Here is a 52891-nt window from a genome sequence, read left to right on the forward strand (position 1 = left end):
CGGCCCAATCAACGCAGGGGGATGCAGTGTTGTCAGCGGCGAACGGGGCTCCCACCAGCGCACTGCTAGTCGTTGGCGCCGGGATCCTGGGAGGCAGCCTCTCCCCCATCGCCGAACTCCTGATTGCGAAGCTTCTTCCGAGGTTCGGCGAGACGCCGGGACTGCAGGCAAGAATTACGACGGCGGCACTCACCGGCATCGCATGTGCGGCCTTTGCCGCGCATTTCGGCAACGCATTGAGCCTCCCAGCGTTCCTTTTACTTGCCGTACTGGGCGTTCAGCTGGCAAGGACCGATGTAGCGCTCCATTTGCTGCCGAATCCCCTCGTTTTGATACTGCTGGTCGGCGGTCTTTTATTACTTTTATTGCCAGGGCTATTTGGTAAGCAATCTGATGATCTGCTCCGCGCATCCCTGGGAGCGGTTATTTTGTTCGCCGCCTACCTGATTTTGGGACTCATTTCCCCCGGCGGCATCGGGATGGGCGACGTGAAGCTCGCCGCGCCTGTTGGCCTTTACCTGGGGTACCTAGGTTGGAGCCAGCTGCTCTACGGCGGGCTCATTGGCTTCGTCTTGAATGGCATCGTCACAGTGTTTGTGCTCGCTCGAAAAGGCCGGAATAAAGCCACCGAAGTACCCCACGGCCCCTCAATGCTCGGCGCTCTCGCGGCGGTCACGATCTTCATCGGCCAGTAAGGCGACAAGCCTCTACCGCATATCCTCCACGGCCCTAGCAAGTAGTCCGACGCCTACTTGAAAACACCGACTGAGTACTGCCCGCTTCATTCGAGTACGTGCTTTTAGCACGTCTCCAAAAAGTCGAGTACCACTACGCATTGTTGCCATCTACCCCGCAGTGACAATCTTTTCTTAGCGAAGTCCAGCCGCTAAGGATTTATGGGGGCAGCTGGAAATTCGTTGAAATCACTAAATCCAATTTCACCGAATTAAGGAAATACAATGACTTCTCTCATGGTCTCGATGATGGCTTTCGTCGCCGGCGTCAAGGATCGCTTCTCATCTGAAAAGGGCGCCACCGCGACCGAGTACTCGCTCCTCGTGGGCCTCATTGCATTGGTTATCGTCGTTGGAGTTGGTGCCTTCGGCACTGCGCTCAACGACTGGTTCACCACTCTGGGCGACTCCGTCAAGAACAACTTCAAGGCACCGACGGCCTAATTTCATCCATAAGGTGTGCCGCGCAACACAGCGCGGCACACCGTTTTCCTCTTAATGCTGCAACTGTCCAGGGGGACCACTTGAAACGCAGCCCGAAACAACGGAAAGACAGCGAAAGGGGTGCTGTCGTGGTCGAGTTCGCTTTGGTGGCACCGATCCTCATCGCACTAATTATCGCCATAGTGGAGTTTTCGAACGCCTTCAACATTCAAGTCTCGGTGACTCAGGCGTCACGTGAGGCAGCACGGACGATGGCAATTACCAATGACACCACAAAAGCAACAGCCGCAGGAAAGGCCGGTGCCCCGTCGATAAATACTGCTTTGTTGACCTTTGACTACTCCGCGGCATCGTGTGCCCCGGCCACCCCAACTCCCAATGCTTCAGTGACCGTCACCTACACCGGAACCTGGCTCACCGGTTTTTTTGGTCCTTCACTGGTGCTTAAAGGCAGAGGATCAATGCAATGCGGCGGCTGAGGTGGAAACGGGCCGACATCGGGCGAACTGAAGAACGGGGCGCCGCGGGCGTAGTTGTCGCGCTGATGATGCTCGTGTTGATTGGTGCCGGCGCCATGGCGGTAGATGTTGGCCAAATTTACGCCGAGCGAGCGCAATTGCAGAATGGCGCGGACGCAGGTGCACTCGCCGTAGCAAAGAGCTGCGAGATCCAACCTTGCACGCCGTCGCTTGCCGGCCCCTTGGCAAACGCCAACTCGAACGACGGTGCCAGTGACGCAACGGTCGATGTAAGTGTAAAGGGAAGAGTAACGGTGACCACTTCCACAAGGGATGGATCCGCAAGTTTTCTGGCCAAAATGTTCGCCAGCGCACTTAGTGCCGCACCAGTCACGGTCACCGCTGTATCTACGGCTGCATACGGGGGTCCCTCGGTCGGACCAGCCTCGCTACCACTAACCTTCGCGCCCTGCCAATTCGATTTCTCAGGCACAACGATCGCGATGTTCAGCAAGGGGAAAGACAAAAATTGCGTAGGTGACTCCTCTGCGTCCGGGCAGGTGATACCCGGCGGCTTTGAATGGATTGACACAATTGCGGGCAAGTGCGCTGCAACCGTATACCCTCCAAACCCCAAGAATTCGAACCCGGACCTGCCATACGTTACGACTGATACCGGCGCCAATTTGGATAGTGATTGCAACGGAAAAAAGGGTGACAATATGGCCGACTTCGTTGGGCACGAAGTTTTGATTCCGGTCTTCAGCGGTCTAGTTGGGAACGGTAGTGGGGGCATCTACTACATCGAGGGCTTCGCAGCCTTCCATCTGGACGGTTTCGTCTTTCCTGGCCATTGCGCCGGCACATTTTCACTTGTCGCTGATAAGTGCGGCGGCTCGCTAAACGGTATTCAAGGTCACTTCGTGAAATTTGTTGCTGACCCTTCGCTCTACACCGGCGGTGGATACACCGATGGTGGGACGACACTCCCGCCACAACTGATCAAGTAAGAACCTAAGGGGAAAGTAATGAAAGCACGCCTACTGGGAGGCATAGCCGCACTGGTTGTAGCAGTCATTGGCACTGTCCTTCTCTTTAATTACGTCCAGGGTGCGGACCGACGCGCATTGGCGAACACCGAAACAGAGGACGTACTGGTTGTAAAGCAGAGCGTCCCGGCCGGGACGCCGGCCAGCCAACTCGCGCAGTACGTCGCCACCAAAGCAGTGCCACGTAGCGCCGTCGCAGCCGACGGAGTTCACGATCTAAGTTCCCTGGGATCAACTGTTACTTCAGTGGCGCTGGTGCCCGGCGAACAACTCCTCAGTAGCCGCCTGGTTGATGCAAATGCCTACCTCGGGCCCTCCCGGGTTGCTGTTCCTGCCGGGCTTCAGGAGATCACGCTTCGCCTAGGTATAGAGAGGGTCGTGGGCGGCAAGATCCAGGCCGGCGACACAGTGGGTGTCTTCATCTCCATGGCCGACTCCGCGGGGGGCGGCAACGGAACCCAGCTCACCTTCCACAAGGTTCTCGTCACGGCAGTCCAGTTCAGCTCGGGAGCCGCGGCGCAAACGCAGGCCCAATCGACTCAAGGGAGCTCCTCGGGTGCCCTCAACGCCGCCAGCGAGAACAAGCCAGCAACAAGTGACTCCTACCTGATCACATTTGCCCGGGACGCCATTGACACCGAAAAGCTCGTCTATGCGGCTGAATTCGGGAAGGTCTACCTCTCGAAGGAGCCTGCTGACGCCACCGAGGGCACTGCTGGTGTCGTCAATCAGACAAAGGTATTCAAATGAGCCGCTTCATTTTGATCTCGCCCTCCAGCGATTACGAACGGAAAGTTCGGGCGTCTGTAGCGCCCCTCAGCGGCTCATTGCAGTATTTTCAAGCCGCCTATCTCCCCGATTCCCCCGACGATATCCTTCAGCAGCAAGCGGGCGAACCTCCTGAGGTGCTGATTCTTGGCCCTGGCCTTCCGCAGGACGAAGCTCTCAAATTCGCCGCGGTGATGGACCTGCAGTACCCGGAAGTCAGTATCGTCCTGGCAGCCGATGACGACGGCGAACTGGCCCTTAACGCGATGCGTTCCGGCATTCGTGACCTGATTCCCCCGTCAGCCGATATGGACCAGATCCGGGCACTGGTGGAACGGGCAAGCCTTGCCGCAGCTGGCCGCCGGCGCGGTCTGGCCCCCAACACTGCCGAGCGTCCCGCCGCTGAAGGAGGTCGGGTTATCGCGGTCATGTCTCCCAAGGGCGGGGTAGGCAAGACAACGGTTGCAAGCAACCTGGCGATCGGATTGGGACAGATTTCGCCGATGAGCGTGGTAATTGTCGACCTGGATCTCCAGTTCGGTGACATCGCGAGCGGCCTGATGCTCGAGCCTGAATTCACGATCACGGAAGCAGTGGTGGGTGCCGCGAGCCAGGACGCCATGGTGCTTAAGACATATCTGTCTCTGCACCCCAGCAACATTTACGTCCTGTGTGCGCCCCGCAATCCCATCGACATGGATCGGATATCCGGCGAAAATATCAGCCACCTGCTGCGCCAATTGCGGGCCGAATTCCAGTATGTGGTGGTCGATACTGCACCCGGCCTGGGCGAGCACGTGCTGGCAACACTGGAGCAGGCCACGGATGCTGTTTGGGTTTGCGGCATGGATGTTCCCAGCATTCGTGGATTGCGGACTGGATTCCAAATCCTTTCGGAACTGGATCTCCTTCCAGATAACAGGCACGTTGTCCTCAACATGGCCGATCGGCGGACAGGCCTTACGGTCCAGGACGTGGAGGCCACCATTGGCGCTCCGGTTGACGTCGTCTTACCTAAGTCCCGCGCCGTACCGTTCTCCACGAACAAAGGAGTCCCCCTTCTCCAGGACGGAAGCCGGGATGGAGCGGCGAAAGGGCTGCGTCGGCTGGTGGAGCGTTTCAAACCTAACTGGGAAGCACCACGCAAGAAGGTTCATAGAAGGGCGGTAGTGCAGTGAGTCTCTCAAACCGTTTTGCCAAGATGCGTGGCGAATCCGATCCCGGTGCTGTCGCAATGCCCCCATCTGCCGCCTCCACTCTGGGCGCTATCCAGCAGGCGCAGGCAGCAGAGCAAGCCCAAGCCCCGGTGACAGTGGAAGTTACCGGGGGGATTGCGAGCGAAGCGCTTACAGGCCTTAAGGAGCGTGCGAGCCAGGCACTGTACGAAAGGCTTGGCTCCCGGATCACTGACTCGTCCCTTGAGGAGGCGGAACTCCATCAGTTTGTGAAGGATGAGTTGAAGGCAGTCGTCGATGAAGAACAGGTCCCGTTGTCACAGGGTGAGCGACAGCGACTCACGCGGGAGATCATCGACGACGTTCTAGGGCACGGGCCGCTGCAGCGGTACCTTGATGACCCGTCAGTCACAGAAATTATGGTGAACAGGGCGGACCAGATTTATGTGGAGCGGAACGGCCACCTGTTCCTCACTGACACTAAGTTCAGCAATGAAGAGGCGCTGCGGAGGGTCATCGAACGGATCGTCACCCGGATTGGTCGGCGGATCGACGAATCCTCCCCGCTTGTGGATGCCCGCTTGGCTGATGGATCGCGCGTAAACGCCATCATTCCCCCGTTGGCTGTCAACGGCGCGTCTCTGACTATTCGAAAGTTCGGGCGGGAGGCGTTGACGGTACAAAAACTGATCAGCTTCGGAAGCCTGTCCCCGGAGATGGCCGAACTGCTCCAGGCCTGTGTCCTGGCCCGGATGAACATCATCGTCTCCGGCGGTACCGGCACGGGTAAAACGACAATGCTGAATGTCCTTTCGTCTTTTATCCCTGCCACGGACCGCATTGTGACCATTGAGGATGCGGTGGAACTGCAACTCCAGCAGGACCACGTGGTCAGGCTTGAAAGCCGGCCGGCAAACATTGAGGGCAAAGGTGAAGTGTCCATCCGTGACCTGGTCCGCAACTCCCTCCGCATGAGGCCGGACCGGATCGTGGTTGGTGAGGTCCGAGGGGGCGAATCTTTGGACATGCTGCAAGCGATGAACACCGGTCACGACGGTTCAATCTCGACCGTGCACGCTAACTCACCACGGGACGCGGTGGCCCGGCTGGAAACCCTCGTCCTGATGGCGGGTATGGACTTGCCCCTCCGGGCGATCCGGGAGCAAATCGCATCAGCGGTCAACCTGATCGTGCATATCTCCCGGCTTCGCGACGGTACTCGCCGAGTTACTCACATAACTGAAGTGCAGGGCATGGAAGGCGACATCGTCACGCTTCAAGATGCTTTCGTCTTCGACTACTCTGCGGGCATTGACGCGAACGGCCGATTCCTTGGGAAACCTGTACCCACTGGAGTCCGGCCCCGCTTCACTGACAGATTCGAGGAACTGGGAATCAAGATTTCACCTGCCGTTTTTGGCGCACAAGTGCCAAGGAGTCGATAGATGGAAATTCCAGAAGCCCCGGTCACAGTCTTGATCGCGGGAGTGCTGCTTATCTTCACCTCGATCATTGTCACCTTCGTCGTCGTACTGAAACCCCGGAACGCGATCCCGCTATCACGCCGGCGTCCGGATGTGCCCAGAAGTACTTCCAGGCTGACACTCCTCACCGAAACGGCAGTCGGTGCCATCAACAAGCGTATGAAGGGGAGAAACGACTTCCTGGTCAACCGCGACAAACTGGAACGGGCTGGACTGAAGACCCAGCCGGCCGACTTCCTGCTCATGATGGGCGCTGGCGCCCTGGCCGGCAGCGTATTCGGTTTTCTGCTTGGGGGGCTCTTCTTCGCAATCATTTTGTTCGCAGTTGTTCCCGCCGGAATGCTCGCCTATCTTTCGGTACTCACCTCAAGGCGCAAGAGCAAGTTCGACGAGCAACTGCCGGACACCTTGCAAATGCTGACAGGAAGCATGCGGGCCGGCCACTCCCTTCTACGGGCTATTGATGCGTCAGCACGGGAAAGCGATGCCCCTATGTCGGAAGAACTGAGCAGGATCGTCAACGAGACTCGGATCGGTCGTGATCTTGGGGAATCCATGGCGGAAGTGTCCACCCGTACCGGCAGTGAAGACTTTGGGTGGATCTCACAAGCCATCGAAATCCACCGCGAGGTAGGCGGAGACCTGGCGGAAGTGCTTGACCATGTCGGGGAAACTATCCGCGATCGCAACCAGATACGCCGACAGGTCAAGGCCCTAAGCGCCGAAGGAAAGATGTCGGCTGCCGTTCTCATGGGATTGCCAGTGGTCTTGTTCTTCGCGTTGATCCTGATCAACGGTCAATACGCAAAGACGTTTACGAGCACAGTCCCAGGGTTCCTGATGCTGGGCGCTGCAGCCGTAATGCTCACTGCCGGTGGCTTCTGGCTCAGCCGGCTGATCAAGCCAAAGTATTAGGAGAGCGACATGTCACCTATTGCACTCGGAGCCATACTTGCCATCATTCTGCCCGTGTCCTATCTGGTTTGGTCTGTAGCCGCTACGGACAGGGTTGCGATCCGGAACATACAGGCCAATCTGGGGCAGCGTGCCAGGAACGCTGCCCCACAAACCCTGTCACTGGAATTCAGCGCCTTCACCCGCAAAGTCACGCCGGTCCGCTATGTAACCTGGCTGGACAAACAGCTCGCTGCCCTGGGACGCCCCAAAGAGTGGCCCCTCGAACGCCTACTGGCCGTAAAACCGCTGCTGGCCCTCGGAGCCGGACTCCTCGGCCTGTTCTACTTCTTTGCCTCGCCGGAGCCGTCACGCTTCGCGATCCTCCTTGCCGCTATTGCGTTTGGCTACTTCACTCCGGACCTGCTGATACGCACTAATGCTGAGAAGCGGAGAGACAAAATCCGGCAGGAGCTGCCGAACACACTTGACCAGATGCTGATCTCCGTTCAAGCGGGCCTCGGATTTGAGGCTGCGATGGCCCGTACGGCTCAAAATGGGGACGGCCCCCTCGCGGACGAAATGACGCGCACCCTGCAGGACATGCAGGTGGGGCGTTCCAGGAAGGAAGCCTACCTGGCTATGTCGGATCGTGTTGATGTTCCCGACCTGCGCTCATTCCTACGTGCCATTGTGCAGGCGGATGCGTACGGAATCGCCATCGCAAAAGTGCTGAAGGTTCAAGCCCACGAAATGCGGATGAAGCGCCGCCAGCGGGCCGAAGAACACGCAATGAAGATCCCCGTGAAGATCCTCTTCCCGCTCATCTTCTTCATCTTCCCGACCCTCTTCATCATCCTTTTGGGGCCGGCAGTCATGAACATCATCGCTGCATTCTCCTAGGAGGAGATATGAAGAACCTGGTCACAACCTTGTCCTTGGCCCGAAGCATCACACAGCGGCTTAGGAGTGAAGAAGACGGGGCAACCGCAACTGAATATGCGATCACAGTAGGTTTCATTGCCATCGTGATTGTGGCTGGTGTGGGCCTATTTGGAATCTCGCTCAACGGCTACTTTGGCAACCTCACCGCCGGGATCAAGACGGCGCTGGGTATTCCCTAACAGAAGCGCCCAGCGCAGCGACCCAAGGCGCCCAAAGACCGGACCCCCTCGGCACCCAGAACCGAGGGGGTCCTTTTGTGTGTCCAGCCCTGACAGAAATCCATCAGCAGCACAGGACAAACCCAGCAAAAGCGCAGGAAAAGTACACGGCGTAAAGGCTTTGCCAAGGATGCTGCAAGTTCCGGTCAAGACCGCCCAAGCCGTTGCTACCTTCGATCCAGCGCTGGTGCAGGGCCAGCCAATCCGTCTCGCTCAGGAGTCAAAATGCTTTCTCTCTACACCAACCTCATGATCCGCCTGCGCAGCGAAAAGGGCGCAACTGCCGTTGAATACGGCATCATGGTCGCCCTCATCGCGGTCGTCATCATCGTCGCGGTCAGCACGCTCGGAGGCCAGCTCGGCACCCTCTTCAGCGGCGTCACCAAGGACATTGCACACCCCACCTCCACCGCCATCCCCTCCCCGTAACACCCCCGCCAGCCGTTCCGGACCCCATATCGAAACGGCGGCACTCTGCCCGGCGGAAACAAGCAAAACAAGAGGAGGTGCAGCAGGTGAAACGTGATTCGGAGCGCGGCGCGGCCGCCGTCGAATTCGCGATCCTGCTGCCCCTCCTCTTGATGCTTGTGCTGGGAACCATCGAATTTGGCCGGGCGTACAACGCCCAGATCACCCTGACCAACGCAGCCCGCGACGGGGTGCGCGTCATGGCGATCAACAACGATCCAGCCGCCGCCAAGACAGCAGCCCAGAACGCGGCGGCATCGGTCAGCACCATCCCCGTCTCAAACATCACGCTCAGCACCACCACGTGCAGCACAGGGAACCAGGTAACGCTGACCATCAACTACACGCTGTCCACCATCACCGGCATCGCCGGCCCGTTCCCGATGACAGGCAAAGGGGTAATGCTGTGCGGCGGCTAGGCAGGAACAAACGGACCGCACAGCACAGCGAGCGCGGCGCTATCAGCGTCATCGTCGCCATTCTGCTGGTGACCCTCCTTGGCTTCGTGGCCATCGCCGTCGACGTCGGCGTGATCTACTCGGAACGCGCCCAACTCCAAAACGGCGCGGACGCTTCCGCAATCGCAGTCGCCCAGAAGTGCGCGCGCAACCCAGCAGACGCCCTGTGTTCGACGACGTCCTCGCTCGCCGGCAGCCTGGCGAACCAAAACGCGCTGGACGGTATGAGCAACATCAACAACATCCAGTTGGACACAACGGCCAGGACAGTTTCGGTCACCACCGCATCCAAGCAAAAGGGAGCTCCGGACAATTCGGTCTCCCTCTTCTTTGCCGGAGTGCTGGGCATTCCCTCCAAAGAGGTTGGTGCAAAGGCGTCGGCTGTTTGGGGCAGCCCCAAAGCTGGCCGCACTGCATTTCCGCTTGCTTTTTCCATCTGCCAGGTCAAAGGATATGTCGACGGCGGGTTGCAGCTTCTCCAGGACCATGGCCAGAATGCCAATGCCTCCTGCAATTACGGCCCCTCAGGAGCGGCGGTATCCGGCGGCTACGGATGGCTGGTCCAGGACACCGGAAAGTGCGGCGGCACCATTGACCTGGCGGTGAGCGAGGGCGGCAGCGACCCGGGCAACAACGCGCCCGGCAACTGCGATGCCACGCTCAACGGCTGGGGGGCGGACATCGCAGCGGGCAAAAAGGTCATCGTGCTGCTCCCCGTCTTCAACAAGATCACCGGCACTGGATCGGGAGCGATCTACAGCCTGGTCTCCTTTGCAGCCTTCGACGTCACCGGCTGGAAGTTCAGCGGCGGCACAGGCCTGCCATATGAATTCCAAAGCACCAAGTCCACAACTACAGGGGTTACCACGGCTACCCAGTGCACCGGAAACTGCCGCGGCATAATCGGCAAGTTCGTCACCTACGTTTCCCTCGCCGACGGCTACACGCTGGGTCCCGTTGACCCCTATGGCGCCACCATCGTCCGTCCTACCCTCTAGCGCTACCCCCATCAGGAGAAAAAGTGAAGTCTCGCATGCTCGCAGGCACGGCCGCCGTAGCCCTGGCACTTGTGGGAGCCCTCCTCATAATCGTCTATGCAAACGGCGCCGATGCACGGGCGATGGCCAGCACAAACCCAAAAAAGGTGCTGGTCGTCCAAAAGGCCATACCCGCCGGAACTCCTGTGAATGATATGACGGCCTCGCTCGTCATTGAGGACGTTCCCGCCGCCGGTGTAGCTGCCACCGCGCTCACGTCACTCGATGGCAAGGGCGGAATGGTGGCCGCCGTGGACCTGGTCCCGGGCGAACAGCTCCTGGCGGAACGCCTCGTAGCCCCCAAGGACGCCAAGAGCAGCAGTGCCGCCAAGGTACCGGCAGGGCTGCAAGAAGTTACTTTCGAGCTGGAACCGAAGATGGTTGTCGGTGGCCGTCTTGAGGCAGGGGATCATGTTGCGATGGGATTCAGCTTCCCGGCCGGTGCGGACAAGAGCAAGCCAGCCGAGCCCACCACCCAGCTCGCCCTCCGCAAAGTCCTGGTTACGGCCGTCCAGCGGGCCGCGCAACCAACTGTCAAGCCCACCGACGGCACCAACCCGCAGGACACCACTCTTCCCCAGGGCTCCTTCATCGTGACCGTGGCAGTGAGTGACGTTGACGCTAGCAAAATCATCTTTACCACCATCAACGGAAGTCTCTGGCTCACCAAGGAACCCCTCGACGCACAGGACAACGGCGGCTTCATCGCCAGGAAGGACACGGTGTACAAATGAGCCGTTTCGTCCTCCTCTCCCCCAGCGCCGAGTTCGACCAGAAGCTGCGCGCCGCCGTCGCCCACGGTCTTCGCGGCACCGTGCAGACCATCGCGAGTGACATCCTCCCGGCGGGCCCTGCGGAGCTGTTCGCCCTCCTCAACCAGGAGCAGCCGGAAGTGCTGATCATCGGCCCGGACGTCCCCTACGAGGAGGCGCTGCGGTTCGCCAAGGTCTTCGACGTCCAGCTGCCCGGACTCAGCCTGGTCCTGGTCAGCGACGTGGACCCGGACTACCTCCTCTACGCCATGCGCGCCGGCATCCGCGACATCCTCAGCCCGCAGGCCGACGCCGCGGAAATCCGGGTACTGCTGGAACGCGCCTGCCAGTCCTTCGCCACCCGCCACCGCGGCCCGGAGACCCAGCAGGCAGAAGCAAACAGCAAGGGCCTGGTCATCGGCGTCTTCTCCCCCAAAGGCGGCGTCGGCAAGACCACCCTGGCCACCAACATCGCCATCGGCCTGGGCCAGATCGCGCCCATGAGTGTGGTCATCGTGGACCTGGACTTGCAGTTCGGCGACGTCGCCTCCGGCCTCTACCTCAACCCGCAGCACACGGTCACTGACGCCGTCACCCCCGCCGCGGCCCAGGACTCCCTGGTCCTCAAGGCCTTCCTGACGGTCCACCCGGCCGGCATCTACGCGCTGTGCGCCCCGCCCAACCCGGTGGACGCGGACCACATCACCCCGGAACAGGTCAGCCACCTGCTGGAGCAGTTGGCCCAGGAGTTCCAGTACGTGGTCATCGACTCCGCCCCGGGCATGCCGGAAATCGGCCTTGCCGCCATGGAACAGTGCACCGACGTGGTCTGGGTCAGCGCCATGGACATCCCCAGCCTGCGCGGCCTCCGCTCCGGCCTGGAAGTCCTCCGCCAGCTGGACATCATGCCTGAATCCCGCCACGTGGTCCTGAACATGGCCGACGCCAAATCCGGCCTGAACGTCCGGGACGTCGAGTCCACCATCGGCGCGCCCGTGGACGTCAGCGTCCCCCGCTCCCGCGCCGTGGCCCTGTCCACCAACCGCGGCATCCCCGTCCTGCAGGAATCCAAGAAGGACCCCGCCGTCAAGAGCCTCCGCCAGCTCGTGGAGCGCTTCAACCCGGCATGGCGCACGCAGGCCCAGCGGAAACTTCACCGAAGGGTGGTCATCTGATGAAACTCTCCGAACGCATCAACGCGGTCCAGTCGCGCAACCAGGCGGCCGGGACCGCGCTGCTGGAGCCGCCCCGCCCGGCCCCCGTGCCCTCGCCGTCCCCCGCGGAAAGCACTGAGCGGCACCAGCCGGCGCACGCCGCCGTCGTGCATTCAACGCACGACGCCGGCACACCCTTGGTGCCCACGGCACCCAGGGTGGACGTCTTCGCAGCCATGAAGGACAGGGCGGCCACTGCGCTTTTCGAGCAGATGGGAACGCGGTTCAACGATGGCGCCGTCACCGAGCAGGAACTGCGGAGCACGGCCAAGAAGGAACTCACCCGCATCGTGGACGCCGAGCAGGTGCCGCTGACGCCGGAAGAACGCACCCGCTTGGTCCAGGACGTTGCCGATGACGTCCTCGGTTACGGGCCCCTCCAGCGCCTCCTCGACGATCCCGCCGTCACCGAAATCATGGTCAACCGCATGGACCAGATCTATGTGGAGCGCAAGGGAAAGCTCACGCTTAGCGAATCCCGGTTCAGCTCCGAGGAGCACCTGCGCAAGGTCATCGAACGCATCGTGTCCAAAGTGGGCCGCCGCATCGACGAATCCTCCCCCTTGGTGGATGCCCGCCTGGAGGACGGCTCGCGCGTGAACGCAGTCATCCCGCCACTGGCCGTCGGGGGTTCCTCGCTGACCATCCGAAAGTTCAGCAAGACCCCGCTGACGGTCCGCAACCTCATCGACTTCGGCACGCTGACGCCGGAAATGGCCGAGCTGCTGAACGCGTGCGTCAAAGCCAAACTGAACATCATCGTCTCCGGCGGCACGGGCACGGGCAAGACCACGCTCCTTAACGTCCTGTCCTCCTTCCTGCCACATGACGAACGGATCGTCACCATCGAGGACGCCGTGGAACTGCAGATCCAGCAGGACCACGTGGTGCGGCTGGAAAGCCGGCCGCCCAACACCGAGGGCAAGGGCGAAGTCACCATCCGCGAGCTCCTCCGCAACTCCCTCCGCATGCGCCCTGACCGGATCGTGGTGGGTGAGGTCCGTGGCGGTGAATCGCTGGACATGCTCCAGGCCATGAACACCGGCCACGACGGCTCCCTCTCCACCGTGCACTCCAACTCGCCCCGTGACGCCGTGGCCCGCCTGGAAACCCTGGTGCTCATGGCCGGGATGGACCTGCCGCTGCGCGCCATCCGGGAACAGATTGCCTCCGCCGTGAACCTCATCGTCCAGATCTCCCGCCTCCGCGACGGCTCACGCCGCATCACCCACGTCACGGAGGTCCAGGGCATGGAAGGCGACATCGTCACCCTCCAGGACGCCTTCGTGTTCGACTACTCGGCAGGCGTGGACGCACAGGGCCGCTTCCTCGGCAGGCCGGTGGCCACCGGCATCCGGCCCCGCTTTATCGACCGGTTCGAAGACCTCGGCATCCATGTGTCCCCCGCGGTGTTCGCCACCCCGCTGGGTCCGGGCGTGAAGTAGGGACGCACCCATGATCATCGCCATCGGAAGCGTCATCCTCCTCGCAGCCATCTGCCTGCTGGGCGTGGCCGTGCTCCTGCCCAGCGCCCCCTCGGTGCCGCTGGACCGCCGTCGCCCGTTTGAACCCGAGCCGCCCTCCTCGCTGACCCGCCTGGCACTTTCCGGCGTCAGGTCATTCGAACGCCTCCTCGCCGGCCGGAACGTCAAGCTGTTCTGCCGCGCGGAACTGGAAAACGCGGGCCTGAGGCTCAGCCAGGCCGAGTTCTTCCTGCTGGTGGGGATCGGCGCCTCCGTCGGCATGCTGGTGGGCCTGGTGACCGTGGGCCCCTTCATGGGACTGCTGCTCGCTCTGCTGGCACCGTTCGTGGGCAAACTGGCCCTCGGCTTCCTGGCCGGCAAGCGGCGCACCGCCTTCGACGGCCAGCTGGGCGACACGCTGCAGCTGCTCTCCGGCGGCCTGCGCGCGGGCCACAGCATCCTGCGCGCCATCGACGCCGCCGCGAACGAGTCGCAGAAGCCAACGTCCGAGGAGATGCGGCGGGTGATCACCGAGACCAGCCTCGGCCGCGACCTGCTCGCCGCCCTCAACGACACCGCCGACAGGATGAAGAACGAGGACTTCGTCTGGATCTCACAGGCCATCCAGATCAACCGCGAGGTGGGCGGCAACCTGGCCGAGGTGCTGGACCAGGTCAACGAGACCATCCGCGAGCGCGCGGAGATCAAGGGCCACATCAAGGCCCTGGCAGCGGAGGGCAAGTTCTCCGCCTACATCCTGATCGCCATGCCGTTTGGCATCGTGGCCATGTTGCTGGCAGTGAGCCCCAGCTATATGAATTCGATGTTCACCCATCCGCTGGGCTGGGTGATGATCGGTGCTTCCTTTGTCCTGATGACCATCGGTGCGCTGTGGATGCGCAAGATCATCGACCTGAAGTTCTGAGGACCCCATGAACCTCATCGTCCTGCTCTCCGTCCTGCTGGTCTGCCTCCCCCTGGGGGCCGTGGCCTGGTCCGTCCTCACCGTGGACAAGCAGGGCCGCGTCGCGGTCACCGATCTGCTCTCCCGTGGCGCCCCGCCTGTCGCAGCTGCACCCACCGGAGCGCCCGCACGGCTTGAAGCCCTGGGCCGGCGCCTCACTCCCCCGGCCTACGTCGCGTTCCTGGACCGCCTCTTGTCCCTCGCCGGCCGGCCCGCCTCCATGCCGCTGGGAAAGGTGCTGGGATCCAAACTCGCCCTCGGCCTGGCCGGCGTGGCCATGGGCGGCTACCTCGCGGGGATCGGAAGCAGCCCGCTGATGAAGCTCGCCGGGATCTTCGTCCTGTTCCTGGGCTACTTCATCCCGGACCTGCTCCTCTACAGCAAGGGGCAGGAGCGGCAGAAGGCGATGCAGCTTGAACTGGCCAACACGCTGGACCAGATGTTGATCTCCGTGGAGGCCGGGCTTGGCTTCGAAGGCGCCATGGCCCGGGCCGGTGAGAACGGCAAGGGCCCGCTGGCCGAGGAACTGGTCCGCACCCTGCAGGACATGCAGGTGGGACGCAGCCGACGCGAGTCCTACATCGCGCTGGCGGAACGGACCAGCATCCCTGAACTGCGCAGCTTCGTGCAGGCAGTGGTCCAGGCCGACACGTACGGCATCGCCATCAGCCGGGTCCTTCGCGTCCAGGCCAAGGTTATGCGGGTAAAGCGCCGCCAGCGGGCCGAGGAAAAGGCCATGAAGCTGCCGGTCATGATCCTTTTCCCACTGTTGTTCTTCATCTTCCCGGTCCTCTTCATTGCCATCCTGGGACCGGCCGTGATCAACACCGTGATGACGTTCAGCGCACAATAAACGATACGCAGGGCGACGGCAAGGTTGCCTCAAGGTTTACACAGAATGATAAGAAATTGGACGCCGAAGGATTTCCAGGAAGTAGCCTTGAACAATGCAGAGTCAGGATCCCGGTTCCAGCGGAAAGAGCCCCGCTGCGGACTCCCCGCCGGCCGGGGTCTCGTTGCCTGCAGCTCCCGGCCCGGCCGCAGGTGCGTTCCCTTCACTGGAAGCGGCTGCGCTCTTGCCGCTCGTTGATGCAGCGGTGCTGGAGGAGCTTGAGGACGAACTGGCCGGATCAGGGCTGGCCCAACGCTTTGCCCGTGACTACGCCGCCATGTGGGACCTGCGCCTGGCCCGGCTGGGAACAGCCGTCGAGAGCCAGGACGAGGCCTCTGCACTGGATGCCGTCATCAGCCTGAAGATCAGCTCCGCCATGGTGGGCGGACTCCGGTTGGCCAGGCTCGCGGAACTCCTCGAAGGCCTGATCCGGAAGGGTGACTTTGTCCAAGGCCAGGCCATGATGGCCGGCGTGGCCCAGGACGGGGCACGGACGGTGTCCGAGCTGCAGTCGACCTATATCCTGGGAAAGGGCTGACCCTTAGGCGTCATCGGGGCGGCGGGGAGCCAACCGGTACCCCACCCCGCGGACCGTCTGCAGCCAGCGCGGTGACAGCTGGTCCTCCTTGAGCTTGCGCCGCAGGTTTCCCACGTGGACCTCCACCGCCCGTTCGTCAGCCTCGCTGATGTACGTGTCCCGGTCATAGAAATCGCCCCGCACCGCCCTCACCAGGTCAGCCCTGGTGCACACGGCCCCGCCGCCCTTCAGCAGCACATGCAGCAGGTCGAATTCACTGCGGGTCAGTCCCAGGGGCTCACCCTTGACTTCCACGGTGCGTGTCCGGTGGTTCAGCAGGAGGCCGTTGTGCCGCAATACGCTGGAGTCACCGTGCATGGCAGGAACGGGTGCCTGTCCCAAGCTGGCCGGCGCCTCCCCGGTTATCTCATGCCGGGGCCTGCGCATCATTGCCGCCACCCGCGCCCGGAGTTCCCTTGGCCTGAAGGGCTTGGCGATGTAGTCGTCCGCGCCTGTGTTCAGTGCCGAGAGCAGGTCCGGTTCCTCCGTCCGTCCCGTCAGCATCACCACATAGGCATTACTGAAATTCCGGATTCGCCGTAAAACCTCGAAACCGTCAATATCCGGCAGGCCGATATCCAGCGTTACAACGTTAGCCTGCTTGCTGCGGACCACCTCAACCCCGGCCCGCCCATCTACAGCTGTATGAACTTCGAAGCCCGCCTGGGTCAGTACGCCTTCAAGGAGGTTGCGTACATCCGCATCATCTTCGATTACTACAGCTACACCAAGATCGTCCATTGCTATCCCTGCGCCAGGCGGAGATGGCCCCCCATTGGCCCAGCGCCAATGCCATTCCCGCTCCAACCATTTATACGCTACTAGTAAGCCCTGCTGATCACACCCGTATTCGTCGCAAAAATTGAAAAGTCAATTATTATGACAAGACATGTGCACTATGGATGGGAAAGGGTAAGTACCGGGGTAAGGAAAGCAATTCAAAGACCCGGGCGGGGCCTGAAATCCAGTTGCGAAAGGGTACGAGTCAGAAACATGGCTGAGCCATTGTTCCACCGGGGGCCCGGCCGGATCTTCCGCCGGCTGGGGCCCCGCGCCCAGGTGGCGTTGTGCCAGCTCCCCCTGACCCTCGTAGTGCTGGTCCTTGCGGGGATCACCCCGTTCGCGTGGCCCTCCCTCCTGCACAGTCCGTTATACGGCGCAGGCCTGGCCCTCCACGGCATCCTGTTCCTTGCCTGCTTCCTGTTGCCCTGGGAGCGGTTGCCGCACAGGCCGTACCTGCTGATCCCGGTGCTGGACTTTGTGGCGATCGCCTTCCTGCGCAATGGCGCGGCACCCCTCCTGCCGGGCCTGGCCGTCCTGGTGGTCTTTCCGGTCATCTGGCTCTCCGCGTCCGGAATGCTGGCACGGAGCAGCCTGGTGCTCAGCTTCCTGGGACCGTTCTTCATCATGGCCCCCTCAGCCGTAGGCCACCTGCCCTCCGTCAACGCATCGGATCTCACCACGGTGGTCCTCTTCCCCGTGATGATGCTTGCTGTTTCGCTGGCCATCCGCTTCGCGAGCGTCAACCTGCGGCTGCAGCAGCGTGAACTGGCGGAGAAGGACCGCGAACTCCGGGACCTGCTGGCGGCAAGCCGGGAACGGGAAAAGCTGCTCGAAACCGTCCTGGACGCCACCGACGTCGGTATTGCCGCCGTCGACCGTTCCGGCCACTTCCTGGTGTCCAACAGCCGCCAGCGCAACTTCCGCCGCGCCACAGGCGCTGACGAGGCCGTCCCCGGCCAGGGGCACCAGCTCATCTTCGGCCAGGACCGTCGCACCCTGCTTCCACAGGACCGCAGGCCCATCAACCGGGCCATGGCCGGGGAATCCTTCGCCGACTACCTGGTCTGGGCCGGTGAAGGGCCGGAGCAGCACGCCGTCTCCACGGCAGCACGTCCCCTTGTCAGCGAGGATGGCCGGCTCACCGGGGCGGTGGTGGTCTACACCGACGTGACCGGCTGGGTGGAGTCCGTGGCCGCGAACCAGGAACTGATCTCCAACGTCTCGCACGAGTTCAAGAACCCGCTGAACTCGATCATTGGCAACGTGGACCTGGTCCTGGATGAGGCGGACCTGCTGCCGCCGCCCCTGGCACAGCGGCTCCTGGTGGTCCAGCGGAACGCGGAGCGGCTGATGGATCTGGTGGCCGACCTGACGGCCTCCGCCACCACCACTTTGAATGTCCACCCCAAACGGACCGACCTGGCCAGCCTGGTGGAGACCAGCCTGAGTTCGGCTCTCGCCTCGGCACAGCGGTCCCACGTGGAGATCGCCGCCGATGTCCCCTCGCCCCTCTGGGCCTACGCCGACCCGCTCAGGATCGGGCAGGTCCTGGACAACCTGGTGTCCAACGCCATCAAGTACTCCCCCGGCGGCGGCAGGATCAGCATCAGCGCCACCGCGGACAGGCAGTGGGTGCGGCTGAGCGTCACGGACACCGGGATGGGCATGTCGCACGAAGATGCGGCAAAGGTTTTCAACCGCTTCTTCCGGACGGAAGCCGCCCAACAGGCGGCCATCCCCGGGGCGGGGCTGGGCCTCTCCATCACGCGGATGATCGTGGAGCGGCACGGCGGCAGCATCATGTGCGAGAGCGGCAAGGGCCAGGGCAGCACTTTTACGGTGACGCTCCCCGCGGAGGGCCCGCCTCCGGCGTTCTAGGAGATCAGGGTGCGGCCGGAGTCAGTGCTCGCGGACGGCCCTGGTTTGTTCGGCGCGGGTCAGCAGCTCGCTGTCGGAAGGGTATGCCACTTCCTCCAGCACCAGGGGATGCGGGGCTGCAAGGACAGACTTGGCATCCCGCTTCTGCAGCAGCAGCCGTTCGTACAGCCAGCCGGGTTCCTCCACGCCCTCCCCCACATACAGGGCGGATCCGATCAGCGCGCGCACCATGTTGTGGCAGAACGCGTCGGCCTGGACGGTTGCCACGATGACGCCGTCCTCGCCGCGCCGGAACTCAAAGCGCTGCAGCTCCCGGATGGTGGTGGCCCCTTCGCGCGGCTTGCAGAAGGACAGGAAGTTCTGCAGGCCCAGCAGCCGGGAGGCGCCGTCGTTGAGCAGGTCCACGTCCAGCGGGTTCTTGTGCCACAGGGTGAAGTACCGCTCCAGCGGATCCCAGAGGGCGGGCCCGTCCGCGATCCGGTAGCTGTACCGCCGCCACAGCGCCGAGAAGCGGGCGTCAAAGCCGGCGGGTGCCGGCGAGATGTCGTGGACTTCCACCGCCCCGTGCAGGTCGCCGAGGGCGCGGTTCAGGGCGCCGCGGAGGCGGCGCAACATGGCGACGGCGGGATCGAGTTCGTGCCCGCGCGGCAGCCCCAGCCACTCGGCTTCGGTGAGGTCCAGGTGGACCACCTGGCCGCGGGCGTGCACGCCGGCGTCGGTGCGCCCCGCGACGGTGACCCGTACCTGGCGCCGGACCAGGAGCTCGATCGCTTCCTCCAGGACGCCCTGGACGGTCCGCAGCCCCGGCTGCAGCGCCCACCCGCTGAACGGGCCGCCGTCGTACGAAAGATCAAGCCGGATACGCAAAAACCCGCCGCCCCCTGGAACGGGGGCCGCGGGTTTTTGGTGGTTCACAGACCTAAGTCTATGCGAAGAGAATCAGCGAATTACTTCGCGTCCTTCTCCTCGGCAGCCGGAGCTTCAGCAGCCTCGGCGGCCGGAGCCTCTTCGGTTGCAGCTTCTTCAGCGGCGGGTGCCTCTTCGGTTGCAGCAGCTTCCTCAGCGGCCGGAGCCTCTTCAGCGGGAGCTTCCTCGGCAGCCGGAGCAGCCTTGGCCGCAGCCTGGGTAGCCTCGGCTACGACGGCCTGCTTGGCGGAAACCGGCTCGAGGACCAGTTCGATGACAGCCATGGGAGCGTTGTCGCCCTTGCGGTTGCCGATCTTGGTGATGCGGGTGTAGCCGCCGTCGCGGTTCTCCACAGCCTGCGCAATGTCGGTGAACAGCTCGTGGACGACGCCCTTGTTGCTGATCAGGCCGAGGACGCGGCGGCGGGAAGCCAGGTCGCCACGCTTGGCGAAGGTCACCAGGCGCTCTGCGTACGGCTTCAGGCGCTTGGCCTTGGTGACCGTGGTGGTGATCCGCTTGTGCTCGAACAGGGATGAGGCCAGGTTCGCGAGCATCAGACGCTCGTGAGCCGGGCCGCCGCCGAGGCGCGGACCCTTAGTGGGGGTAGGCATAATTGTTTCTCCTCATGTGGAAGCCGTGGGCGGCACACCATGGTGCTGCCCGCCGGCCAAGGTCTGGTTTAGAGTTCGTCGTCGCCGAAGGCGGCGTCGTCCTCTTCGATTGCTGCGGCGCGTGCTGCGAGGTCAAAACCGGGAGGCGAGTCTTTGAGGGACAGGCCCAGTTCAACCAGCTTTGCCTTGACCTCGTCAATGGACTTGGCACCGAAGTTGCGGATGTCCATCAGGTCAGCCTCGGAGCGGGCAACGAGTTCACCCACGGTGTGGATGCCCTCACGCTTGAGGCAGTTGTAGGAACGGACGGTGAGGTCCAGATCCTCGATCGGAAGTGCCATGTCGGCTGCCAGGGCAGCGTCGGTGGGCGACGGGCCGATCTCGATACCTTCAGCTGCGGTGTTCAGCTCACGGGCCAGACCGAACAGTTCCACCAGGGTGGTGCCTGCGGAAGCAACGGCGTCGCGCGGGGCGATGGCCTGCTTGGTCTCGACGTCGACAATCAGCTTGTCGAAGTCGGTGCGCTGCTCAACACGGGTTGCTTCCACGCGGAAAGTAACCTTCAGCACCGGCGAGTAGATGGAGTCAACCGGGATACGGCCGATCTCTGCATCGCCGGACTTGTTCTGAGCTGCCGAAACGTAGCCGCGGCCGCGCTCGATGGTCAGTTCGAGTTCGAACTTGCCCTTCGAGTTCAGCGTGGCAATGTGCAGATCCGGGTTGTGGAATTCGACGCCGGCCGGCGGAGCGATGTCCGCGGCGGTGACGACTCCGGGGCCCTGCTTGCGCAGGTAAGCCACGACGGGCTCGTCGTGCTCGGAGGAAACCGACAGGCTCTTGATGTTAAGGATGATCTCGGTGACATCTTCCTTGACACCCGGAACCGTGGTGAACTCGTGCAGCACACCATCGATCCGGATGCTGGTTACGGCAGCACCGGGGATGGAGGAGAGCAGGGTACGGCGGAGGGAGTTTCCGAGGGTGTAGCCGAAGCCCGGTTCCAGCGGTTCAATGATGAAACGCGAACGGTTTTCGGAGACTACCTCTTCGGAGAGGGTGGGGCGCTGTGCAATGAGCACTTAGGTTTCCTTTCGGCGAGCATCCGCTATATGACGCAACACAGGTGGTGGAAATTCGGTCTGAAGACTTAACGCGCTGGGCTTGCCCGGACCATCGCTGGTCCGGGCAAGCTCCTGCTGCGGAAAAGAATTAGACGCGGCGGCGCTTCGGCGGGCGGCAGCCGTTGTGCGCTGCGGGGGTGACGTCCTGGATGGAGCCAACCTCGAGGCCTGCAGCCTGCAGCGAACGGATGGCGGTTTCGCGTCCGGAACCCGGTCCCTTGACGAAAACGTCTACCTTGCGCATGCCGTGCTCCTGCGCACGCTTGGCAGCGGCTTCGGCAGCCATCTGCGCAGCGAACGGGGTGGACTTGCGCGAGCCCTTGAAGCCAACCTCACCGGAGGAAGCCCAGGAAATAACAGCGCCGGTCGGATCCGTGATGGAAACGATGGTGTTGTTAAAGGTGCTCTTGATGTGCGCCTGGCCAAGCGCGATATTCTTCTTGTCCTTCTTACGCGGCTTGCGAACCGCGCCACGAGTCTTCGGGGGCATTTTTTCTCCTACAGAAAGTTATTGGGGAAAGTCCGTAAATCCCGAGCGGGGATATTAACGGGCCTTCTTCTTGCCGGCGACGGTACGCTTCGGGCCCTTGCGGGTACGTGCGTTGGTCTTCGTACGCTGACCGCGTACGGGCAGGCCCTTGCGGTGGCGCAGGCCTTCGTAGCTGCCGATTTCAACCTTGCGGCGGATATCTGCTGCTACTTCGCGGCGAAGGTCACCCTCAACCTTGTAGTTGCCTTCAATGTAGTCACGCAGCTCAACCAGCTGGGCGTCAGTCAGGTCCTTGACGCGGACGTCAGCGCTGATGCCAGTGGCGGCCAGGGTTTCGTGTGCACGGGTCTTGCCCACGCCGTAGATGTAAGTAAGCGCAATTTCCAGCCGCTTTTCGCGGGGAATGTCTACGCCAGCGAGACGAGCCATAGTGGCAGTACTCCTTGATAAACCGGAGGTCGTAGGCAGTACACCCGCACGTTCCGTGCGGCCCCAGCCTCCGACCGGGGGTTAGCTGTCCGGACTCTTTCGAGCTCAATGTTCCAGATCAGCTTGTGCTGCCTTTATTTACTTGCGTGGGTTAGCAACCCAGGATTTCCTTCAGGGAAGGAAATTAGCCCTGGCGCTGCTTGTGGCGCGGGTTCTCGCAGATCACCATGACCCGGCCATTACGGCGGATCACTTTGCACTTTTCGCAGATCTGCTTGACGCTCGGCTTGACCTTCATGGCGTTCCTTTGCGTGTAGCAGTTTGGTCAACTGGAGCAGCAGTCAGCTTGCACTGCCGCCGCCCAGCAATTTACTTGTAGCGGTAGACGATACGACCACGGGTGAGGTCGTACGGGCTCAGCTCCACCACTACACGGTCCTCAGGGAGGATTCGGATGTAGTGCTGACGCATCTTTCCAGAGATGTGTGCCAGAACGATGTGCTTGTTGGTGAGCTCAACGCGAAACATCGCGTTAGGCAGCGCCTCGGTCACAACGCCTTCGATCTCAATGACCCCGTCCTTCTTGGCCATACCCTCCGCTAACTGTTGTTGCCGCAGCCCCGCCGGATAGCACCGGGCATGACCACGAACGTTTTTGTTGGATCGATTGCCGTCTCCAGGCCCAAAAGGGCGTGGCAGTCCAGACAACCAACAAGCAACACTACCCTGTTGGCCGGTAAAAGTTAAATCGGCCATAGTAGCCTACGCAGTGCGGTACGCACCATATTCGCCGGCCGGAGTGCTCACCGCACCAGCTGCGGCCACACCGTCCAGGATGGCCAAACGGACGACGTCGGCTGCCGCGCTTTGGAGCGTGATGAGACTGACCTGCCGGGCAGCGTCGTCGGAGCGGTCAAGTGCCACCGCACCGGTTGCGAGGCAGAAGACTGTGTCCCCGTCGGCCAGGGTATGGCTAGGGTTCAGCGCCCGCGCAATACCGGCATGGGAAGCAGAGGCAGTCCTTTTACATTCGGCCACATCAAGAACGGCATTCGTAGCCACCACGACAAGAGTGGTGTTAAGTGGCGGCGGATCAGTGGTCTTCACGGAGAAGTGCACTGCTGGTTCGAACGGAAGACCAAGGGCATTCACGACTGCGATGGCCCCGACCACAACACCGCTGTCCAGCGTGATGGATGCTGTGCCTATTCCGCCCTTATATTGCCCCCGGCCGATCAATGCCCCGGTGCCGGCACCTACGTTGCCCCGACCGACGTCGTGCCCTTCCTTTTGTGCTGCCGCGGCGGCCGTTGCCGCGTAGCCCATGTCCGGCGTCGGCCGTGCGGAGAAGTTCCCGCCCCTGCCGAGGTCGAAGATGGCGGCGGCGGGGACGATGGGCACCACTCCCCCGGGAACGGCAAAGCCGCGGCCGTCTTCCTCGCACCAGCGCTGGGCGCCCGCAGCTGACGCCAGCCCGTAGGCGCTGCCGCCCGTGAGGACAAGGGCGTCCACAGTTCCGACCAGGGTCGTGGGATCAAGGGCGTCTGTTTCGTGCGTGGCCGGTCCACCGCCCTGGACATCCACCGAACCCACAGTGCCCGGCGGCGGCAGGACAACCGTCACGCCCGTCAGCCAGCCGTCGGTGTCCTTCTGGACCTGGCCCACGCGTATGCCCGGGACATCGGTAATGGTTCCCATGCCCCTATTGTCCCCTCCGCTGGCGCGCCCCTGCCGCAGCGGCGAACTTTGTGCGAGACTGCAATCAACACAGCGTTAACGGGCGACGAAGCCTTGGATAACAGTCCCCTGACAAGGGCATATGCGGGTTTCAGCCCCCTGACGGTCTGGTGTAGTAGTCCCTAGATCAAGCCAGGGCCGGCCACGAGCAGGCTCCCAACACGGGAGAGACACGCATGACCCGTCAACTCGCCCAGCACCCCGCCACCAAACCCAAGAGGCCTCCGGGGCGTACGGCAAAAGTTCCACGACGGCGGTGGACCGCAAGGACCCGCCGCGACTTCTTTGTTTTCCTTGCCATGGCGCTGCCCAACCTGGTGCTGATCGCCGTCTTCACCTACCGCCCGCTGTTCAGCAACATGTACTACTCCACGCTGGACTGGACCCTCGGTTCGCCCACCGCCACTGTGGTGGGCTTCACCAACTACGTCACCTTCTTCACCAGCAACGATGCCCCGAAAGTCCTGGGCACCACCGCAGTGTTCACGCTGGTGACGGTGGGCGGTTCGATGATCCTGGGCCTGCTGGTGGCGCTGGCCTTGAATGCAAAGGTCCGGGGCACCACGTTCGCCCGCTCCGCCGTCTTTGCCCCCTATGTCCTCTCCGGCGTCGGCGTGGGCCTGGTGTGGTTGTTCATTTTCGATCCGGGCTACGGCGTCCTGGCCTGGCTGCTCCGGGGCATCGGGCAGCAGAGCCCGCAGTGGATCAACGATCCCCAGCTGTCGCTGGTCATGGTGATCCTGGTTTACGTGTGGAAGAACCTGGGCTACTGCGCGGTGGTGTACCTTGCGGGGCTCCAGTCGCTTCCGCAGGAGGTCATGGAGGCGGCGTCCCTCGACGGTGCCAACGGGTTCCGGCGCTTCGTCAGCATCTCGCTGCCGCTGCTGTCCCCCACTACATTCTTCCTTCTGATCACCACCATGCTCAGCTCGCTGCAGGCCTTCGACCTCATCCGGATCATGACACCCCTGGGCACCGGCACCAGCACCCTGATCTACGAGGCCTACCTCCAGGCCTTCGGGGCCTACAACAGGGCCGGCTACTCAGCGGCCATTTCGGTGGTCCTGTTTGCCATCCTCCTGGTGATCACCGTGCTCCAGCTGCGGTTCGTGGAACGAAAGGTTCATTACTCGTGACATCCCTATCACCGGTGAGCCCGGACCCCGCCGCCCCGGCCATCGCCGCGCCGGATCCAGGCCTCCGCCGCGACCGGCCGTTCTCCCGCCGGAACCTTGTCCAGACCGTGGTGGGCGGCTACCTGCCGCTGCTGATCGCCACGCTGGTGGTGTTCCTTCCCCTGCTGTGGATGGTACTCAGCTCCTTCAAGCAGTCGGGCGAAATCGTCACCACCGACCTCAAGATCCTTCCGGAAAGCCTGAACCTGGAAAACTACCGGACCGCCATGACCACGGTCCCCTTCGGGCAGTTCTTCCTGAACAGCACCATCGTCACCCTGTCAGGGGCCACCATCAAGGTGCTCCTGGCCATCCTGACGGCCTACGCCCTGGTCTTTGTCCGCTTCCCGTTCCGGAACTTCATTTTCCTGCTGATCCTGGTGGCCCTCATGGTGCCGCCGCAGGTATCCATCCTGCCCAACTTCATCCTGATTGCGGGGATCGGCGGGAAGAACACCCTGTGGGGCATCATCCTGCCCGGTCTTGGCACCGCCTTCGGCACGTTCCTGCTGCGGCAGCACTTCCGTACCCTGCCCGCCTCCATTCTCGAATCTGCCGAGATGGACGGTGCCGGCCACTGGCGCCGGCTGTGGCAGATCGTGGTCCCCGTCTCCGTGCCTTCCATCGCCACGGTGGCCCTCGTGACCATCGTGACCGAGTGGAACGACTACATCTGGCCCCTGATCATTACGGACCGGCCGGAAACCATGACCTTGCCGGTGGGTCTCACCCTCCTGCAGAACAACGAAAGCAACGCCGCCGGCTGGGGTGTCCTCATGGCCGGGGCAGTCCTGGTCATCGTTCCCATCCTGATCATCTTCGCGGCCCTGCAGCGCTACATCGTGGCGGGCCTCACCCAAGGCAGTGTGACCGGCTAAGCCGCCGGCCGCCGTCGTACTACCCAACCTCCCAGTACTCCCACCCTTCCGCAGGCAACAACCGAAAGGAAATGTCATGACACTTCATCTGGACCGGAGGCACTTCCTGGGCCTGGCAGGGCTCACCGCTTCTGCCGCTGCCCTGGCCGCATGCGGCGGACCTTCCACCAGCGGCGGCGGACAGGCCACGTCCCAGGCGGCCGATATCGACTTCAGCGGCGTGAAGCCGGCGGCCAAGATCGATTTCTGGTCCAGCCACCCCGGACAGTCGCAGGATGTGGAAAAGAGCCTGATCGAGAAATTCCAGGCCAAGAACCCGGGCATCGCCGTCAACCTGGTGACCGCCGGGGCCAACTACGAGGAGATCGCCCAGAAGTTCCAGACCGCGCAGGCGGCCAAGTCCGGCCTCCCGGGTGTTGTCGTCCTGTCGGACGTGTGGTGGTTCCGGTACTACACCAACGGCAGCATCATTCCGGTGGACAGCCTGACCAAGCAGCTGAACATGAAGATGGACGACTTCCAGCAGTCACTGGTCAATGACTACAAGTACGACGGCAAGCAGTGGGCGCTGCCCTACGGCCGGTCAACGCCGCTGTTCTACTACAACAAAGACCACTTCGCGGCAGCCGGGATCCCCGACCGTGCTCCCAAGACCTGGCAGGAATTCGGCGAGTGGGCACCCAAGCTGAAGGCAAGCTCCGGTGCCCAGTACGCCTACATCTACCCCGCACTGGCCGGCTATGCGGGCTGGACACTGCAGAACATGCTGTGGGGCTGGGGCGGTGGCTGGTCCAAGGAATGGGACATCACCTGCGACTCCGCCGAATCCGTCGCGGCGCTGCAGTGGGCCCAGGACTCGATCTACAAGGACAAGTGGGCGGGTGTCTCGTCCAAGGAAGCGGCCGACGATTTCTCCGCAGGCCTGACCTCGGCCACCATCGCCTCCACGGGATCGCTGCTGGGCATCCTGAAGTCGGCCAAGTTCAACGTTGGTGTTGGTTTCCTGCCCGGCGGCCCCAAAGCGACGTCCAACGTCTGCCCCACGGGCGGCGCAGGCCTGGGCATCCCCAGCGGCATTTCCAAGGAGGAACAGCTGGCCGCCGGAATGTTCCTGGACTTCGTCACCCAGCCGGAGAGCACCGCGGAGTTCTCTGCCGCCACCGGCTACATGCCCACCCGCAAGTCGGCCGATATGAAGGCGGTCCTGGCCAAGACGCCGCAGATCCAGACCGCAGTGGACCAGCTCGCGGTGACCAAGGTCCAGGACAACGCCCGCGTGTTCCTGCCGGGTGCTGACCAGGAGATGGCGAAGGCCGCCGCGAAGATCCTCACCCAGCAGGGCGACGTCAAGTCCACCATGACGGACCTGAAGGCCACGCTGCAGGGTATCTACGAGCGGGACGTGAAGCCGAAGCTGAAGTCCTAACCACTGTCGACGCGCAAAAGCCCTGGCGGGACCCGGATCCGGGTCGCGCCAGGGCTTTTGTGCGTCACGCAGGAAAATGCGCGTCGAAGAGGGGGAAGTGCGTCCCTTAGGGGATCGGCACCGGGGTGACGCCAAGGGGAACCAGGTGCTCCGCACCGCCGTCGGGCGCCGAAAGCACCCAAATGCCCTTCTCGTGCACTGCCACGGAGTGCTCCCACTGGCAGGAGCGCTTGCCGTCGGTGGTCACCACGGTCCAGTCATCCTCCAGGACTGCGGTCTCGATGCCGCCCCGGACCAGCATGGGTTCGATGGCGAGGCACAGGCCCGGCTTGATCTTGGGGCCGCGGTGGTTGGTGCGGTAGTTCAGGACGTCCGGGGCCATGTGCATCTCGGAGCCAATGCCGTGGCCCACGTAGTCCTCCAGGATGCCCAGCGGCTTGCCGGGGACGGAGGAGACGTAGTCGTCAATGGCGGCGCCAATGTCCCCCACATGCGAGCCGCCGGCCAGGGCAGCGATCCCCCGCCACATGGCAGCCTGCGTAACGACCGAGAGGCGCTGGTCCTCGGGGTCCGCTGTTCCCACGATCACCGTGCGCGCGGAATCCGAGTGCCAGCCGTTGACGATCGCGCCGCCATCGATGGAGATGATGTCGCCGTCCTGCAGGACGCGGCTTCCCGGAATGCCGTGCACCACCTCTTCATTGACGGACGTGCAGATGGTCGCCGGGAAGCCGTGGTAGCCCAGGAAGTTGGACTTGGCGCCTGCCTCGTTGAGCACGGCGGCGAAGACATCGTCCAGGTGCTTGGTGGTGACCCCCGGCACCGCGGCGGCAACGGCGGCATCCAGTGCACGGCTAAGGACCAGGCCGGCCTCGTGCATGGTGCGCATCTGGGCGTTGTTCTTGTATTCGATGCGGGGCTGGCCGAAGGCCATGATGATTCCTTTCAAATGGCTGAGGCTCCTCCCGGATGCCGGGAGGAGCCTCGATAAAACCGGGCGCCTTGGGTCAGGCGGCCTGTGCGGCCTTGATGGCCTGCATCACGCGGTTGGTAACTTCGTCGATCGGACCGATCCCGTCAACCTTGGTGAGGATGCCGCGGTCGGCGTACTTCGCCACCACAGCTTCGGTCTGCTCGTGGTAGAGGTCCAGACGGTGGCGGATGACGGCTTCGTTGTCGTCGCTCCGGCCTGTTTCCTTGGCCCGGCCCAGTAGGCGGTGTACCAGCTCCTCGTCGTCGGCAGTCAGCTGCAGGACCACGTCGAGCTTCTCGTCGCCGTCGGCGAGGATCTCGTCCAGGTAGTCCACCTGCGCGGTGGTGCGCGGGTAGCCGTCCAGCAGGAAGCCGTTCTCGACATCGGACTCGTTCAGGCGGTCACGGACCATCTTGTTGGTCACGCTGTCCGGGACGAAGTCACCGTTGTCCATGTACTTCTTGGCCTCGACGCCGAGCGGAGTTTCGCCCTTCACGTTGGCACGGAAGATGTCACCGGTGGAGATGGCCACAACGCCGAGGCGTTCTGAAATCCGCTCCGCCTGCGTTCCTTTTCCGGAACCGGGAGGTCCAATAATCAGCATTCTCGTCATCGCAAAAGCCCTTCGTAGTGACGTTGTTGTAGCTGCGCATCAATCTGCTTTACGGTCTCCAACCCAACGCCCACCATGATCAGGATCGAGGTGCCACCGAACGGGAAGTTCTGGTTTGCGTTGATCAGCACGAGTGCCACCAGCGGGATCAGTGCCACGAAGCCCAGGTAGAGGGCGCCAGGCAGGGTGATCCGTGAGAGCACGTACTGCAGGTAATCAGCGGTCGGCCGGCCGGCGCGGATACCTGGGATGAAGCCGCCGTACTTCTTCATGTTGTCTGAGACTTCTTCAGGGTTGAAGGTAATCGCGACGTAGAAGTAGGTGAAGAACACGATCAGGACGAAATAAACCGCCATGTAGATCGGGTGGTCACCGCGGGTCAGGTTGTTGTTGATCCACTCAACCCACGGTTGCATTGGCTCGCCGTTCCGGGGCTGGTTGAACTGCGCGATCAGCCCGGGAATGTAGAGCATGGAGGAAGCGAAGATCACCGGAATGACACCGGCCATGTTCACCTTGATGGGAATGTAGGTACTGGTGCCGCCCACGGTGCGGCGGCCGATCATCCGCTTGGCGTACTGCACCGGGATGCGGCGCTGTGACTGCTCGACGAAGACCACCAGGGCCACGGTGAGGAGACCCACCACCAGGACGAGGAAGAAGGTTCCCGGCCCCTGCGAGGTCCAGATGGCACCGAGGGAGGTGGGGAACTGGGCGGCGATGGACGTGAAAATGAGCAGCGACATGCCGTTGCCCACGCCCTTTTCCGTGACGAGCTCGCCCATCCACATGATCAGGCCGGTGCCGGCCGTGAGCGTGATGATGATCAGGATGGTGGTGATGATGCTGCTGTCAGGAATCACCGGCAACTGGCACCCGGGAAGCAGCTGCCCTGAGCGGGCCAGGGACACCAGGGTGGTGGCGTTGAGCAGGCCCAGCGCGATGGTGAGGTAACGGGTGTACTGGGTCAGCTTCGACTGCCCCGACGCGCCCTCTTCGTAAAGCTGCTGGAACCGGGGAATGACCACCCGAAGCAGCTGGACGATGATGCTGGCCGTGATGTAGGGCATGATGCCCAGGGCGAAGATGGACACCTGGAGCAACGCGCCGCCGCTGAAGAGGTTGACGAGCTGGTACAGCCCGCCGGCGGTCTGACCGTTATGCAAGCATTGCTGGACATTCTGGTAGTTCACACCGGGCGAGGGAATGAAAGCACCCAAGCGGAAGATGGTGATGATTCCCAGCGTGAACAACAACTTGCGTCGCAGATCAGGCGTGCGAAAGGCCCGGCCAAATGCGCTAAGCAAGCGTCCTCCTGTGGTGTCAATAAGGGGTGGGTGACGGAATTTGATAAATCCCGACATCCGAGTCTAACGGGTCTATGCGCCGAGCGAACAATCCGGGCCAGCCGTCATGCGCCGGATGGCGGGAATCGTTCGCCCGGCGGATACGAAAAACTCCCGGTATCCGGGGCCGAAGCCCGCGGATACCGGGAGTTTTACAGCTGGCGCCGTCCCTTACAGGGCGGTGGTGCTTCCGCCTGCTGCAGCAATCTTTTCAGCGGCGCTGGCCGAGAATGCGTGGGCGGTGACGTCAACCTTGACGGTGATGTCGCCGGTGCCCAGCACCTTGACGGGCTGGTTCTTGCGAACGGCACCCTTTTCGACCAGGTTCTCCACGGTGACTGCGCCACCTTCCGGGAACAGCTCGTTGAGCTTGTCCAGGTTTACAACCTGGAACTCAACCCGGAACGGGTTCTTGAAGCCACGCAGCTTCGGAAGGCGCATGTGCAGCGGCAGCTGGCCGCCGGCAAAGCCAGCCTTCACCTGGTAGCGGGCAGCCGTACCCTTGGTACCACGGCCGGCGGTCTTACCCTTGGATGCCTCACCACGACCAACACGGGTCTTGGCGGTCTTGGCACCCGGTGCGGGACGCAGGTGGTGAACCTTCAGGGCGTTCTGCTTCTCAGCAGCCTGCGCCTTATCAGCAGTGTTCTCTGCCATTTACTTCGCCTCCTCTACCTTTACCAGGTGCGGAACCGTGTTGAGCATTCCAACGGTCACGGCGTCGGCGGTGCGGACAACGGTGTGTCCAATCCGCTTCAGGCCGAGGGACCGCAGGGTGTCGCGCTGGTTCTGCTTGCCGCCAATGGCGGACTTGATCTGAGTGATTTCCAACTGAGCGTCGGAGGGGACCAGGTTCTTAGCCAAGACTAAACACCTGCCTTCGGAGCCAGGAGGGCCTTCACCAGCGCTGCCGGAGCGATCTCGTCCAGCGGCAGGCCGCGGCGTGCTGCCACTGCTGCCGGCTCTTCGAGGCGCTTCAGGGCATCAACGGTCGCGTGAACGATGTTGATGGCGTTGGAGGAACCGAGCGACTTGGAGAGGATGTCGTGGATGCCCACGCACTCCAGTACTGCACGGACCGGACCACCGGCGATAACACCGGTACCGGCGGAAGCCGGACGCAGCATTACGACGCCGGCAGCGGCTTCACCCTGAACGCGGTGCGGGATGGTGTTGCCAACGCGGGGAACGCGGAAGAAGGACTTCTTAGCCTCTTCAACGCCCTTGGCGATAGCAGCGGGAACTTCCTTGGCCTTGCCATAGCCCACGCCGACCATGCCGTTACCGTCACCAACGACGACCAGAGCGGTGAAGCTGAAGCGACGACCACCCTTGACCACCTTGGAAACGCGGTTGATGGTGACAACGCGCTCTACGAACTGGTTCTTTTCGGCTTCACGGCCACCGTCGCGGCCGCCACGGCCACCGCGGTCGCCGCGGCCCTGGCCACGGTCGCCACGCTCGCCGCGACGGGCGCCACCACGGCGGTCGTCGGCAGCGGGGGCAGTGGTCTCAGCAGCTGCCGCTTCGGGCGCCTTCTGATCTGCAGACACAGTGTCCTTTTCCTTGTTTGCTTCGGTCACAGTGACAGCCCACCTTCGCGTGCACCGTCAGCGACGGCGGCAATCCGGCCGTGGTACTTGTTACCACCACGGTCGAAGACAACAGCCTCGACGCCGGCAGCCTTGGCACGTTCGGCAACGAGCTCGCCGACGCGCTTGGCCTTGGCAGTCTTGTCACCGTCGAATGCACGAAGGTCGGCTTCCAGAGTGGACGCGCTTGCTACGGTCTGGCCAATGGTGTCATCGACAACCTGGACAAATACGTGGCGTGCGGAGCGGTTGACCACCAGGCGGGGGCGGACAGCCGTACCGGAAATGCGCTTGCGGATACGAAGCTGGCGGCGGCTGCGACCAGCAGCCTTGCTCTTGTTCGTACGCTTCTTGTTAATGGAGATGGCCATGGTTACTTACCAGCCTTTCCGACCTTGCGGCGGATGACTTCGCCGGCGTAACGGATGCCCTTGCCCTTGTACGGGTCAGGCTTCCGCAGCTTGCGAATGTTGGCAGCAACCTCGCCGACCTGCTGCTTGTTGATACCTGAGACAGAGAGCTTGGTCGGTCCCTCTACTGCAAAGGTGATGCCGGCCGGAGCCGAAACGTTGACCGGGTGGCTGTAGCCAAGAGCGAACTCAAGGTCAGATCCCTTGGCCTGAACGCGGTAACCGGTACCGACGATTTCAAGCTTCTTCTCGTAGCCTGCGGTGACGCCCTGGATCATGTTGGCGATCAGGGTGCGGGTCAGGCCGTGGAGCGAACGGGAGGCGCGCTCGTCGTTCGGGCGGCTGACGGTCAGGGTGTTTTCGTCCAGGGCAACCTCGATGGGGCTGGCCACAGTGTGGGTCAGCTCCCCCTTGGAACCCTTGACGCTGACGACAGAGCCGTCAACCTTGACCTCAACGCCGGCAGGAACGGTGATGGGGAGACGTCCAATACGTGACATTATTCTCTTCCTTTCCCGTTACCAGACGTACGCGAGGACTTCGCCGCCCACGCCCTTCTTGCCGGCCTGCTTGTCAGTCAGGAGGCCGGAAGAGGTGGACAGGATAGCGATACCCAGGCCACCGAGCACGTGCGGGAGGTTGGTGGACTTCGCGTAAACGCGGAGGCCCGGCTTGGAGATGCGGCGTACACCGGCGATGGAACGCTCGCGGTTCGGACCGAACTTGAGGTCCAGGGTCAGCTTCTTGCCGACCTCGGCGTCCTCTTCCTTCCAGCCGGCGATGAAACCTTCGGCCTTGAGGATGTCGGCAACGCGTGCCTTGAGCTTGCTGTAAGGCATAGACACGGAGTCGTGGTATGCCGAGTTTGCATTACGCAGGCGCGTAAGCATATCTGCGACAGGATCTGTCATTGTCATGTGGGCTCATGCCCTTCCTCGTAACGGTTTCCGCCGTTCCGTCCTTGACGGAGCGGAGCGGCCGGACCTTTTACGTAGTTAATTAAGCTTCGGTTTTGAACGGGAAACCAAGCGCCTTGAGCAGCGCGCGGCCTTCGTCATCGGTCTTGGCAGTGGTGACAACCGTGATGTCCATACCGCGGACGCGGTCGATCTTGTCCTGGTCGATTTCGTGGAACATAACCTGCTCGGTCAGACCGAAGGTGTAGTTGCCGTTGCCATCGAACTGCTTGCCGCTGAGGCCGCGGAAGTCGCGGATACGGGGCAGTGCCAGGGTGACCAGGCGGTCCACGAATTCCCACATGCGGTCGCCACGCAGGGTTGCGTGTGCACCGATGGGCATGCCTTCGCGCAGCTTGAACTGTGCGATCGACTTGCGGGCCTTGGTAACCTGCGGCTTCTGGCCGGTGATCTGGGTGAGGTCGCGGACAGCGCCGTCGATCAGCTTGGAGTCCTTGGCGGCATCTCCAACACCCATGTTCACAACAACCTTCACCAGACGGGGTACCTGGTTCACGTTCTCGTACTTGAATTCATCCTGGAGCGTTGCCTTGATGGATTCGGCGTACTTGGTCTTCAGACGAGGAACGATCTTCGTTGCCGGAGTCTCGAGAGTCTCAGTCATTAGATGTCCTTCCCGGAGCTCTTGGACACGCGGATACGGACAGTCTTCTGGACGCCGTTCTTCTCCACGGTGTCGAGGCGGAAGCCCACGCGGGTCGGCTTCTTGGTCGACGGGTCAACCAGGGCCACGTTGGAGATGTGGATCGGGGCTTCTACAACCTCGATGCCGCCGGTCTTGGTGCCGCGCTGCGACTGTCCAACCCGGGTGTGCTTGGTGACGCGGTTGATACCCTCGACCAGCACGCGGTTGGTGTCGGTGAATACGCGCAGAACCTTGCCCTGCTTGCCGCGGTCGCCGCCGCGCTCAGCCTTGGCGCCAGTGATGACCTGAACCAGGTCACCCTTCTTGATCTTTGCAGCCATGGGCTAGAGCACCTCCGGAGCCAGAGAAACGATCTTCATGAACTTCTTGTCACGCAGTTCACGACCAACCGGTCCGAAGATACGGGTACCGCGGGGGTCACCGTCGTTCTTCAGGATCACAGCTGCGTTCTCGTCAAACTTGATGTAGGAACCATCCGCACGGCGGCGTTCCTTCTTGGTACGGACGATGACGGCCTTGACCACATCGCCCTTCTTTACGTTGCCGCCCGGGATTGCATCCTTGACGGTGGCGACAATGACGTCACCGATGCCTGCGTAGCGACGGCCGGATCCACCGAGAACGCGAATGGTAAGGATTTCCTTAGCACCCGTGTTGTCGGCGACCTTGAGTCGCGACTCCTGCTGAATCACTATTTACTCCTTGCGTCGCGCCGGTTCTCAGGCCGTGATGTTGCTACGGAATGAGCCTTGCGGAACGGTTGATCGGGGTGTCTCTTGACCTGCCTGGATTTTGCCAGACCAGGCCTAAACGCCCGTGCCAGAAGCAGTTGCTCCCACCCGGTCCGGGACGGATCCCGGGCGCACAGGGGCACTATGCTGTGGCACGCTTGTTTACGAGGTTGATGATGGCACGCGAAAGGCGCCATACAAACTCAATATCCTAGCATGTTTTCCGCCGGTCCCCATATCACCACCGTCCCCTGCCCGGCAAGACGGACGACGGCGGCAGGCAGGACAGCCTTTCCGCCCGCCCAGGGCGCCGCTCCCCCGCCAGGCCACGCGCCGCCGTCGTCCGCTGCCGCCAATAGCTGTCCGGCGTGACGCCCCGGTTAAACGAGGAAGCCCCCGCTCCCGGAAGGGAGCAGGGGCTTCCAGCGAAGCAGCAGGTGCTACTTGGCCTTTTCGAGGATTTCCACGAGCCGCCAGTTCTTGGTGGCGGACAGCGGACGGGTCTCGGCGATGACAACGAGGTCGCCGATGCCGGCGGTGTTCTCTTCGTCGTGTGCCTTGACCTTGGAGGTACGGCGGATGACCTTGCCGTACAGTGCGTGCTTCACGCGGTCCTCAACCTCGACAACGATGGTCTTTTCCATCTTGTCGGAGACCACGTAACCGCGACGGGTCTTGCGGTAACCGCGCTGCCCAGCCTTGGCTTCGGTAGCAGTTTCGGTCACGTTCTGGTCCTTTTCACTCACTTGGCGTCCTCCTCGGTCTCAGCCTTTTCAGCCTTTTCGGCCTTCTTGGTTGAAGCCTTCTTGGACTTCTTCTCTTCCTTGGCTTCCACAACCGGTGCGGCAACCTCGGCACGAATGCCCAGCTCGCGTTCGCGGAGAACGGTGTAGATGCGTGCGATGTCCTTCTTTACCGCGCGCAGGCGACCGTGGTTCTCCAGCTGTCCGGTGGCGGACTGGAAACGCAGGTTGAACAGCTCTTCCTTGGCCTTGCGGAGTTCTTCAACGAGACGCTCGTTGTCGAAACCGTCCAGCTGTGCGGGAGCCAGATCCTTGGATCCTACTGCCATTTCTATTCACCACCCTCGCGACGCACAATGCGTGCCTTCAACGGCAGCTTGTGGATTGCCAGGCGCAGGGCCTCGCGAGCTACCTCTTCATTGACACCGGAGAGTTCGAACAGAACCCGGCCCGGCTTGACGTTGGCGACCCACCATTCCGGTGAACCCTTACCGGAACCCATGCGGGTTTCGGCAGGCTTCTTGGTCAGCGGACGGTCCGGGTAGATGTTGATCCAGACCTTACCGCCACGCTTGATGTGGCGGGTCATTGCGATACGAGCGGACTCGATCTGACGGTTGGTGACGTATGCCGGGCTCAGGGCCTGGATGCCGTACTCACCGAAGGAGACCTGGGTGCCGCCCGTAGCAGCGCCGGAACGACCCGGGTGGTGCTGCTTACGGTGCTTTACTCGACGTGGGATAAGCATTTAAGCCTGTCCTCCTTCTGCAGCAGCAGGTGCTGCTTCAACTGCCGGTGCTTCGGCAGCAGGAGCTGCTTCAGCGGCCGGACGGTCGTTGCGACGGCGGCGGTCACCGCGGTCAGCGCCACCCGGGCGGCCGGGACGCTCGCCACGGCCACCGCGGGACGGTGCGGCAGCAGCCTGTGCGGCCAGTTCCTTGGCGGTGACGTCACCCTTGTAGATCCAGACCTTCACACCGATGCGGCCGAAGGTGGTCTTGGCTTCGTAGAAGCCGTAGTCGATGTTCGCGCGGAGGGTGTGCAGGGGCACACGGCCTTCGCGGTAGAACTCCGAGCGGGACATTTCAGCGCCACCCAGGCGGCCCGAGCAGGCGATACGGATGCCCTTGGCACCTGCACGCTGCGCGGACTGCATGGCCTTCTTCATCGCACGGCGGAATGCCACGCGGGAAGTCAGCTGCTCTGCAACGCCCTGGGCCACAAGCTGTGCTTCCATCTCGGGGTTTTTGACCTCGAGGATGTTCAGCTGGACCTGCTTGCCGGTGAGCTTTTCGAGCTCGCCGCGGATGCGGTCTGCTTCTGCTCCACGGCGGCCGATGACGATGCCCGGACGGGCCGTGTGGATGTCCACGCGGACGCGGTCACGGGTGCGCTCGATCTCGACCTTGGCGATGCCGGCGCGCTCCATGCCCGTGGACATGAGCTGGCGGATGCGGATGTCTTCGCGAACGAAGTCCTTGTACCGCTGGCCGGCCTTGGTGCTGTCAGCGAACCAGTGCGATACGTGATCGGTGGTGATGCCGAGTCGGAACCCGTGCGGGTTTACTTTCTGTCCCACTTAGCGAGCCTCCTCTTTCTCCGGGGTAGCGACTACCACGGTGATGTGGCTGGTGCGCTTCTTGATCTGAAATGCACGACCCTGGGCACGCGGCTGGAACCGCTTCATGGTCGGGCCTTCATCAACAAACGCTTCGCTGATGATGAGGTCGCCTTCGTCAAACGCCACGCCGTCGCGGTCCGCGAGGACCCGGGCGTTGGAGATTGCTGACTGAACTACCTTGAATACCGGCTCCGAAGCTGCCTGCGGGGCAAACTTCAGAATTGCCAGAGCCTCATTCGCTTGCAATCCACGAACAAGGTTGACGACGCGCCGGGCCTTCATAGGCGTTACGCGGATGTGGCGCGCAATTGCCTTGGCTTCCATTGCTTTCCTTCTCTCGTCTTTGACGTAAACGCAGGCGCCTAGCGGCGCTTGCCCTTACGGTCGTCCTTGACATGGCCGCGGAATGTCCGCGTGGGAGCGAATTCGCCGAGCTTGTGCCCGACCATCGACTCAGTGACAAACACCGGGATGTGCTTGCGTCCGTCGTGTACGGCGATCGTGTGTCCGAGCATGTCGGGGATGATCATCGAACGGCGGGACCAGGTCTTGATGACGTTCTTGGTGCCCTTTTCGTTTTCCCTGGCTACCTTCACAAAGAGGTGCTGGTCAACGAAAGGACCTTTTTTCAGGCTGCGTGGCATGTGTCCAGGCTCCTATCGCTTGTTCTTGCCAGTACGACGGCGACGCACAATAAGCTTGTCGCTCTCTTTGTTGGGGCGGCGGGTGCGGCCTTCCCGCTTACCGTTCGGGTTGACGGGGTTACGTCCACCGGACGTCTTACCCTCACCACCACCGTGCGGGTGGTCAACCGGGTTCATGGCAACACCACGGACGGTCGGGCGGACGCCCTTCCACCGCATACGGCCGGCCTTGCCCCAGTTGATGTTCGACTGCTCGGCGTTGCCGACCTCGCCGACGGTTGCGCGGCAGCGCACGTCAACGTTGCGGATTTCGCCGGAAGGCAGGCGCAGCTGGGCGAAGCGGCCTTCCTTGGCAACAAGCTGGATCGATGCGCCGGCGGAGCGGCCCATCTTGGCGCCGCCACCGGGACGCAGTTCAACTGCGTGGATGACAGTACCCACCGGGATGTTGAGCAGCGGCAGGTTGTTACCGGGCTTGATGTCAGCACCGGCACCTGCTTCGACAACGTCACCCTGGGAGAGCTTGTTGGGAGCGATGATGTAACGCTTGGTGCCATCAACGTAGTGCAGGAGGGCGATGCGAGCCGTGCGGTTCGGATCGTACTCGATTTCGGCAACGCGGGCGTTGACGCCGTCCTTGTCGTGGCGACGGAAGTCGATCAGACGGTACTGGCGCTTGTGTCCGCCACCCTTGTGACGGGTGGTGATCTTACCGGAGTTGTTACGGCCGCCCTTTTTGGGCAGCGGACGTACCAACGACTTTTCCGGCGTCGACCGCGTAATTTCGGTGAAGTCCGCTACGCTCGAGCCACGACGGCCCGGGGTAGTCGGCTTGTACTTACGGATTCCCATAATTTATTTCCTCGTTAAAGTGGTCTCCGCTACGCGAGCGGACCGCCGAAGATGTCGATGGTGCCTTCTTTGAGGGTGACAATCGCACGCTTGGTGTTCTTGCGGGTACCCCATCCGAATTTGGTGCGCTTGCGCTTACCGGCACGGTTGATGGTGTTGATCGATTCGACCTTGACGGAGAAAATCTTCTCCACGGCCAGCTTGATCTCGGTCTTGTTCGAACGAGGGTCCACCAGGAAGGTGTACTTGCCCTCGTCGATCAGGCCGTAGCTCTTTTCCGACACGACGGGTGCAAGCACGACGTCGCGGGGATCCTTGATGGTGGCTGCACTCACTTGGCATCCTCCTCGTTCTTAGCTGCCTTAGCGGCAACGAATGCGTCGTAGGCAGCCTTGGTGAAGACAACGTCATCAGAGACGAGAACGTCGTAGGTGTTCAGCTGGTCTGCGTACAGAACGTGAACGCCGGCGAGGTTGCGCACGGACAGTGCAGCAACGTCGTTATCGCGCTCGATGACGACCAGCAGGTTCTTGCGGTCGGAAACACCGCGGAGCGTTGCCAGTGCGTTCTTGGCGGAGGGCTTGGTGCCTTCAACCAGGTCAGCGACAACGTGGATACGACCGTTGCGGGCCCGGTCAGACAGTGCGCCGCGCAGTGCAGCAGCAATCATCTTCTTGGGGGTGCGCTGGCTGTAGTCACGCGGGGTGGGACCGTGGACAACGCCACCGCCGGTCATGTGAGGAGCACGGATGGAACCCTGACGGGCGCGGCCGGTGCCCTTCTGCTTGAACGGCTTGCGTCCTGCACCGGAAACTTCAGCGCGGGTCTTGGTCTTGTGGGTTCCCTGGCGGGCAGCAGCGAGCTGGGCAACGACAACCTGGTGCAGCAGCGGCACGTTGGTCTGAACGTCGAAGATCTCTGCAGGCAGGTCAACCTGGACAGTGTTAGCCATTGAACTAGGCTCCCTTCACGGCGGTGCGTACGAAGACGACCTGGCCACGGGCACCGGGAACGGCACCCTTGATAAGGAGCAGCGACTTCTCGACGTCGACCGCGTGAACCGTGAGGTTCAGCGTGGTGTGACGAACGGCGCCCATGCGGCCGGCCATTTTCATGCCCTTGAAGACGCGGCTCGGGGTGGATGCGCCACCGATTGAACCGGGCTTACGGTGGTTCTTGTGTGCACCGTGGGAAGCGCCAACGCCGTGGAAGCCGTGACGCTTCATAACACCGGCGAAGCCCTTACCCTTGGTGGTCCCGACGACGTCGATCTTCTGGCCGGCTTCGAAGAGCTCTACAGAGAGCTCCTGGCCCAGCTCGTACTCGGCAGCATCTGCGGTACGAAGTTCGACGACGTGGCGGCGAGGCGTGACGCCTGCCTTTTCAAAGTGACCAGCCAGCGGCTTGGTGACCTTGCGGGGATCGATCTGGCCGTAGCCGATCTGAACGGCGACGTAGCCATCAACGTCTGCGTTGCGCAGCTGGGTGATGACGTTCGAGTCTGCCTGGACCACAGTGACGGGGATGAGCTTGTTGTTCTCGTCCCAGACCTGGGTCATGCCGAGCTTCGTGCCCAGCAGGCCCTTTACGTTGCGGGTTGCGGTCATAGTCTCTCAGCACCTCCCTACAGCTTGATTTCGATGTTCACGTCAGCCGGCAGGTCGAGACGCATGAGCGAGTCAACAGCCTTCGGCGTGGGATCGATGATGTCGATAAGACGCTTGTGCGTGCGCATTTCAAAGTGCTCGCGGCTGTCCTTGTACTTGTGCGGAGAGCGGATAACGCAGTACACGTTCTTCTCCGTCGGCAGCGGCACGGGGCCAACTACCGTTGCGCCTGCGCGCGTGACCGTCTCAACGATCTTCCGTGCTGAAACGTCAATGACCTCGTGGTCGTATGACTTCAGCCGGATGCGGATTTTTTGTCCCGCCATGTCGCCTGACTCTCTTTCAGTCTGTGCTTCCCCGGTTTAGGGCTGCCCTGTTCACTTACTCGTTGTATGGCTGCCGAAGCATTTGAGGTCGTAACCACCATCCGCCGCACAAACTGAATCCGGATAAATCCGGGTTCCTCACCTTGCCGGCGCAACCGACCCCCGCGGTCGGGCGTGTCGCGCTGAACACGCATACAAATCCGCAATTCCATTGGGGTGGGTTATGTTTGGTCTTCAGCTTGGACCCTGCACCCGGCATTATCCGGATCGGGACGCGAAGAAGCGCTTGAACAACTCATCTAGTATGCCGGAAAAGCCTGGCAGATGCGAATTGGCTTCGCTTCGTCCCCCTCACGCCCCATTGCCGTGGAAAGGAACGGGCTGGATGATAGGGGCATGACCCTGGAAGGCACTGAATCGGTGACGGAACTGGCCGGGCGCGTGCCGCCGTCGTTTACCCTGGGCGTCGCAGCTGCGGCGTTCCAAATAGAAGGCGCACTGAAGGCGGGCGGCCGGGGACCGTCCGGGTGGGATGCCTTCGCAGAGAAGCCCGGCGCCATCATGGACGGGCACTCCCCCGCCGTGGCGTGCGACCACTACAACCGCCTGCCGGAGGATGTTGCGCTGCTCAAGCAGCTGGGCGTTGACTCCTACCGGTTCTCGCTTTCCTGGCCACGCATCCAGCCCGACGGCCGCGGCACTTTCAATGCCGAAGGCCTGGACTTCTACGACCGCCTGATCGACCAGCTCCTCGATGCCGGCATTTCCCCCATGGCCACCCTGTACCACTGGGACACCCCCTTGCCGCTGGAACACCGCGGCGGCTGGCTGAACCGGGACACAGCCGATAGGTTCGGTGACTACGCCCGGGCCGCCGGTGAGCGGTTCGGCGACCGAGTGGACCAATGGGTTACCCTCAACGAACCCGTCTCGGTCACCCTCAACGGCTACGCCCTGGGGGTGCACGCGCCGGGACGCAAATTGATGTTCGATGCCCTTCCCGCCATCCACCACCAGCTTCTGGCGCACGGGCTCGGCGTGCAGGCGCTGCGGGCGGCCGGAGTGGCCGGCGGTGTTGGCCTGACCAACCTGCACTCCCCCGTCAGGCCCGCCACACGGAACATCGGCGACCGGCTCGTCGCACACCTGTACGACCTCCTCATGAACAGGATCTACGCTGATCCCGTCCTGCTGGGCCGCTACCCCTCACTGCCCTTGTACGCCAAGCCGTGGCTGTGCTCCATCGGCAGGATCTCCGACGCCGACCTCAAGACCATCCACCAGCCCCTGGACTTCTACGGGCTCAACTACTACTTCCCGGTGAAGGTGGCCCTGGGACCGGGCATCACACCCATGCCCGCGGACATGCACAAGGAAGTGGCCAAGCTGCCCTTCCACGAAGTGGGGTATCCGGAATACGGCAGCACCGGCTTCGGGTGGCCGGTTGCCCCGGAGCACCTGGGGGTCCTGCTGCGGGAAATGCGGGACCGGTACGGGGAGGCCCTCCCGCCGCTGTACATCACCGAGGGCGGGGCCAGCTTTCCTGAACCCGACAGGGTTTCAGAGACGCTGGAGGACACGGACCGCGTGGAGTATCTGGCTGCGCATCTGGGGACGGCGCTTGAGGCCACGGCTCCCGGCGGCATGGCAGAGGGCGTTGACCTTCGCGGCTATTACGTGTGGACACTGATGGACAATTTCGAGTGGGCCGCCGGCTACTCGCAGCGTTTTGGCCTGGTGCACGTGGACTTCAATTCACTGGAGCGGACCCCCAAACGGTCCTTCTACTGGTACCAGGCGCTGTCCCGCGCCCGGGGCCACCGGCAGGAGTAGCCGGCGGGTGGCTGGCCGGTCACGTCAATGGACGCCCAGCACTGTGAGGAAAATCAGCACGCAGTTCAGGCCCACGATGAGCGTGGCGCTCGTCCAGCCCGCGATCCGAAGCAGTTTCGAGTCCGCGTGGTTGCCCATCACCTTGCGGCTGCCGGTGAGGCGGATCAGTGGAATCAGCGCGAACGGAATGCCGAAACTCAGGAGGACCTGGCTGAGGACCAGGGCCAGCGTAGGTTCAACGCCGGCGCCCAGGACCAGCAGAGCCGGGATCAGGGTGAGCGTGCGGCGGATCAGCAGCGGAATCCTGACCTTGAGCAGGCCGCCCATGATCGTGGCCCCCGCGTAGCACCCCACCGACGTGGATGCCAGGCCCGAGGCCAGGAGGCCTATGGCGAATGCGACGCCGATGACGGGGCCCAGTGCCGACGTCACGGCTGCGTGCGCACCGGCGATGGTGTCCGTCCCCTCAACTCCGCGAAGGCTGGTGGCGGCCAGCAGGAGCATGGCGATATTGACGATTCCGGCAAGCAGCAGGGCACCGGCGACATCCACGCGGGTGGCGCGGATCAACCGCGTCCTGACCGCCGGATCCTCTGAGAAGCCGTGGCGGTCCCTGGCCAGGGCCGAGTGCAGGTAGATCGCGTGCGGCATGACAGTCGCCCCGAGCATGCTGGCGGCAAGCAGGACGGTGTCGGTTCCCTCGAAGCGTGGCACAAGGCCGGCGAGGGCACCACCGGCATCCGGCGGCGCGACGAACAGGCCTGAAACAAACCCGACGGCGATGACGCCAAGCAGGGTCAGGATGGCAAGCTCAAAGGACTTCTGGCTCCGGTTTGACTGCAGTGCCAGCAGCAGCATGGACGCCAGGCCGATGATGAACCCGCCCGTCAGCAGGGGCAGGCCGAACAGAAGGTTGAGCGCGACGGCGCCGCCAATGACTTCCGCCATATCCGTTGCCCCGGCAACGATCTCAGCCTGCACCCAGTAGGCGCGGCGCCGGCCGGTTCCCAGGCGTTTGCCGAGGATTTCCGGCAGGCTCATTCCGGTGGCCAGACCCAGCTTGGCTGACTGGTACTGGATCAGCACCGCCATGGCATTCGCTGCCACCAGAACCCACACGAGCAGGTACCCGAAGTTAGCGCCGGCGGTCAGGTTGGCCGCCACGTTCCCCGGGTCCACGTACGCGATGGCGGCCACGAACGCGGGCCCGAGCAGCAGGAGGCGGGACCACACTCTGGTGGTGGCGGATTCCGCGGCCAATGTTAAAACAGCCATCACGTGTCCTCGTCGTTGCGGGCGTCAATAAGACGAGGATACCGCGAATTTAGGTATACCGAAAAGTAGGAATAAGGGGCACCAGCGAAGGAGCCTGCAACTCCTCCTACTGGTTCTTGTTTGCCCTGTTGATCCGCTTGGCCCGGTCAATCTCGTGCCGGAAATTCCTTTTGACCCAGAACACCCCGCCCACGACGGCCACCGCGACGATCAGGAAAATAAGCCAGCCCATGATGATCTCCTTTCAGTGCTGCAACAGTATCAGTGGCCACTCCCCCAGCACCCGCAGGGTCCTGCCGAAAGGGCAAAAGAAAGCCCCGCTGCTTGGAGCAGCGGGGCTTTCTTTGTGGATTCAGCGCGGGCCGGAGCCCGGCGGATCCTTGATCAGCAAGTACTACTTGATGATCTTGGTGACGCGTCCCGAACCAACGGTGCGGCCGCCTTCGCGGATAGCGAAGCCGAGGCCCTCTTCCATAGCGATGGGCTGGATGAGCGCAACGGTCATCTCAGTGTTGTCGCCAGGCATAACCATTTCCGTGCCCTCGGGCAGGGTGATAACGCCGGTTACGTCCGTGGTACGGAAGTAGAACTGCGGGCGGTAGTTGGAGTAGAACGGGTTGTGACGTCCGCCTTCGTCCTTGGAGAGGATGTAGACGTTAGCCTCGAAGTCGGTGTGCGGGGTGATGGAACCCGGCTTGACGACAACCTGGCCACGCTCGACATCGTCGCGCTTCAGACCGCGGAGCAGCAGGCCACAGTTCTCGCCGGCCCATGCTTCGTCGAGCTGCTTGTGGAACATCTCGATACCGGTAACCGTGGTCTTCTGGACCGGGCGGATGCCGACGATCTCGACCTCGGAGTTGATGGCGAGGGTTCCACGCTCGGCGCGGCCCGTAACAACGGTGCCACGGCCGGTGATGGTGAAGACGTCTTCGATCGGCATCAGGAACGGCTTGTCACGGTCACGTACGGGGTCCGGAACGGACTCGTCGACCGCAGCCATCAGGTCCTCAACGGACTTGACCCACTCGGGGTCGCCTTCCAGGGCCTTCAGGCCTGAAACGCGGACAACCGGAGCGTTGTCGCCATCGAAGCCCTGCGAGCTGAGGAGCTCACGAACTTCCATTTCGACGAGGTCGAGGAGTTCCTCGTCATCGACCATGTCAGCCTTGTTCAGTGCGACCAGCAGGTAGGGAACACCAACCTGGCGGGCCAGCAGAACGTGCTCGCGGGTCTGAGCCATCGGGCCGTCGGTAGCGGCAACCACGAGGATTGCGCCGTCCATCTGGGCAGCACCGGTGATCATGTTCTTGATGTAGTCAGCGTGGCCGGGGGCGTCAACGTGTGCGTAGTGACGCTTCTCGGTCTGGTACTCCACGTGGGAGATGTTGATGGTAATACCGCGCTGACGCTCTTCGGGTGCAGAGTCGATCGACGCGAAGTCACGCTTCTCGTTGAGATCCGGGTACTTGTCGTACAGCACCTTGGAAATGGCGGCCGTCAGCGTCGTCTTACCGTGGTCAACGTGACCAATGGTGCCGATGTTGACGTGCGGCTTAGTCCGCTCGAACTTTGCCTTTGCCACAGGTTCCTCCTAGAACGTTTTCAAATAGCTTGCCCTCCAGCCGCGCTTATCGCGGTAGAACTCAGGCAAGTCTACTTGGGGGGCTTTGGATTGGTGAAATTGCAGATTCAGGAACTAATACTAATCCCCTGAGCCTGTTCGTGCAGGGGCCGGAATCCGGCCGGATGACTCCGGCCGGCCCGGCCACCTGCACCGGCCACGCTGTCCGCTGGCAGACAGCGCCACCGAGGTGTTCGCTTCGAAAGTCCGGAAGGACTACTCGCCGCGGGACTTCTGGATGATCTCGTCGGCAACTGCCTTCGGGACCTCGGCGTAGCTGTTGAAAGTCATGGAGTACACAGCGCGGCCCTGGGTCTTCGAGCGCAGGTCACCGATGTAGCCGAACATGCCGGACAGCGGAACGTGCGCACGGATGACCTTGACGCCCTGTGCATCTTCCATGGACTGCATCTGGCCACGGCGGGAGTTGAGGTCACCGATAACTTCACCCATGTATTCCTCAGGGGTGCGGACCTCGACATCCATCAGCGGTTCGAGCAGAACCGGGTTCGCCTTGCGTGCAGCTTCCTTGAAAGCCATACGGCCGGCGATCTTGAACGCCATTTCCGAGGAGTCAACATCGTGGTACGCGCCGTCGATCAGCGTGGCCTTGATGCCAACAACCGGGTAGCCGGCCAGGACGCCGTCGTTCAGTGCGTCCTGGATGCCCGCGTCAACAGACGGGATGTACTCGCGGGGAACGCGGCCACCAGTGACCTTGTTCTCGAACTCGTACAGCTCACCCTCGGCGGTGTCCAGCGGCTCGATGGCAATCTGGATCTTTGCGAACTGACCCGAACCACCGGTCTGCTTCTTGTGCGTGTAGTCGTGGCGTTCGACGGCGCGCTTGATGGTTTCGCGGTAAGCAACCTGGGGCTTGCCCACGTTGGCCTCAACCTTGAACTCGCGGCGCATGCGGTCCACCAGGATGTCCAGGTGGAGCTCGCCCATGCCGGCGATGATGGTCTGGCCGGTGTCTTCGTTGAGGGACACCTGGAAGGTGGGGTCCTCAGCGGAGAGCTTCTGGATGGCCGTGGAGAGCTTCTCCTGGTCACCCTTGGTGTTCGGCTCGATGGCAACCGAGATCACGGGCTCCGGGAAGCTCATGGACTCGAGCACAATCTGGTTGCTGGCATCGCACAGGGTGTCACCGGTGGTGGTGTCCTTCAGGCCGATGGCTGCGTAGATGTGGCCGGCGGTAGCGCCCTCAACGGGCATTTCCTTGTTGGCGTGCATCTGGAACAGCTTGCCGATGCGCTCCTTCTTGCCCTTGGTGGAGTTGACTACCTGGGCGCCTGCTTCCACGTGACCGGAGTACACGCGGATGAAGGTGAGCTGGCCGAAGAAGGGGTGGGCCGCAATCTTGAACGCCAGGGCCGAGAACGGCTCTTCAGCGGAAGGCTTGCGGGTCAGTTCCTTCTCTTCGTCGCGAGGGTCGTGGCCGACCATCGGGGGGACGTCAAGCGGGTTCGGCAGGTAGTCCACAACCGCGTCGAGCATGGGCTGAACGCCGCGGTTCTTGAACGCGGAGCCGCAGAAGATCGGGTAGAGCTCGGAGTTGATGGTCATCTTGCGGATGCCGGCCTTGAGCTCGTCAATCGAGATCTCTTCACCCTCGAGGTACTTCTCCATGAGTTCCTCGGAGGACTCGGCGACGGTCTCAACGAGGTTCGCGCGGTACTCCTCGGCCTTTTCCTGGAGGTCAGCCGGGATCTCGCGGATCTCGTACTTGGCACCCATGGTCACGTCGCCCTTGGCGTCGCCGGGCCACACCAGTGCACGCATGTAGAGCAGGTCCACGACGCCGATGAAGTCGTTCTCAGCGCCGATGGGCAGCTGCATGACCAGCGGCTTGGCACCGAGGCGGCTGATGATGGTGTCTACGGTGAAGTAGAAATCAGCACCGAGCTTGTCCATCTTGTTGACGAAGCAGATACGCGGAACGTTGTACTTGTCCGCCTGGCGCCAAACAGTCTCGGACTGCGGCTCAACGCCTTCCTTGCCATCGAAGACGGCAACTGCACCGTCGAGGACGCGCAGGGAGCGCTCCACCTCAACCGTGAAGTCCACGTGGCCGGGAGTGTCGATGATGTTGATCTGGTTGTTTTCCCAGAAGCAGGTCACGGCGGCAGACGTGATGGTGATGCCGCGTTCCTTTTCCTGTTCCATCCAGTCGGTGGTCGAAGCGCCGTCGTGCGTTTCGCCGATCTTGTGGTTCACACCCGTGTAGAACAGGATGCGCTCGGTGGTGGTGGTCTTGCCGGCATCGATGTGGGCCATGATGCCGATGTTGCGGACCTTACTAAGGTCGGTAAGCACGTCCTGTGCCACGGGGTCTCCTTTTGGGATGGACTACACGTTCGCCGCCGGCTCGGTTGAGCCGGCGGCGCCCGGGGAGTATTACCAGCGGTAGTGTGCGAAGGCCTTGTTGGACTCGGCCATCTTGTGGGTGTCTTCGCGACGCTTCACAGCGGCACCGAGACCGTTCGACGCGTCCAGGATTTCGTTCTGGAGGCGCTCGGTCATCGTCTTCTCGCGGCGGGCCTTGGAGTAGCCAACCAGCCACCGCAGGGCAAGTGCGGTGGAGCGTCCCGGCTTGACCTCAACCGGAACCTGGTAGGTGGCGCCACCGACACGGCGGGAGCGGACCTCGAGGGAAGGCTTGACGTTGTCCATGGCCTTCTTCAGGGCTGCAACGGGGTCGCCGCCGGACTTGGCGCGTGCGCCTTCGAGTGCACCGTAGACGATGCGCTCCGCCGTGGACTTCTTGCCGTCAACGAGTACCTTGTTGATGAGCTGGGTTACCAGCGGGGAACCGTATACCGGATCCGAAACGAGCGGCCGCTTGGGGGCCGGACCCTTGCGAGGCATATTACTTCTTCTCCATCTTTGCGCCGTAGCGGCTGCGGGCCTGCTTACGGTTCTTCACACCCTGGGTATCGAGGGCGCCACGGACGATCTTGTAGCGGACACCCGGGAGGTCCTTAACACGACCACCGCGAACGAGCACAATGGAGTGCTCCTGCAGGTTGTGGCCGACACCGGGGATGTAGGCGGTAACTTCCACGCCGCCGTTGAGGCGCACACGTGCCACCTTACGGAGAGCCGAGTTCGGCTTCTTCGGGGTGGTGGTGTAGACGCGGGTGCAAACACCGCGGCGCATGGGGCTGCCCTTAAGCGCGGGAGCCTTGGTCTTTGAGACCTTAGGCGTGCGGCCCTTACGGACCAGCTGGTTAATCGTAGGCACTCTCGTGTTCTCCGTTTTATCCGGAGTGGCTGTTTCCGGCCACTCTCCTGTTGCGTTGCCCCGCCGCCCGGGCCCTGAAGGGAATCTCCATGGGGGCGAAGGCGAAGCCTTAATAGTCGGATCGCACACCGGCACGAAACGTACATTCCTGCAGTTCCCTAGGCATGCAAAAATGTGGCATACGTTGCACAAGAACCCTGCAAACCGGAAACGTCGCTCTGGTCCAGCTTCTCAGCTGATACCGGCGCACTCATCCACTGCCACAATAACAATTGGTAACAAGTCTAGCATGGACGGGCTCCATGCCTTAATCGGCGGGTTAAACGGGGATGGTCCCCCACTTTTCCGTGCGGGACCATCCGTCGTCAAGCTTCCGGATCAGCGGAAGTCGTTGCCCAGGTCGTAGTCATCCAGCGGGATGGCGTGGAACTCGGGAGCTCCGTCACCGCCCAGGGTGTCGTACGAGAAGTCACTGAATGCGCTGGGGCCGGTGAACAGGTTGGCCTTTGCTTCCTCAGTGGGCTCCACGGTGACCTCGGTGTAGCGCGGGAGACCCGTGCCGGCCGGGATCAGCTTACCGATGATGACGTTTTCCTTCAGGCCGAGCAGCGGATCGCTCTTGCCTTCCATGGCCGCCTGCGTCAGGACGCGGGTGGTCTCCTGGAAGGAAGCTGCCGACAGCCAGGACTCGGTGGCCAGCGACGCCTTGGTGATGCCCATGAGTTCAGGACGTCCGGAAGCCGGAGTCTTGCCCTCGGACACAACGCGGCGGTTGGCGTCCTCGAAGCGGCTGCGCTCGGCGAGCTCGCCGGGCAGCAGGTCCGATTCGCCGGACTCGATGACCGTGACGCGGCGCAGCATCTGGCGGACGATAACCTCGACGTGCTTGTCGTGGATACCAATGCCCTGGCTGCGGTACACGCCCTGCACTTCGTCCACGAGGAACTTCTGTGCCGCACGCGGGCCCATGATGCGCAGGACCTGCTTGGGGTCGACCGGGCCGTTGATCAGCTTCTGGCCAACGGAGACGTGGTCGCCGTCTTCGATCAGCAGGCGTGAACGGCGGAGGACCGGGTAGGCGATCTCTTCCGTTCCGTCATCCGGGGTGATGACCAGGCGCATCTGGCGCTCGGACTCTTCGATGGTGATGCGGCCGGCTGCTTCAGCAATCGGGGCAACACCCTTCGGAGTACGGGCTTCGAAGAGCTCCTGGATACGGGGCAGACCCTGGGTGATGTCGTCGCCACCACCGGCGGAAACAGCACCACCGGTGTGGAACGTACGCATGGTCAGCTGGGTACCGGGCTCACCGATGGACTGTGCGGCGATAATGCCCACGGCCTCGCCGATGTCCACGGTCTTGCCGGTGGCCAGCGAGCGGCCGTAGCACAGGGCGCAGGTGCCGACGCTGGACTCACAGGTGAGTACGGAGCGGACCTTGACCTCGGTGATGCCCGCCTTGAAGAGCTCGTCGATCACAACGTCGCCGCAGTCGGTGCCGGCGGCTGCGAGGACGTTGCCCTCGGAGTCCACGACGTCGACAGCCAGCGTACGTGCGTAGGCGCTGTTCTCGACGTTCTCGTCCAGGACCAGCTCACCGTTGGAATCGGCGACGGCGATGGGCGTGACCAGGCCACGCTCGGTGCCGCAGTCCTCTTCGCGGACGATGACGTCCTGCGAGACGTCCACCAGTCGACGGGTCAGGTAACCCGAGTTGGCGGTACGCAGTGCGGTATCGGCCAGGCCCTTACGGGCACCGTGCGTGGCGATGAAGTATTCCAGCACCGACAGGCCCTCGCGGTAGGAGGACTTGATGGGGCGCGGGATGATCTCACCCTTCGGGTTGGCCACCAGGCCACGGATACCCGCGATCTGGCGGACCTGCATCCAGTTACCACGGGCACCGGAGGACACCATGCGGTTGATGGTGTTCATCGGGGACAGGCTCTCACGCATCACCGAGGCGATGTCGTTGGTTGCCTTGTTCCAGATCTCGATCAGTTCCTGGCGGCGCTCGTCGTCGTCGATCAGGCCCTTGTCGTACTGGCCCTGGATCTTGGCGGCGCGCTCCTCGTACCCTGCAAGGATTTCCGGCTTGGCAGCGGGAACCTCGATGTCGGAGATGGCGACGGTGACGCCCGAACGGGTGGCCCAGTAGAAACCGGCATCCTTCAGGTTGTCCAGCGTTGCCGCGGTGACGACCTTGGGGTAGCGCTCGGCGAGGTCGTTGACGATCCGGGACAGTTCGCCCTTGTCGGCAACGGCTTCAACCCACGGGTAGTCCTCGGGCAGGGTCTGGTTGAACACAACCTGGCCCAGGGAGGTCTGGACGAGCGCCGGCTGACCGGGCTCCCAGCCTTCCGGGGCTTCCCAGCCGGCGTAGGGAACGAATCCTTCGAGCCGGATCTTGACCTGCGAGTTCAGGTGCAGCTCGCGTGCATCGAAGGCCATGATGGCTTCCGATACGGAGGAGAAGATCCTGCCTTCGCCGGCCGAGCCCTTGCGCTTGGTGGTCAGGTGGTACAGGCCGATGATCATATCCTGCGAAGGCAGGGTGACCGGGCGTCCGTCAGAGGGCTTCAGGATGTTGTTCGAGGACAGCATCAGGATGCGGGCCTCAGCCTGCGCCTCGGGGCTCAGCGGCAGGTGGACTGCCATCTGGTCGCCGTCGAAGTCGGCGTTGAACGCGCCACAAACCAGCGGGTGCAGCTGGATTGCCTTGCCTTCAACAAGCTGCGGCTCGAACGCCTGGATGCCCAGGCGGTGCAGGGTAGGTGCACGGTTGAGCAGCACCGGGTGTTCGGTGATGATCTCTTCGAGCACGTCCCAGACCTGCGGGCGGTAGCGCTCCACCATCCGCTTTGCCGACTTGATGTTCTGGGCGTGGTTGAGGTCAACCAGGCGCTTCATCACGAACGGCTTGAAGAGCTCCAGGGCCATCTGCTTGGGCAGGCCGCACTGGTGCAGCTTCAGCTGCGGGCCGACGACGATGACCGAACGGCCCGAGTAGTCGACGCGCTTGCCGAGGAGGTTCTGGCGGAAACGGCCCTGCTTGCCCTTGAGCATGTCGCTCAGGGACTTCAGCGGACGGTTGCCAGGTCCGGTGACCGGGCGGCCGCGGCGGCCGTTGTCGAAGAGGCTGTCAACAGCTTCCTGAAGCATGCGCTTCTCGTTGTTGACGATGATCTCCGGAGCACCCAGGTCAAGCAGGCGCTTGAGGCGGTTGTTGCGGTTGATCACGCGGCGGTACAGGTCGTTGAGGTCGGAGGTCGCGAAGCGGCCACCGTCCAGCTGGACCATGGGGCGCAGTTCCGGCGGGATCACCGGGACGGCGTCGAGGACCATGCCGAGCGGGCTGTTGTTGGTGGTCAGGAATGCGTTGACCACCTTGAGCCGCTTGAGGGCGCGGGTCTTGCGCTGGCCCTTGCCGTTGGCGATAACGTCGCGCAGCAGGTCGGACTCGGCCTGCATGTCGAAGTTCTCGAGGCGCTTCTTGATCGCCTCGGCACCCATGGAGCCTTCGAAGTACATGCCGTAGCGGTCGCGCAGTTCGCGGTACAGGCCTTCGTCACCTTCGAGGTCGGCGACCTTCAGGTTCTTGAAGCGGTCCCAGACCTGCTCGAGGCGCTCGATGTCGGCGTCGGCACGCTTGCGCACGTTGGCCATCTGGCGGTCGGCGGAGTCGCGGGCCTTCTTCTTGTCGGCAGCCTTGGCGCCTTCGCCCTCAAGGCGTGCAATTTCGCCTTCAAGGTCGCGGGCGATCGCGGCGATGTCGGCGTCGCGGTTGTCGATCAGCTGCTTCTTCTCGATGTCGTGCTCAACCTGCAGGTTGGGCAGTTCCTCGTGGCGGGCAGCCTCGTCGACGCTGGTGATCATGTAGGCAGCGAAGTAGATGACCTTTTCGAGGTCCTTCGGCGCCAGGTCAAGGAGGTAGCCCAGGCGGGACGGAACACCCTTGAAGTACCAGATGTGGGTAACGGGGGCGGCCAGTTCGATGTGGCCCATGCGCTCACGGCGGACCTTGGCGCGGGTGACTTCAACGCCACAGCGCTCACAGATGATGCCCTTGAAGCGCACGCGCTTGTACTTGCCGCAGTAGCATTCCCAGTCCCGGGACGGGCCGAAGATCTTCTCGCAGAAGAGGCCGTCCTTCTCGGGTTTGAGCGTGCGGTAGTTGATGGTTTCCGGCTTCTTAACCTCGCCGTACGACCAGCCGCGGATGTCTTCCGCGGTGGCGAGGCCGATCTGCATGAGGCCGAAGGAGGATTCGCTGGACATATGGTCCCTGTTCTCTCTTGTTCTCTAAATTCTGAAGTCTTGGTGCGGGATGAGGGAGGTGGGGTGGGGGGGGGGGGGGGGGCCCCCCCCCCCGCCCCCCCCCCCGCCCACCAGACGACTCGGGA

Annotated in this window: 63 protein-coding genes; 24 read left to right on the top strand and 39 right to left on the bottom strand. The window is 62.6% G+C overall.

Annotated features, from left to right (window positions below):
- The first annotated feature begins 26 nt into the window (after positions 1 to 26).
- From ACWRN3_RS07270 to ACWRN3_RS07360, 19 genes are all read left to right on the top strand, one after another.
- Positions 27 to 695, top strand: a complete 669-nt coding sequence (locus ACWRN3_RS07270) for a prepilin peptidase (RefSeq protein WP_476740244.1) — start codon at positions 27 to 29, stop codon at positions 693 to 695.
- A gap of 264 nt (positions 696 to 959) precedes the next feature.
- Positions 960 to 1178 (top strand): Flp family type IVb pilin, encoded by a 219-nt coding sequence (locus ACWRN3_RS07275; protein WP_476740245.1) that lies wholly within the window; start codon positions 960 to 962, stop codon positions 1176 to 1178.
- A gap of 128 nt (positions 1179 to 1306) precedes the next feature.
- Positions 1307 to 1657: a TadE family protein gene (locus ACWRN3_RS07280; RefSeq protein ID WP_476740246.1), complete on the top strand. Its 351-nt coding sequence runs from the start codon at positions 1307 to 1309 to the stop codon at positions 1655 to 1657.
- A complete protein-coding gene (locus ACWRN3_RS07285; RefSeq protein ID WP_476740247.1) occupies positions 1645 to 2646 on the top strand; it encodes a pilus assembly protein TadG-related protein in 1002 nt (333 codons plus the stop codon). Before ACWRN3_RS07280 ends, ACWRN3_RS07285 begins: the two co-directional genes overlap by 13 nt.
- Positions 2647 to 2664: 18 nt before the next feature.
- Complete coding sequence (cpaB, locus tag ACWRN3_RS07290) at positions 2665 to 3435, top strand: Flp pilus assembly protein CpaB (RefSeq protein WP_476740248.1); 771 nt, start codon at positions 2665 to 2667, stop codon at positions 3433 to 3435.
- A complete protein-coding gene (locus ACWRN3_RS07295; RefSeq protein ID WP_476740249.1) occupies positions 3432 to 4631 on the top strand; it encodes a CpaE/TadZ family protein in 1200 nt (399 codons plus the stop codon). Before cpaB (ACWRN3_RS07290) ends, ACWRN3_RS07295 begins: the two co-directional genes overlap by 4 nt.
- Entirely contained in the window at positions 4628 to 6073 is a 1446-nt protein-coding gene (locus ACWRN3_RS07300; protein WP_442858397.1) for a TadA family conjugal transfer-associated ATPase, read from the top strand. The genes ACWRN3_RS07295 and ACWRN3_RS07300 overlap by 4 nt, the downstream gene beginning before the upstream one ends.
- Positions 6074 to 7027, top strand: coding sequence for a type II secretion system F family protein (locus ACWRN3_RS07305; RefSeq protein ID WP_476740250.1), 954 nt, complete (start codon positions 6074 to 6076; stop codon positions 7025 to 7027).
- Between the two features lie 9 nt (positions 7028 to 7036).
- Entirely contained in the window at positions 7037 to 7909 is an 873-nt protein-coding gene (locus ACWRN3_RS07310) for a type II secretion system F family protein (RefSeq protein WP_476740251.1), read from the top strand.
- 8 nt (positions 7910 to 7917) lie between these two features.
- Positions 7918 to 8130: a Flp family type IVb pilin gene (locus tag ACWRN3_RS07315; RefSeq protein ID WP_224026646.1), complete on the top strand. Its 213-nt coding sequence runs from the start codon at positions 7918 to 7920 to the stop codon at positions 8128 to 8130.
- A 264-nt stretch (positions 8131 to 8394) separates the two neighbouring features.
- Positions 8395 to 8598, top strand: coding sequence for a Flp family type IVb pilin (locus ACWRN3_RS07320; protein WP_476740252.1), 204 nt, complete (start codon positions 8395 to 8397; stop codon positions 8596 to 8598).
- Between the two features lie 86 nt (positions 8599 to 8684).
- Positions 8685 to 9056, top strand: a complete 372-nt coding sequence (locus ACWRN3_RS07325; protein WP_255172824.1) for a TadE/TadG family type IV pilus assembly protein — start codon at positions 8685 to 8687, stop codon at positions 9054 to 9056.
- Positions 9044 to 10093: a pilus assembly protein TadG-related protein gene (locus ACWRN3_RS07330; RefSeq protein ID WP_476740253.1), complete on the top strand. Its 1050-nt coding sequence runs from the start codon at positions 9044 to 9046 to the stop codon at positions 10091 to 10093. The genes ACWRN3_RS07325 and ACWRN3_RS07330 overlap by 13 nt, the downstream gene beginning before the upstream one ends.
- A gap of 23 nt (positions 10094 to 10116) precedes the next feature.
- Entirely contained in the window at positions 10117 to 10866 is a 750-nt protein-coding gene (cpaB, locus tag ACWRN3_RS07335) for a Flp pilus assembly protein CpaB (RefSeq protein WP_476740254.1), read from the top strand.
- Positions 10863 to 12059: a CpaE/TadZ family protein gene (locus tag ACWRN3_RS07340; protein WP_324642616.1), complete on the top strand. Its 1197-nt coding sequence runs from the start codon at positions 10863 to 10865 to the stop codon at positions 12057 to 12059. Before cpaB (ACWRN3_RS07335) ends, ACWRN3_RS07340 begins: the two co-directional genes overlap by 4 nt.
- Entirely contained in the window at positions 12059 to 13543 is a 1485-nt protein-coding gene (locus tag ACWRN3_RS07345) for a CpaF family protein (RefSeq protein WP_476740255.1), read from the top strand. The genes ACWRN3_RS07340 and ACWRN3_RS07345 overlap by 1 nt, the downstream gene beginning before the upstream one ends.
- Before the next feature lie 10 nt (positions 13544 to 13553).
- The gene (locus ACWRN3_RS07350) at positions 13554 to 14486 is read left to right on the top strand and encodes a type II secretion system F family protein (protein WP_476740256.1); all 933 of its coding nucleotides are present in this window, start codon (positions 13554 to 13556) and stop codon (positions 14484 to 14486) included.
- A gap of 7 nt (positions 14487 to 14493) precedes the next feature.
- Positions 14494 to 15378: a type II secretion system F family protein gene (locus ACWRN3_RS07355; protein ID WP_324642619.1), complete on the top strand. Its 885-nt coding sequence runs from the start codon at positions 14494 to 14496 to the stop codon at positions 15376 to 15378.
- Between the two features lie 94 nt (positions 15379 to 15472).
- Positions 15473 to 15955 carry an Hpt domain-containing protein gene (locus ACWRN3_RS07360; protein WP_476740257.1) on the top strand — a complete coding sequence of 161 codons (483 nt, stop codon included), beginning with the start codon at positions 15473 to 15475 and terminating at the stop codon, positions 15953 to 15955.
- Positions 15956 to 15958: 3 nt separating this feature from the next.
- On the opposite strand, the gene ACWRN3_RS07365 is transcribed toward ACWRN3_RS07360, so the two are convergent.
- Entirely contained in the window at positions 15959 to 16735 is a 777-nt protein-coding gene (locus ACWRN3_RS07365) for a response regulator transcription factor (protein WP_255172832.1), read from the bottom strand.
- Positions 16736 to 16987: 252 nt separating this feature from the next.
- Between ACWRN3_RS07365 and ACWRN3_RS07370 the strand changes: the two genes are divergently transcribed.
- Positions 16988 to 18655, top strand: coding sequence for a sensor histidine kinase (locus tag ACWRN3_RS07370; RefSeq protein WP_476740258.1), 1668 nt, complete (start codon positions 16988 to 16990; stop codon positions 18653 to 18655).
- A 21-nt stretch (positions 18656 to 18676) separates the two neighbouring features.
- On the opposite strand, the gene ACWRN3_RS07375 is transcribed toward ACWRN3_RS07370, so the two are convergent.
- The 8 genes from ACWRN3_RS07375 to ACWRN3_RS07410 form a co-directional block, all read right to left on the bottom strand.
- A complete protein-coding gene (locus ACWRN3_RS07375) occupies positions 18677 to 19570 on the bottom strand; it encodes a tRNA pseudouridine synthase A (RefSeq protein WP_476740259.1) in 894 nt (297 codons plus the stop codon).
- A gap of 32 nt (positions 19571 to 19602) precedes the next feature.
- Positions 19603 to 20172, bottom strand: a complete 570-nt coding sequence (gene rplQ / locus ACWRN3_RS07380; RefSeq protein ID WP_255172835.1) for a 50S ribosomal protein L17 — start codon at positions 20170 to 20172, stop codon at positions 19603 to 19605.
- 68 nt (positions 20173 to 20240) lie between these two features.
- Complete coding sequence (locus ACWRN3_RS07385) at positions 20241 to 21251, bottom strand: DNA-directed RNA polymerase subunit alpha (protein WP_013601812.1); 1011 nt, start codon at positions 21249 to 21251, stop codon at positions 20241 to 20243.
- 130 nt (positions 21252 to 21381) lie between these two features.
- The gene (gene rpsK, locus ACWRN3_RS07390; protein WP_009358720.1) at positions 21382 to 21783 is read right to left on the bottom strand and encodes a 30S ribosomal protein S11; all 402 of its coding nucleotides are present in this window, start codon (positions 21781 to 21783) and stop codon (positions 21382 to 21384) included.
- Between the two features lie 54 nt (positions 21784 to 21837).
- The gene (gene rpsM / locus ACWRN3_RS07395; RefSeq protein WP_003803743.1) at positions 21838 to 22212 is read right to left on the bottom strand and encodes a 30S ribosomal protein S13; all 375 of its coding nucleotides are present in this window, start codon (positions 22210 to 22212) and stop codon (positions 21838 to 21840) included.
- A gap of 184 nt (positions 22213 to 22396) precedes the next feature.
- Positions 22397 to 22510, bottom strand: coding sequence for a 50S ribosomal protein L36 (gene rpmJ / locus ACWRN3_RS07400; RefSeq protein WP_009358722.1), 114 nt, complete (start codon positions 22508 to 22510; stop codon positions 22397 to 22399).
- A 71-nt stretch (positions 22511 to 22581) separates the two neighbouring features.
- On the bottom strand, positions 22582 to 22803 hold the full coding sequence (gene infA / locus ACWRN3_RS07405) for a translation initiation factor IF-1 (RefSeq protein ID WP_009358723.1): 222 nt from the start codon (positions 22801 to 22803) through the stop codon (positions 22582 to 22584).
- A gap of 171 nt (positions 22804 to 22974) precedes the next feature.
- The gene (locus ACWRN3_RS07410; protein WP_476740260.1) at positions 22975 to 23910 is read right to left on the bottom strand and encodes a P1 family peptidase; all 936 of its coding nucleotides are present in this window, start codon (positions 23908 to 23910) and stop codon (positions 22975 to 22977) included.
- Between the two features lie 215 nt (positions 23911 to 24125).
- Between ACWRN3_RS07410 and ACWRN3_RS07415 the strand changes: the two genes are divergently transcribed.
- The 3 genes from ACWRN3_RS07415 to ACWRN3_RS07425 all read left to right on the top strand — a co-directional run bounded on the left by ACWRN3_RS07415 (position 24126) and on the right by ACWRN3_RS07425 (position 27428).
- The gene (locus tag ACWRN3_RS07415) at positions 24126 to 25085 is read left to right on the top strand and encodes a carbohydrate ABC transporter permease (RefSeq protein ID WP_324642632.1); all 960 of its coding nucleotides are present in this window, start codon (positions 24126 to 24128) and stop codon (positions 25083 to 25085) included.
- Entirely contained in the window at positions 25082 to 26002 is a 921-nt protein-coding gene (locus ACWRN3_RS07420) for a carbohydrate ABC transporter permease (protein WP_159631371.1), read from the top strand. The genes ACWRN3_RS07415 and ACWRN3_RS07420 overlap by 4 nt, the downstream gene beginning before the upstream one ends.
- 76 nt (positions 26003 to 26078) lie before the next feature.
- Entirely contained in the window at positions 26079 to 27428 is a 1350-nt protein-coding gene (locus ACWRN3_RS07425; protein ID WP_476740261.1) for an ABC transporter substrate-binding protein, read from the top strand.
- A 106-nt stretch (positions 27429 to 27534) separates the two neighbouring features.
- Here ACWRN3_RS07425 and map read toward each other — a convergent pair whose 3' ends face one another.
- The 23 genes from map to rpsJ form a co-directional block, all read right to left on the bottom strand.
- Complete coding sequence (gene map / locus ACWRN3_RS07430; RefSeq protein ID WP_476740262.1) at positions 27535 to 28362, bottom strand: type I methionyl aminopeptidase; 828 nt, start codon at positions 28360 to 28362, stop codon at positions 27535 to 27537.
- A 73-nt stretch (positions 28363 to 28435) separates the two neighbouring features.
- Positions 28436 to 29005 (bottom strand): adenylate kinase, encoded by a 570-nt coding sequence (locus ACWRN3_RS07435; protein ID WP_201302397.1) that lies wholly within the window; start codon positions 29003 to 29005, stop codon positions 28436 to 28438.
- Positions 29006 to 29010: 5 nt separating this feature from the next.
- Complete coding sequence (gene secY, locus ACWRN3_RS07440) at positions 29011 to 30321, bottom strand: preprotein translocase subunit SecY (protein ID WP_324642635.1); 1311 nt, start codon at positions 30319 to 30321, stop codon at positions 29011 to 29013.
- A 210-nt stretch (positions 30322 to 30531) separates the two neighbouring features.
- The gene (gene rplO, locus ACWRN3_RS07445) at positions 30532 to 31017 is read right to left on the bottom strand and encodes a 50S ribosomal protein L15 (protein ID WP_013601817.1); all 486 of its coding nucleotides are present in this window, start codon (positions 31015 to 31017) and stop codon (positions 30532 to 30534) included.
- Positions 31018 to 31224: a 50S ribosomal protein L30 gene (gene rpmD / locus ACWRN3_RS07450; RefSeq protein WP_009358731.1), complete on the bottom strand. Its 207-nt coding sequence runs from the start codon at positions 31222 to 31224 to the stop codon at positions 31018 to 31020.
- Between the two features lie 2 nt (positions 31225 to 31226).
- Positions 31227 to 31943, bottom strand: a complete 717-nt coding sequence (gene rpsE, locus ACWRN3_RS07455; protein WP_255172842.1) for a 30S ribosomal protein S5 — start codon at positions 31941 to 31943, stop codon at positions 31227 to 31229.
- Positions 31940 to 32323, bottom strand: a complete 384-nt coding sequence (rplR, locus tag ACWRN3_RS07460; protein WP_159631366.1) for a 50S ribosomal protein L18 — start codon at positions 32321 to 32323, stop codon at positions 31940 to 31942. Before rplR ends, rpsE begins: the two co-directional genes overlap by 4 nt.
- Positions 32324 to 32325: 2 nt before the next feature.
- A complete protein-coding gene (gene rplF / locus ACWRN3_RS07465; protein ID WP_159631365.1) occupies positions 32326 to 32862 on the bottom strand; it encodes a 50S ribosomal protein L6 in 537 nt (178 codons plus the stop codon).
- A gap of 18 nt (positions 32863 to 32880) precedes the next feature.
- A complete protein-coding gene (rpsH, locus tag ACWRN3_RS07470) occupies positions 32881 to 33279 on the bottom strand; it encodes a 30S ribosomal protein S8 (protein ID WP_015937843.1) in 399 nt (132 codons plus the stop codon).
- 82 nt (positions 33280 to 33361) lie between these two features.
- Positions 33362 to 33943: a 50S ribosomal protein L5 gene (rplE, locus tag ACWRN3_RS07475; protein WP_018769138.1), complete on the bottom strand. Its 582-nt coding sequence runs from the start codon at positions 33941 to 33943 to the stop codon at positions 33362 to 33364.
- Positions 33943 to 34305: a 50S ribosomal protein L24 gene (gene rplX, locus ACWRN3_RS07480; RefSeq protein WP_142032009.1), complete on the bottom strand. Its 363-nt coding sequence runs from the start codon at positions 34303 to 34305 to the stop codon at positions 33943 to 33945. Before rplX ends, rplE begins: the two co-directional genes overlap by 1 nt.
- A 3-nt stretch (positions 34306 to 34308) precedes the next feature.
- Complete coding sequence (rplN, locus tag ACWRN3_RS07485) at positions 34309 to 34677, bottom strand: 50S ribosomal protein L14 (RefSeq protein ID WP_003803789.1); 369 nt, start codon at positions 34675 to 34677, stop codon at positions 34309 to 34311.
- Between the two features lie 479 nt (positions 34678 to 35156).
- A complete protein-coding gene (rpsQ, locus tag ACWRN3_RS07490; RefSeq protein ID WP_043454607.1) occupies positions 35157 to 35462 on the bottom strand; it encodes a 30S ribosomal protein S17 in 306 nt (101 codons plus the stop codon).
- Positions 35459 to 35788, bottom strand: a complete 330-nt coding sequence (rpmC, locus tag ACWRN3_RS07495) for a 50S ribosomal protein L29 (protein WP_159631364.1) — start codon at positions 35786 to 35788, stop codon at positions 35459 to 35461. The genes rpsQ and rpmC overlap by 4 nt, the downstream gene beginning before the upstream one ends.
- Positions 35789 to 35790: 2 nt before the next feature.
- Positions 35791 to 36207 (bottom strand): 50S ribosomal protein L16, encoded by a 417-nt coding sequence (rplP, locus tag ACWRN3_RS07500; protein WP_043454603.1) that lies wholly within the window; start codon positions 36205 to 36207, stop codon positions 35791 to 35793.
- Positions 36208 to 37038: a 30S ribosomal protein S3 gene (gene rpsC, locus ACWRN3_RS07505; protein WP_141942674.1), complete on the bottom strand. Its 831-nt coding sequence runs from the start codon at positions 37036 to 37038 to the stop codon at positions 36208 to 36210.
- The gene (gene rplV / locus ACWRN3_RS07510) at positions 37039 to 37404 is read right to left on the bottom strand and encodes a 50S ribosomal protein L22 (RefSeq protein ID WP_009358304.1); all 366 of its coding nucleotides are present in this window, start codon (positions 37402 to 37404) and stop codon (positions 37039 to 37041) included.
- 38 nt (positions 37405 to 37442) lie between these two features.
- A complete protein-coding gene (rpsS, locus tag ACWRN3_RS07515; RefSeq protein ID WP_003803803.1) occupies positions 37443 to 37724 on the bottom strand; it encodes a 30S ribosomal protein S19 in 282 nt (93 codons plus the stop codon).
- A 12-nt stretch (positions 37725 to 37736) separates the two neighbouring features.
- The gene (gene rplB, locus ACWRN3_RS07520; RefSeq protein ID WP_159631363.1) at positions 37737 to 38576 is read right to left on the bottom strand and encodes a 50S ribosomal protein L2; all 840 of its coding nucleotides are present in this window, start codon (positions 38574 to 38576) and stop codon (positions 37737 to 37739) included.
- A gap of 29 nt (positions 38577 to 38605) precedes the next feature.
- Positions 38606 to 38911, bottom strand: coding sequence for a 50S ribosomal protein L23 (rplW, locus tag ACWRN3_RS07525; protein ID WP_011692807.1), 306 nt, complete (start codon positions 38909 to 38911; stop codon positions 38606 to 38608).
- Positions 38908 to 39528, bottom strand: a complete 621-nt coding sequence (rplD, locus tag ACWRN3_RS07530; RefSeq protein WP_175316316.1) for a 50S ribosomal protein L4 — start codon at positions 39526 to 39528, stop codon at positions 38908 to 38910. Before rplD ends, rplW begins: the two co-directional genes overlap by 4 nt.
- A 4-nt stretch (positions 39529 to 39532) precedes the next feature.
- Entirely contained in the window at positions 39533 to 40183 is a 651-nt protein-coding gene (rplC, locus tag ACWRN3_RS07535) for a 50S ribosomal protein L3 (RefSeq protein WP_159631362.1), read from the bottom strand.
- A gap of 17 nt (positions 40184 to 40200) precedes the next feature.
- On the bottom strand, positions 40201 to 40509 hold the full coding sequence (gene rpsJ, locus ACWRN3_RS07540) for a 30S ribosomal protein S10 (RefSeq protein ID WP_003803825.1): 309 nt from the start codon (positions 40507 to 40509) through the stop codon (positions 40201 to 40203).
- A 396-nt stretch (positions 40510 to 40905) separates the two neighbouring features.
- On the opposite strand from rpsJ, the gene ACWRN3_RS07545 reads away from it, so the two are divergent.
- On the top strand, positions 40906 to 42342 hold the full coding sequence (locus tag ACWRN3_RS07545) for a GH1 family beta-glucosidase (protein WP_476740263.1): 1437 nt from the start codon (positions 40906 to 40908) through the stop codon (positions 42340 to 42342).
- A 24-nt stretch (positions 42343 to 42366) separates the two neighbouring features.
- On the opposite strand, the gene ACWRN3_RS07550 is transcribed toward ACWRN3_RS07545, so the two are convergent.
- The 7 genes from ACWRN3_RS07550 to ACWRN3_RS07580 all read right to left on the bottom strand — a co-directional run bounded on the left by ACWRN3_RS07550 (position 42367) and on the right by ACWRN3_RS07580 (position 52766).
- Positions 42367 to 43617 (bottom strand): Nramp family divalent metal transporter, encoded by a 1251-nt coding sequence (locus ACWRN3_RS07550; protein ID WP_476740264.1) that lies wholly within the window; start codon positions 43615 to 43617, stop codon positions 42367 to 42369.
- Positions 43618 to 43723: 106 nt separating this feature from the next.
- A complete protein-coding gene (locus tag ACWRN3_RS07555) occupies positions 43724 to 43849 on the bottom strand; it encodes a hypothetical protein (protein WP_255172848.1) in 126 nt (41 codons plus the stop codon).
- Between the two features lie 162 nt (positions 43850 to 44011).
- Positions 44012 to 45202 (bottom strand): elongation factor Tu, encoded by a 1191-nt coding sequence (gene tuf, locus ACWRN3_RS07560; protein WP_141159762.1) that lies wholly within the window; start codon positions 45200 to 45202, stop codon positions 44012 to 44014.
- A gap of 255 nt (positions 45203 to 45457) precedes the next feature.
- Positions 45458 to 47572 (bottom strand): elongation factor G, encoded by a 2115-nt coding sequence (gene fusA, locus ACWRN3_RS07565; RefSeq protein WP_324642644.1) that lies wholly within the window; start codon positions 47570 to 47572, stop codon positions 45458 to 45460.
- A gap of 69 nt (positions 47573 to 47641) precedes the next feature.
- On the bottom strand, positions 47642 to 48112 hold the full coding sequence (gene rpsG, locus ACWRN3_RS07570) for a 30S ribosomal protein S7 (RefSeq protein ID WP_003803829.1): 471 nt from the start codon (positions 48110 to 48112) through the stop codon (positions 47642 to 47644).
- Between the two features lies 1 nt (position 48113).
- Positions 48114 to 48488, bottom strand: coding sequence for a 30S ribosomal protein S12 (rpsL, locus tag ACWRN3_RS07575; RefSeq protein WP_009358312.1), 375 nt, complete (start codon positions 48486 to 48488; stop codon positions 48114 to 48116).
- A gap of 378 nt (positions 48489 to 48866) precedes the next feature.
- Complete coding sequence (locus tag ACWRN3_RS07580; RefSeq protein WP_159631358.1) at positions 48867 to 52766, bottom strand: DNA-directed RNA polymerase subunit beta'; 3900 nt, start codon at positions 52764 to 52766, stop codon at positions 48867 to 48869.
- Between the last annotated feature and the right edge of the window lie 125 nt (positions 52767 to 52891).

This window comes from Pseudarthrobacter sp. rb (assembly GCF_056389225.1).

Coding starts and splice junctions, on each gene's coding strand:
- ACWRN3_RS07550 (WP_476740264.1), bottom strand. CDS start 43,617: ATGGCTGTTTTAACATTGGCCGCGGAATCCGCCACCACCAGAGTGTGG.
- ACWRN3_RS07545 (WP_476740263.1), top strand. CDS start 40,906: ATGACCCTGGAAGGCACTGAATCGGTGACGGAACTGGCCGGGCGCGTG.
- ACWRN3_RS07360 (WP_476740257.1), top strand. CDS start 15,473: ATGCAGAGTCAGGATCCCGGTTCCAGCGGAAAGAGCCCCGCTGCGGAC.
- rplO (WP_013601817.1), bottom strand. CDS start 31,017: ATGGCAGAGAACACTGCTGATAAGGCGCAGGCTGCTGAGAAGCAGAAC.
- map (WP_476740262.1), bottom strand. CDS start 28,362: ATGGCCTTCGGCCAGCCCCGCATCGAATACAAGAACAACGCCCAGATG.
- rpsG (WP_003803829.1), bottom strand. CDS start 48,112: ATGCCTCGCAAGGGTCCGGCCCCCAAGCGGCCGCTCGTTTCGGATCCG.
- ACWRN3_RS07435 (WP_201302397.1), bottom strand. CDS start 29,005: ATGCTGATTATTGGACCTCCCGGTTCCGGAAAAGGAACGCAGGCGGAG.
- rpsK (WP_009358720.1), bottom strand. CDS start 21,783: ATGCCCCCGAAGACTCGTGGCGCGGTTCGCAAGCCGCGTAAGAAGGAC.
- rplF (WP_159631365.1), bottom strand. CDS start 32,862: ATGTCACGTATTGGACGTCTCCCCATCACCGTTCCTGCCGGCGTTGAG.
- ACWRN3_RS07370 (WP_476740258.1), top strand. CDS start 16,988: ATGGCTGAGCCATTGTTCCACCGGGGGCCCGGCCGGATCTTCCGCCGG.
- ACWRN3_RS07305 (WP_476740250.1), top strand. CDS start 6,074: ATGGAAATTCCAGAAGCCCCGGTCACAGTCTTGATCGCGGGAGTGCTG.
- ACWRN3_RS07315 (WP_224026646.1), top strand. CDS start 7,918: ATGAAGAACCTGGTCACAACCTTGTCCTTGGCCCGAAGCATCACACAG.
- infA (WP_009358723.1), bottom strand. CDS start 22,803: ATGGCCAAGAAGGACGGGGTCATTGAGATCGAAGGCGTTGTGACCGAG.
- ACWRN3_RS07410 (WP_476740260.1), bottom strand. CDS start 23,910: ATGGGAACCATTACCGATGTCCCGGGCATACGCGTGGGCCAGGTCCAG.
- ACWRN3_RS07350 (WP_476740256.1), top strand. CDS start 13,554: ATGATCATCGCCATCGGAAGCGTCATCCTCCTCGCAGCCATCTGCCTG.
- ACWRN3_RS07415 (WP_324642632.1), top strand. CDS start 24,126: ATGACCCGTCAACTCGCCCAGCACCCCGCCACCAAACCCAAGAGGCCT.
- ACWRN3_RS07425 (WP_476740261.1), top strand. CDS start 26,079: ATGACACTTCATCTGGACCGGAGGCACTTCCTGGGCCTGGCAGGGCTC.
- ACWRN3_RS07285 (WP_476740247.1), top strand. CDS start 1,645: ATGCGGCGGCTGAGGTGGAAACGGGCCGACATCGGGCGAACTGAAGAA.
- rplQ (WP_255172835.1), bottom strand. CDS start 20,172: ATGCCTACCCCCACTAAGGGTCCGCGCCTCGGCGGCGGCCCGGCTCAC.
- ACWRN3_RS07345 (WP_476740255.1), top strand. CDS start 12,059: ATGAAACTCTCCGAACGCATCAACGCGGTCCAGTCGCGCAACCAGGCG.
- rpmC (WP_159631364.1), bottom strand. CDS start 35,788: ATGGCAGTAGGATCCAAGGATCTGGCTCCCGCACAGCTGGACGGTTTC.
- rpsM (WP_003803743.1), bottom strand. CDS start 22,212: ATGGCTCGTCTCGCTGGCGTAGACATTCCCCGCGAAAAGCGGCTGGAA.
- rplX (WP_142032009.1), bottom strand. CDS start 34,305: ATGGCTGCAAAGATCAAGAAGGGTGACCTGGTTCAGGTCATCACTGGC.
- rplB (WP_159631363.1), bottom strand. CDS start 38,576: ATGGGAATCCGTAAGTACAAGCCGACTACCCCGGGCCGTCGTGGCTCG.
- rpmJ (WP_009358722.1), bottom strand. CDS start 22,510: ATGAAGGTCAAGCCGAGCGTCAAGCAGATCTGCGAAAAGTGCAAAGTG.
- ACWRN3_RS07580 (WP_159631358.1), bottom strand. CDS start 52,766: ATGTCCAGCGAATCCTCCTTCGGCCTCATGCAGATCGGCCTCGCCACC.
- ACWRN3_RS07275 (WP_476740245.1), top strand. CDS start 960: ATGACTTCTCTCATGGTCTCGATGATGGCTTTCGTCGCCGGCGTCAAG.
- rpsH (WP_015937843.1), bottom strand. CDS start 33,279: ATGACAATGACAGATCCTGTCGCAGATATGCTTACGCGCCTGCGTAAT.
- cpaB (WP_476740248.1), top strand. CDS start 2,665: ATGAAAGCACGCCTACTGGGAGGCATAGCCGCACTGGTTGTAGCAGTC.
- rplC (WP_159631362.1), bottom strand. CDS start 40,183: ATGACCGCAACCCGCAACGTAAAGGGCCTGCTGGGCACGAAGCTCGGC.
- ACWRN3_RS07340 (WP_324642616.1), top strand. CDS start 10,863: ATGAGCCGTTTCGTCCTCCTCTCCCCCAGCGCCGAGTTCGACCAGAAG.
- ACWRN3_RS07295 (WP_476740249.1), top strand. CDS start 3,432: ATGAGCCGCTTCATTTTGATCTCGCCCTCCAGCGATTACGAACGGAAA.
- ACWRN3_RS07555 (WP_255172848.1), bottom strand. CDS start 43,849: ATGGGCTGGCTTATTTTCCTGATCGTCGCGGTGGCCGTCGTGGGCGGG.
- ACWRN3_RS07310 (WP_476740251.1), top strand. CDS start 7,037: ATGTCACCTATTGCACTCGGAGCCATACTTGCCATCATTCTGCCCGTG.
- rpsJ (WP_003803825.1), bottom strand. CDS start 40,509: ATGGCGGGACAAAAAATCCGCATCCGGCTGAAGTCATACGACCACGAG.
- rpsS (WP_003803803.1), bottom strand. CDS start 37,724: ATGCCACGCAGCCTGAAAAAAGGTCCTTTCGTTGACCAGCACCTCTTT.
- ACWRN3_RS07320 (WP_476740252.1), top strand. CDS start 8,395: ATGCTTTCTCTCTACACCAACCTCATGATCCGCCTGCGCAGCGAAAAG.
- rplD (WP_175316316.1), bottom strand. CDS start 39,528: ATGGCTAACACTGTCCAGGTTGACCTGCCTGCAGAGATCTTCGACGTT.
- rplV (WP_009358304.1), bottom strand. CDS start 37,404: ATGGAAGCCAAGGCAATTGCGCGCCACATCCGCGTAACGCCTATGAAG.
- rplR (WP_159631366.1), bottom strand. CDS start 32,323: ATGGCCATCTCCATTAACAAGAAGCGTACGAACAAGAGCAAGGCTGCT.
- ACWRN3_RS07365 (WP_255172832.1), bottom strand. CDS start 16,735: ATGGACGATCTTGGTGTAGCTGTAGTAATCGAAGATGATGCGGATGTA.
- rplP (WP_043454603.1), bottom strand. CDS start 36,207: ATGCTTATCCCACGTCGAGTAAAGCACCGTAAGCAGCACCACCCGGGT.
- ACWRN3_RS07355 (WP_324642619.1), top strand. CDS start 14,494: ATGAACCTCATCGTCCTGCTCTCCGTCCTGCTGGTCTGCCTCCCCCTG.
- rplE (WP_018769138.1), bottom strand. CDS start 33,943: ATGACTGAGACTCTCGAGACTCCGGCAACGAAGATCGTTCCTCGTCTG.